At 70.4% G+C, this 56,633-nt stretch carries 53 protein-coding genes and 1 riboswitch (2 of these 54 cut by a window edge); of the genes, 30 read left to right on the forward strand and 23 right to left on the reverse strand.

Translation table 11 applies throughout. The features are described from left to right. The 4 genes from QE374_RS05255 to QE374_RS05270 form a co-directional block, all read right to left on the reverse strand. A protein-coding gene (locus QE374_RS05255; RefSeq protein WP_309732784.1) for an ABC transporter permease crosses the window boundary here: on the reverse strand, positions 1–135 show its 5' end (the start). 1,179 nt of this gene lie to the left of the window's left edge; 135 of the gene's 1,314 nt are visible here — the first part of the coding sequence; its start codon is at positions 133–135; its stop codon lies off the left edge, out of view. Further along, positions 132–1,646: an ABC transporter ATP-binding protein gene (locus tag QE374_RS05260; protein WP_309732787.1), complete on the reverse strand. Its 1,515-nt coding sequence runs from the start codon at positions 1,644–1,646 to the stop codon at positions 132–134. Before QE374_RS05260 ends, QE374_RS05255 begins: the two co-directional genes overlap by 4 nt. A gap of 103 nt (positions 1,647–1,749) precedes the next feature. Beyond that, positions 1,750–2,874 carry a BMP family protein gene (locus tag QE374_RS05265; protein WP_396653323.1) on the reverse strand — a complete coding sequence of 375 codons (1,125 nt, stop codon included), beginning with the start codon at positions 2,872–2,874 and terminating at the stop codon, positions 1,750–1,752. Positions 2,875–3,046: 172 nt separating this feature from the next. Continuing rightward, entirely contained in the window at positions 3,047–4,162 is a 1,116-nt protein-coding gene (locus QE374_RS05270) for a mannose-1-phosphate guanylyltransferase (protein WP_309732789.1), read from the reverse strand. A 229-nt stretch (positions 4,163–4,391) separates the two neighbouring features. Here QE374_RS05270 and sdhC point away from each other — a divergent pair, with 229 nt between their 5' ends. From sdhC to trpS, 7 genes are read left to right on the forward strand one after another with little or no spacing between them, the layout of a single operon-like run. Next, entirely contained in the window at positions 4,392–4,826 is a 435-nt protein-coding gene (sdhC, locus tag QE374_RS05275) for a succinate dehydrogenase, cytochrome b556 subunit (protein WP_137416319.1), read from the forward strand. Beyond that, positions 4,826–5,269, forward strand: a complete 444-nt coding sequence (locus QE374_RS05280; RefSeq protein ID WP_309732790.1) for a succinate dehydrogenase hydrophobic membrane anchor subunit — start codon at positions 4,826–4,828, stop codon at positions 5,267–5,269. Before sdhC ends, QE374_RS05280 begins: the two co-directional genes overlap by 1 nt. A gap of 46 nt (positions 5,270–5,315) precedes the next feature. Further along, positions 5,316–7,145 (forward strand): succinate dehydrogenase flavoprotein subunit, encoded by a 1,830-nt coding sequence (sdhA, locus tag QE374_RS05285; RefSeq protein ID WP_309732792.1) that lies wholly within the window; start codon positions 5,316–5,318, stop codon positions 7,143–7,145. A 2-nt stretch (positions 7,146–7,147) separates the two neighbouring features. Then, on the forward strand, positions 7,148–7,927 hold the full coding sequence (locus QE374_RS05290; RefSeq protein ID WP_309732794.1) for a succinate dehydrogenase iron-sulfur subunit: 780 nt from the start codon (positions 7,148–7,150) through the stop codon (positions 7,925–7,927). A gap of 43 nt (positions 7,928–7,970) precedes the next feature. Next, positions 7,971–9,203, forward strand: a complete 1,233-nt coding sequence (locus QE374_RS05295; protein ID WP_309732796.1) for a YihY/virulence factor BrkB family protein — start codon at positions 7,971–7,973, stop codon at positions 9,201–9,203. Between the two features lie 36 nt (positions 9,204–9,239). Continuing rightward, complete coding sequence (locus QE374_RS05300) at positions 9,240–10,088, forward strand: exodeoxyribonuclease III (protein ID WP_309732798.1); 849 nt, start codon at positions 9,240–9,242, stop codon at positions 10,086–10,088. A gap of 40 nt (positions 10,089–10,128) precedes the next feature. Then, positions 10,129–11,133: a tryptophan--tRNA ligase gene (trpS, locus tag QE374_RS05305; protein WP_309732800.1), complete on the forward strand. Its 1,005-nt coding sequence runs from the start codon at positions 10,129–10,131 to the stop codon at positions 11,131–11,133. 225 nt (positions 11,134–11,358) lie between these two features. On the opposite strand, the gene QE374_RS05310 is transcribed toward trpS, so the two are convergent. Together QE374_RS05310 and QE374_RS05315 are read right to left on the reverse strand one after the other, a co-directional pair. Beyond that, entirely contained in the window at positions 11,359–12,198 is an 840-nt protein-coding gene (locus tag QE374_RS05310; RefSeq protein WP_309732804.1) for a type IV toxin-antitoxin system AbiEi family antitoxin domain-containing protein, read from the reverse strand. 405 nt (positions 12,199–12,603) lie between these two features. After that, positions 12,604–13,335 (reverse strand): FCD domain-containing protein, encoded by a 732-nt coding sequence (locus QE374_RS05315; protein WP_309732807.1) that lies wholly within the window; start codon positions 13,333–13,335, stop codon positions 12,604–12,606. Between the two features lie 134 nt (positions 13,336–13,469). Between QE374_RS05315 and QE374_RS05320 the strand changes: the two genes are divergently transcribed. The 10 genes from QE374_RS05320 (at position 13,470) to QE374_RS05365 (ending at position 23,945) form a co-directional block, all read left to right on the forward strand. Beyond that, positions 13,470–14,726: an alpha-hydroxy acid oxidase gene (locus tag QE374_RS05320; protein WP_309732808.1), complete on the forward strand. Its 1,257-nt coding sequence runs from the start codon at positions 13,470–13,472 to the stop codon at positions 14,724–14,726. A 21-nt stretch (positions 14,727–14,747) separates the two neighbouring features. Then, complete coding sequence (locus QE374_RS05325) at positions 14,748–15,314, forward strand: GNAT family N-acetyltransferase (RefSeq protein WP_309732810.1); 567 nt, start codon at positions 14,748–14,750, stop codon at positions 15,312–15,314. 31 nt (positions 15,315–15,345) lie between these two features. Continuing rightward, the gene (locus QE374_RS05330; RefSeq protein WP_309732811.1) at positions 15,346–16,209 is read left to right on the forward strand and encodes a DNA-formamidopyrimidine glycosylase family protein; all 864 of its coding nucleotides are present in this window, start codon (positions 15,346–15,348) and stop codon (positions 16,207–16,209) included. A gap of 279 nt (positions 16,210–16,488) precedes the next feature. Next, positions 16,489–17,544: a bifunctional diaminohydroxyphosphoribosylaminopyrimidine deaminase/5-amino-6-(5-phosphoribosylamino)uracil reductase RibD gene (ribD, locus tag QE374_RS05335; RefSeq protein WP_309732813.1), complete on the forward strand. Its 1,056-nt coding sequence runs from the start codon at positions 16,489–16,491 to the stop codon at positions 17,542–17,544. Then, positions 17,544–18,173, forward strand: coding sequence for a riboflavin synthase (locus tag QE374_RS05340; protein ID WP_309732814.1), 630 nt, complete (start codon positions 17,544–17,546; stop codon positions 18,171–18,173). Before ribD ends, QE374_RS05340 begins: the two co-directional genes overlap by 1 nt. After that, positions 18,170–19,441 (forward strand): GTP cyclohydrolase II, encoded by a 1,272-nt coding sequence (ribA, locus tag QE374_RS05345; protein WP_309732816.1) that lies wholly within the window; start codon positions 18,170–18,172, stop codon positions 19,439–19,441. The genes QE374_RS05340 and ribA overlap by 4 nt, the downstream gene beginning before the upstream one ends. Continuing rightward, entirely contained in the window at positions 19,438–19,911 is a 474-nt protein-coding gene (ribH, locus tag QE374_RS05350; protein ID WP_309732817.1) for a 6,7-dimethyl-8-ribityllumazine synthase, read from the forward strand. Before ribA ends, ribH begins: the two co-directional genes overlap by 4 nt. A gap of 50 nt (positions 19,912–19,961) precedes the next feature. Next, positions 19,962–20,315, forward strand: coding sequence for a Fe-S protein (locus tag QE374_RS05355; RefSeq protein WP_309732818.1), 354 nt, complete (start codon positions 19,962–19,964; stop codon positions 20,313–20,315). Between the two features lie 197 nt (positions 20,316–20,512). Further along, positions 20,513–21,952 carry an MFS transporter gene (locus tag QE374_RS05360; RefSeq protein WP_309732821.1) on the forward strand — a complete coding sequence of 480 codons (1,440 nt, stop codon included), beginning with the start codon at positions 20,513–20,515 and terminating at the stop codon, positions 21,950–21,952. A gap of 97 nt (positions 21,953–22,049) precedes the next feature. Then, positions 22,050–23,945: an ABC transporter ATP-binding protein gene (locus QE374_RS05365; protein ID WP_309732822.1), complete on the forward strand. Its 1,896-nt coding sequence runs from the start codon at positions 22,050–22,052 to the stop codon at positions 23,943–23,945. 186 nt (positions 23,946–24,131) lie between these two features. Here QE374_RS05365 and QE374_RS05370 read toward each other — a convergent pair whose 3' ends face one another. Next, positions 24,132–26,012 (reverse strand): phosphoenolpyruvate carboxykinase (GTP), encoded by a 1,881-nt coding sequence (locus QE374_RS05370; protein ID WP_309732824.1) that lies wholly within the window; start codon positions 26,010–26,012, stop codon positions 24,132–24,134. 124 nt (positions 26,013–26,136) lie between these two features. Between QE374_RS05370 and QE374_RS05375 the strand changes: the two genes are divergently transcribed. Beyond that, positions 26,137–27,573 carry a helix-turn-helix domain-containing protein gene (locus tag QE374_RS05375; protein WP_309732826.1) on the forward strand — a complete coding sequence of 479 codons (1,437 nt, stop codon included), beginning with the start codon at positions 26,137–26,139 and terminating at the stop codon, positions 27,571–27,573. Between the two features lie 70 nt (positions 27,574–27,643). Here QE374_RS05375 and QE374_RS05380 read toward each other — a convergent pair whose 3' ends face one another. The 3 genes from QE374_RS05380 to QE374_RS05390 are packed head-to-tail and all read right to left on the reverse strand — an operon-like array spanning position 27,644 to position 31,587. Next, a complete protein-coding gene (locus QE374_RS05380; protein WP_309732828.1) occupies positions 27,644–28,930 on the reverse strand; it encodes a monooxygenase in 1,287 nt (428 codons plus the stop codon). Beyond that, positions 28,927–30,153 carry an acyl-CoA dehydrogenase family protein gene (locus QE374_RS05385; protein ID WP_309732831.1) on the reverse strand — a complete coding sequence of 409 codons (1,227 nt, stop codon included), beginning with the start codon at positions 30,151–30,153 and terminating at the stop codon, positions 28,927–28,929. The genes QE374_RS05380 and QE374_RS05385 overlap by 4 nt, the downstream gene beginning before the upstream one ends. 12 nt (positions 30,154–30,165) lie before the next feature. Next, positions 30,166–31,587, reverse strand: a complete 1,422-nt coding sequence (locus QE374_RS05390) for an LLM class flavin-dependent oxidoreductase (RefSeq protein WP_309732833.1) — start codon at positions 31,585–31,587, stop codon at positions 30,166–30,168. Positions 31,588–31,794: 207 nt separating this feature from the next. Between QE374_RS05390 and QE374_RS05395 the strand changes: the two genes are divergently transcribed. Genes QE374_RS05395 through QE374_RS05405 form a run of 3 tightly spaced genes read left to right on the forward strand, consistent with a single transcriptional unit; the run spans position 31,795 to position 34,854 of the window. Continuing rightward, entirely contained in the window at positions 31,795–33,192 is a 1,398-nt protein-coding gene (locus QE374_RS05395; RefSeq protein ID WP_309732835.1) for a sugar ABC transporter substrate-binding protein, read from the forward strand. Then, entirely contained in the window at positions 33,174–34,019 is an 846-nt protein-coding gene (locus QE374_RS05400; RefSeq protein WP_309732837.1) for a sugar ABC transporter permease, read from the forward strand. The genes QE374_RS05395 and QE374_RS05400 overlap by 19 nt, the downstream gene beginning before the upstream one ends. Continuing rightward, positions 34,012–34,854 carry a carbohydrate ABC transporter permease gene (locus tag QE374_RS05405; protein WP_309732839.1) on the forward strand — a complete coding sequence of 281 codons (843 nt, stop codon included), beginning with the start codon at positions 34,012–34,014 and terminating at the stop codon, positions 34,852–34,854. The genes QE374_RS05400 and QE374_RS05405 overlap by 8 nt, the downstream gene beginning before the upstream one ends. Here the strand turns inward: QE374_RS05405 and QE374_RS05410 are convergent. Then, positions 34,832–35,359, reverse strand: coding sequence for a GNAT family N-acetyltransferase (locus tag QE374_RS05410; protein WP_309732841.1), 528 nt, complete (start codon positions 35,357–35,359; stop codon positions 34,832–34,834). The two genes, QE374_RS05405 and QE374_RS05410, sit on opposite strands and share 23 nt — an antisense overlap. 65 nt (positions 35,360–35,424) lie before the next feature. Next, complete coding sequence (locus tag QE374_RS05415; protein ID WP_309732843.1) at positions 35,425–36,897, reverse strand: NAD-dependent succinate-semialdehyde dehydrogenase; 1,473 nt, start codon at positions 36,895–36,897, stop codon at positions 35,425–35,427. A gap of 290 nt (positions 36,898–37,187) precedes the next feature. Between QE374_RS05415 and QE374_RS05420 the strand changes: the two genes are divergently transcribed. Beyond that, complete coding sequence (locus QE374_RS05420) at positions 37,188–37,625, forward strand: MarR family transcriptional regulator (RefSeq protein ID WP_309732844.1); 438 nt, start codon at positions 37,188–37,190, stop codon at positions 37,623–37,625. Then, positions 37,622–38,290: an NAD(P)H-dependent oxidoreductase gene (locus tag QE374_RS05425; RefSeq protein ID WP_309732846.1), complete on the forward strand. Its 669-nt coding sequence runs from the start codon at positions 37,622–37,624 to the stop codon at positions 38,288–38,290. Before QE374_RS05420 ends, QE374_RS05425 begins: the two co-directional genes overlap by 4 nt. 174 nt (positions 38,291–38,464) lie before the next feature. Here the strand turns inward: QE374_RS05425 and QE374_RS05430 are convergent, their stop codons facing one another. The 4 genes from QE374_RS05430 to QE374_RS05445 form a co-directional block, all read right to left on the reverse strand. Continuing rightward, positions 38,465–39,112: a pyridoxamine 5'-phosphate oxidase family protein gene (locus QE374_RS05430; RefSeq protein WP_309732848.1), complete on the reverse strand. Its 648-nt coding sequence runs from the start codon at positions 39,110–39,112 to the stop codon at positions 38,465–38,467. Continuing rightward, complete coding sequence (locus QE374_RS05435; protein WP_309732850.1) at positions 39,109–39,894, reverse strand: creatininase family protein; 786 nt, start codon at positions 39,892–39,894, stop codon at positions 39,109–39,111. Before QE374_RS05435 ends, QE374_RS05430 begins: the two co-directional genes overlap by 4 nt. Then, positions 39,891–41,213: an FAD-binding oxidoreductase gene (locus QE374_RS05440; RefSeq protein WP_309732852.1), complete on the reverse strand. Its 1,323-nt coding sequence runs from the start codon at positions 41,211–41,213 to the stop codon at positions 39,891–39,893. Before QE374_RS05440 ends, QE374_RS05435 begins: the two co-directional genes overlap by 4 nt. Positions 41,214–41,349: 136 nt before the next feature. Then, positions 41,350–42,564 (reverse strand): amidohydrolase family protein, encoded by a 1,215-nt coding sequence (locus tag QE374_RS05445; RefSeq protein WP_309732853.1) that lies wholly within the window; start codon positions 42,562–42,564, stop codon positions 41,350–41,352. Positions 42,565–42,682: 118 nt separating this feature from the next. Here QE374_RS05445 and QE374_RS05450 point away from each other — a divergent pair, with 118 nt between their 5' ends. Further along, positions 42,683–43,660, forward strand: coding sequence for a PDR/VanB family oxidoreductase (locus tag QE374_RS05450; RefSeq protein ID WP_309732856.1), 978 nt, complete (start codon positions 42,683–42,685; stop codon positions 43,658–43,660). 15 nt (positions 43,661–43,675) lie between these two features. Here QE374_RS05450 and QE374_RS05455 read toward each other — a convergent pair whose 3' ends face one another. Continuing rightward, positions 43,676–44,647, reverse strand: a complete 972-nt coding sequence (locus QE374_RS05455; RefSeq protein WP_309732857.1) for an amidohydrolase family protein — start codon at positions 44,645–44,647, stop codon at positions 43,676–43,678. A 456-nt stretch (positions 44,648–45,103) separates the two neighbouring features. Beyond that, positions 45,104–45,733 carry a TetR/AcrR family transcriptional regulator gene (locus QE374_RS05460; RefSeq protein WP_309732860.1) on the reverse strand — a complete coding sequence of 210 codons (630 nt, stop codon included), beginning with the start codon at positions 45,731–45,733 and terminating at the stop codon, positions 45,104–45,106. Between the two features lie 152 nt (positions 45,734–45,885). Here QE374_RS05460 and QE374_RS05465 point away from each other — a divergent pair, with 152 nt between their 5' ends. Together QE374_RS05465 and QE374_RS05470 are read left to right on the forward strand one after the other, a co-directional pair. After that, complete coding sequence (locus QE374_RS05465) at positions 45,886–46,989, forward strand: oxygenase MpaB family protein (RefSeq protein ID WP_309732862.1); 1,104 nt, start codon at positions 45,886–45,888, stop codon at positions 46,987–46,989. Between the two features lie 5 nt (positions 46,990–46,994). Next, on the forward strand, positions 46,995–47,294 hold the full coding sequence (locus QE374_RS05470) for a metalloregulator ArsR/SmtB family transcription factor (protein WP_309732864.1): 300 nt from the start codon (positions 46,995–46,997) through the stop codon (positions 47,292–47,294). Between the two features lie 97 nt (positions 47,295–47,391). Here QE374_RS05470 and QE374_RS05475 read toward each other — a convergent pair whose 3' ends face one another. Then, on the reverse strand, positions 47,392–48,276 hold the full coding sequence (locus QE374_RS05475) for a bifunctional methylenetetrahydrofolate dehydrogenase/methenyltetrahydrofolate cyclohydrolase (RefSeq protein ID WP_309732866.1): 885 nt from the start codon (positions 48,274–48,276) through the stop codon (positions 47,392–47,394). Positions 48,277–48,414: 138 nt separating this feature from the next. Then, a complete protein-coding gene (glyA, locus tag QE374_RS05480; protein WP_309732868.1) occupies positions 48,415–49,689 on the reverse strand; it encodes a serine hydroxymethyltransferase in 1,275 nt (424 codons plus the stop codon). Positions 49,690–49,725: 36 nt separating this feature from the next. Next, a riboswitch (ZMP/ZTP riboswitch) is annotated at positions 49,726–49,809 on the reverse strand. 96 nt (positions 49,810–49,905) lie between these two features. Between glyA and QE374_RS05485 the strand changes: the two genes are divergently transcribed. From QE374_RS05485 to QE374_RS05500, 4 genes are all read left to right on the forward strand, one after another. Continuing rightward, complete coding sequence (locus QE374_RS05485; protein ID WP_309732870.1) at positions 49,906–51,399, forward strand: family 20 glycosylhydrolase; 1,494 nt, start codon at positions 49,906–49,908, stop codon at positions 51,397–51,399. Then, entirely contained in the window at positions 51,384–52,544 is a 1,161-nt protein-coding gene (gene nagA, locus QE374_RS05490) for an N-acetylglucosamine-6-phosphate deacetylase (protein ID WP_309732871.1), read from the forward strand. The genes QE374_RS05485 and nagA overlap by 16 nt, the downstream gene beginning before the upstream one ends. A 152-nt stretch (positions 52,545–52,696) precedes the next feature. Next, a complete protein-coding gene (locus QE374_RS05495; RefSeq protein ID WP_234073477.1) occupies positions 52,697–53,071 on the forward strand; it encodes a YrdB family protein in 375 nt (124 codons plus the stop codon). Then, the gene (locus QE374_RS05500; protein ID WP_309732875.1) at positions 53,068–54,432 is read left to right on the forward strand and encodes an FAD-linked oxidase C-terminal domain-containing protein; all 1,365 of its coding nucleotides are present in this window, start codon (positions 53,068–53,070) and stop codon (positions 54,430–54,432) included. The genes QE374_RS05495 and QE374_RS05500 overlap by 4 nt, the downstream gene beginning before the upstream one ends. 87 nt (positions 54,433–54,519) lie before the next feature. Here the strand turns inward: QE374_RS05500 and nagB are convergent, their stop codons facing one another. The 3 genes in view from nagB to QE374_RS05515 are tightly spaced (each overlapping or abutting the next) and all read right to left on the reverse strand, a layout consistent with a single transcriptional unit that may run on beyond the window. Beyond that, entirely contained in the window at positions 54,520–55,299 is a 780-nt protein-coding gene (gene nagB, locus QE374_RS05505; protein ID WP_309732876.1) for a glucosamine-6-phosphate deaminase, read from the reverse strand. Next, positions 55,292–56,218 (reverse strand): ROK family protein, encoded by a 927-nt coding sequence (locus tag QE374_RS05510; protein ID WP_309732878.1) that lies wholly within the window; start codon positions 56,216–56,218, stop codon positions 55,292–55,294. Before QE374_RS05510 ends, nagB begins: the two co-directional genes overlap by 8 nt. Beyond that, positions 56,215–56,633: the 3' portion of a carbohydrate ABC transporter permease gene (locus tag QE374_RS05515; protein WP_309732879.1), read on the reverse strand. 424 nt of this gene lie beyond the right edge of the window; 419 of the gene's 843 nt are visible here — the last part of the coding sequence; the start codon falls outside the window, past its right edge — the gene reads right to left on this strand; its stop codon occupies positions 56,215–56,217. Before QE374_RS05515 ends, QE374_RS05510 begins: the two co-directional genes overlap by 4 nt.

The following is a 56,633-nucleotide window of genomic DNA, read 5'->3' on the forward strand; positions in this document are numbered from 1 at the left end:
CAGCTCGCGCAGGAAGATACCGGACCGCGTCGGGGGGATCTCCTCGCCGGTCAGCGGCCCCGTGGCGCGCGGGAGCTCGGCATCGCCGTCGCTCTTGCGCGCGCCTCCATCGCTCGTGGGCGTCGAACCGCTCATGCGGCCACCTCCGGGTCGGTTGCGCCGGCCATCATGAGGCCGAGGGTGTCACGGGACGTGTCGCCGGGCACGATGCCGACGATGGTGCCGCGGTACATGACGGCGATGCGGTCGGCGAGGGCGCTGACCTCGTCCAGCTCGGTCGAGACCACGACGATCGGAATGCCCGCGTCCCTCGTCTCGATGATGCGCTTGTGGATGAACTCGATGGAACCGACGTCGACGCCGCGGGTGGGCTGTGCGACGACCAGCAGCCGCAGGTCGCGGCTCATCTCACGCGCGATGACCACCTTCTGCTGGTTTCCCCCCGACAACGTGCCGGCGGGAGTCTCCGGGCCGCGGGTGCGGATGTCGTACTCCTGGATGCGGTCGCGCGCGAACGCATCCAGCGCACGGCGGCGCAGCGTGCCACCGCGGGCGAACGCGGGGTCGGAGGAACGATCGAGCACGAGGTTCTCGGCGACCGAGAAACCGCCGACCAGGCCGTCCTCCTTCCGGTCCTCGGGGACGAACCCGACGCCCTCGTCGAGGATCGCCCGCACGCTCTTGCCGACCAGTTCGGTGCCGTCGAGGCTGATCGAGCCCTCGACGCGCGCCGCGAGCCCGACGATCGCCTCGACGAGCTCGGTCTGGCCGTTTCCCTGGACCCCTGCGATCGCGAGCACCTCTCCGGGGCGCACGTCGAAGTCGACGCCGTCGACGACGATCGCACCGGTGGAGGTGAGGACACGCAGCCCGCTCACCTTCAAGCCCCCCTCACCGAGCGTCGGCGGCTCCTTCTGGACGGTGAGCTCGACGGCCCGCCCGACCATGAGGGAGGCGAGCTCGGTGTTGGTGGCGGTCGGCGACGCTTCGCCGACGACCTTTCCGAGCCGGATGACGGTGATGCGGTCGGCGACCTCGCGGACCTCGCGCAGCTTGTGCGTGATGAAGACGATGGAGGTGCCCTCGTCGCGCAGCTGGCGCATGATCGCCATGAGCTCGTCGGTCTCCTGCGGCGTCAGCACCGCAGTCGGCTCGTCGAAGACGAGGACCTTCGCGTCGCGCGAGAGCGCCTTGATGATCTCGACGCGCTGCTGCACGCCGACGGGGAGATCTCCCACGAGGGCGTCGGGGTCGATCTCGAACCCGAAGCGCTGCGCGACCTCGCGCACGTGCGTACGAGCCGCGTTCAAGTCGAGGCGTCCGAGAGCCTTGGTGCTCTCGTGTCCGAGCATGACGTTCTCGGCGACGGTGAAGACGGGGATCAGCATGAAGTGCTGGTGGACCATGCCGATGCCCGCGGCCATGGCGTCGCCGGGGCCGCGGAAGTTCTGGACGACGTCGTCCAGGAGGATCTCGCCCTCATCGGCGCGATACAGGCCGTACAGCACGTTCATGAGGGTCGACTTGCCTGCGCCGTTCTCCCCCAGCAACGCATGGATCTCGCCGGGGCGGACCACCAGATCGATGTGGTCGTTGGCGACGAGGCTGCCGAATCTCTTGGTGATCCCGCGGAGCTCGAGCTTCATAGATGCACCCTACCTGGGTAGAAAATGCCTGTCGAAAGGCGTCGGAACGGGACTCGGGGCGAGCGGCTGGAAAGCCGCTCGCCCCGAGCTGGTGCGGTTCAGATCAAGAACCGGCGGGAGAGTTCTTCGAGGTCACCGTGATGGTTCCCGCGATGATGTCGTCCTGGAGCTTGGTCAGCTCGTCGGTCAGGCCCTCCGGCAGCTGCGACTCGAAGTCGTGGAAGCTCGAGAGCTTGACGCCCTCGTTCTTCAGCGTGCCGACGTAGGGGGTCGGGTCGAACTCGCCCTTGGAGGCCGCGACGGTCGCGTCGTAGACGGCGACGTCGATGGCCTTCATGATCGAGACCAGCGTGATGTCGGCGACGCTGTCGTCGGCGACGGCGAGGTCGCTGTCGACACCGAGCATGAGCGTGTTCTTCCCGCTGTCGGCGATGGCCGCGGCGGCGCTCTTGTAGATCGGTCCACCCACGGGCAGGATCACGTCGACGCCCTGGTCGAGCACACCCTGAGCGGTCTGCTTCGCGGTGTCGTTGGCGTCGAAGCCGCCGGTGAACGACCCCTCCTGCGTGTCGGCGTTCCAGCCGAAGAGCTGGACGTTCGCGCCCTTGTCCTCGTTGTACTTCTCGACGCCCATCGCGTAACCGTCCATGAAGACGGCGACCGAGGGGATCTGCATGCCGCCGAAGGTGCCGACCTTGTTGACGCCGTCCTTGGCGGACCACGCTGCGGCGGCGTAGCCACCGAGGTAGGCGGCCTCAGCCGTGTTGAAGACCAGCGGCTTGATGTTCGGCGCGTCGGTCTTGCCGTCGAAGTCGGTGTCGGCGTAGTCGTCGATGATCGCGAAGTCGAGGTCGGGGTTCGCGTTGGCGGCCTCGACGGTGGCGGCGGCGAGCTTGAAGCCGACGGCGATCACGAGGGTGCAGCCCTCCGAGATGGCGGTCTGCATGTTCGGCGCGTAGTCGTTGTCGTTGGTCGACTCGAACTCGAGCGGGGTGACGCCGAGCTCCTTGGCGGCCTTGTCCATGCCGTTCTTGGCGGACTCGTTGAACGACTTGTCGTCCCAGCCGCCCGCGTCGGAGACCAGGCACGGCTTGAAGCCGTCGACGACGTCGGACGCGGAGCCGCTCGTCGTTTCGGTCGTGGGGGCGGAGCCACAGCCGGCCAGCAGCGCCGCGGTGGCAGCGATGGCCAGGCCGCTGAGCAGCGCCTTGGTCGTCGTCTTCTTCACGAGTCCTCCATCAAGAGACGTGGGAATGCCCCGGCAGTTCCGGGGACGGATGCGGCAACGTTACCCAATGTGACGCGCCCACGACGGGCCGATCCGCAGGCCGCAACCCAATGGTTACAAACGGCCCGTGACACGCGTGCTCGGCGGCTGCGGCGGGCGGCCGCATCCGGTCTCAGAGCACGTCGCCGCGGCCGGTGAGCTTCAGCGCATCGACGACCTGCTTGACGCGCTGCGCGTGCTCCGTCGTGGTGACCAGGAGGGCGTCGGGGGTGTCGACCACGACGATGTCCTGCACGCCGATGAGGCTGATCACTCGCTGTGTCTGCGTCACCACGATGCCGCTGGAGGCGTCGGAGAGGATGCGGGCGTGCTCGCCGAGCACCGCCAGATCGTTCTTCCGGCCGTTGGAGACGAGCTTGGTGAGGCTTGCGAAGTCGCCCACGTCGTCCCAGTCGAAGTGGCCGGGGATGACGGCGAGCTTGCCCTTGGCCGCGGCAGGCTCGGCGACCGTGTAGTCGATCGCGATCTTCTTCAGGCTCGGCCAGATGCGATCGACCGCGGGCCCGCGGCGGTCGCGGTCGTCCCAGGCCTCGGCGAGCTCGAGCAGACCCGCGTGGAGCTCGGGCTCGTTCGCCTCGATCTCGGCCAGGAGCACGTCCGCGCGCGAGATGAACATGCCCGCGTTCCAGGAGTAGGCGCGGTCGGTGAAGTACTCGCGCGCCGTGGCGAGGTCGGGCTTCTCGACGAAGCGTTCGACGAGAGCCGCCTCCGGTGCCCCGTCGACGATCAGCTCGTCGGCCTTCTTGATGTATCCGAAACCGGTGGAGGGCTCCGACGGCTGGATGCCGATCGTGCAGATGTATCCGGCACGAGCGACGGCGACAGCCTGACGCACCGCGAAGTCGAAGACCCGCGAGCCCTGGATCACGTGGTCCGCGGCGAACGACCCGATCACGACATCGGGCTCTCGCCGCACCAGGATCGCCGCGGCGAGACCGATCGCGGCGGTGGAGTCGCGCGGCTCGGATTCGAGGAACACGTTCTTGTCGGGGATGCCGGGCAGCTGCTTCTCGACGGCCGCGCGATGCGCGCGCCCGGTGACGACCGCGATCCGGTCGTGGCCGGCCAGCGGCTCGAGACGGTCCCAGGTGTCGCGCAGCAGGGTCTGACCGGAGCCGGTCAGGTCGTGCAGGAACTTCGGAGCGTCGGCGCGCGAGAGCGGCCAGAGTCTGCTGCCGATGCCGCCTGCCGGGATGACGGCGTAGAAACCCTCGATCTCATTCCCCATACCGGCCAGCCTATCCGCCGGTTGTGTCGGGCGAATGTCGCTGCGGCGACGCGTCACCGATGAGAGCCACCGGTCCATTTATCTCGACGTCGAGATTGTTAGGTTCGCCTAAAGGGCGCCGTTGTGCTGCGGCGAATACACTGTCGGCAGCGCCCGCGTGACGCAGGGGACCAGCAAAAACCCCGAAGGGCAACGCCTGCCCCACCGTGTTCGATCAGGGAGGACGACCGTGGCTGCACCGGCACGCGTCACACCATCGCTCGCTCAGACGACGTCCAAGACGCCGCGTGGAACGCTGTACCGCGGCAACGAGGGCATGTGGTCCTGGGTCCTGCACCGCATCACGGGTGTGTCGATCTTCTTCTTCCTTCTCGTGCACGTGCTCGACACCGCCCTCATCCGCGTCTCCCCCGAGGCGTACGACGCGGTCATCGGCACGTACAAGAACCCCGTGATGGGCATCGGTGAGGTCGTGCTCGTGGCCGCGATCGCCTACCACGCCTACAACGGTCTGCGCATCATCGTCGTCGACTTCTGGTCGAAGGGCGCGCGCTACCAGCGTCAGCTCTGGTGGGTCGTGCTGGGCCTGTGGGCCGTCACGATGCTGGGCTTCGCCCCCCGCCACCTCATGAACGTCTTCGCCGCGACGGGAGGCGGTCACTGATGAGCGCGACGATCGCCGATCCCCGCAGCCCCTTCTCCGCACCGCGGCGCAAGGGCCCCAACCTCGAGAAGTGGGGCTGGGTGTACATGCGCGCCTCGGGCCTGGTGCTCGTGGTGCTGATCTTCGGACACCTCTTCGTCAACCTCATGACGGGCGACGGAGTCCATCAGATCGACTTCGCCTTCGTCGCCGGCAAGCTCTCCTCGCCGTTCTGGCAGTGGTGGGATGTCGCGATGCTCTGGCTCGCCCTCATCCACGGCGGCAACGGCATGCGCACGATCGTCAACGACTACGTCACGCACGCCACGACCCGGCGCGTGCTCGTCTGGGCCATCTGGATCGTGTCGGCCTTCCTGATCCTGCTCGGCACGCTCGTCGTCTTCACCTTCGACCCCTGCCTCGGCGTGACCAGCGACAGCGTGATGTGGGAGGTGTGCCAGTAGGCACGCCGCGTCCCACGGATCAGAACAGACAAGAGGAATCCCACCTGTGAGCACTCACTCCACCGCGGACACCGTCGTCAAGGACGGTGTCTACTACCACCAGTTCGACATCGTGATCGTGGGCGCCGGCGGCGCCGGGATGCGTGCGGCGATCGAGGCCGGCCCCGGCGCGAAGACCGCCGTCATCTCCAAGCTCTACCCGACGCGCTCGCACACGGGTGCCGCTCAGGGCGGCATGGCCGCGGCTCTGGCCAACGTCGAAGAGGACTCGTGGGAGTGGCACACCTTCGACACGATCAAGGGCGGCGACTATCTCGTCGACCAGGATGCGGCGGAGATCCTCGCCAAGGAGGCCATCGACGCGGTCATCGACCTCGAGAACATGGGCCTGCCCTTCAACCGCACCCCCGACGGCAAGATCGACCAGCGCCGCTTCGGCGGCCACACCGCCGACCACGGCAAGAGCCCGGTCCGCCGCGCTTGTTACGCCGCCGACCGCACCGGCCACATGATCCTGCAGACGCTGTTCCAGAACTGCGTCAAGCTCGGCATCAACTTCTTCAACGAGTTCTACGTGCTCGATCTCGTCACGGTCGAGGACGGCGGCACCACGAAGGTCGCCGGCGTCGTCGCATACGAGCTGGCCACCGGCGACCTGCACGTCTTCCAGTCCAAGGCGGTCGTTTTCGCCACCGGCGGCTTCGGCAAGATCTTCAAGACCACCTCCAACGCCCACACGCTCACCGGTGACGGTGTCGGCATCGTCTGGCGCAAGGGGCTCCCGCTGGAGGACATGGAGTTCTTCCAGTTCCACCCGACCGGCCTCGCCGGTCTCGGCATCCTGTTGACCGAGGGCGCGCGAGGAGAAGGAGCCATCCTGCGCAACGCCTCCGGCGAGCGTTTCATGGAGCGCTACGCACCGACCATCAAGGACCTCGCCCCGCGCGACATCGTCAGCCGCTGCATGGTGCAGGAGGTCGAGGAGGGACGCGGCGCCGGCCCCCACAAGGACTACGTGCTCCTGGACTGCACGCACCTGGGTGCCGAGGTGCTCGAGACCAAGCTCCCCGACATCACCGAGTTCGCCCGCACCTACCTCGGCGTCGACCCCGTCGTCGAGCCCGTGCCCGTCATGCCGACGGCGCACTACGCGATGGGCGGCATCCCGACCAACATCGAGGCCGAGGTCCTCAGCGACAACGACACCGTCGTTCCCGGGCTGTACGCCGCGGGCGAGTGCGCGTGCGTCTCGGTGCACGGCTCCAACCGCCTCGGCACCAACTCCCTGCTCGACATCAACGTGTTCGGCAAGCGTGCCGGACGAAACGCGGTGAAGTACGTGCAGAGCGGTGCGGAGTTCGTGCCGCTGCCCGAGGACCCGGCACGCGAAGTGCGCGAGATGATCGAGGGCCTGCGCAACAACCCCGGCACCGAGCGCATCGCGGTGCTGCGCAAGACGCTCCAGGACGAGATGGACCGCAAGGCGCAGGTGTTCCGCACCGACCAGTCGCTCGGCGAGGTGATGCTCGTGATCGCCGAGCTGCGCGAGCGCTACAAGAACATCCACGTCGACGACAAGGGCAAGCGGTACAACACCGATCTGCTCGAAGCCGTCGAGCTCGGCTTCCTCCTCGACATCGCCGAGGTCGTCGCCGTCGCCGCGCGCAACCGCAAGGAGAGCCGCGGCGGCCACATGCGCGACGACTATCCGACGCGCGACGACGAGAACTACATGAAGCACACGATGTCCTACCTGTCGGGCGATGCGCACTCCTCCCACCCCGAGGACCACATCCGACTCGACTGGAAGCCGGTCGTCTTCACCAAGAACGAGGCCGGGGAACTGCGCTACCCGCCGCTGGAGAGGAAGTACTGAGCATGGCCGCCACCGCCATCGCCGAGACCACCACCGAAGCCCCCCAGGTGCAGGAGACCAACGACTCCGGCATCCAGGCGTTCCTGGTCACCTTCATCGTGCGCCGGTTCAACCCGGAGCTGGACGAGGAGCCGCGCTGGGTCGACTACGACGTCGAGGTGTACTCCACCGATCGCGTGCTCGACGCCCTGCACAAGATCAAGTGGGAGGTCGACGGTTCGCTCGCCTTCCGCCGCTCCTGCGCCCACGGCATCTGCGGCTCGGACGCCATGCGCATCAACGGCCGCAACCGCCTGGCCTGCAAGACGCTGATCAAGGACCTCGACATCTCGAAGCCGATCTACGTCGAGGCGATCAAGGGTCTGCCGCTGGAGAAGGACCTCATCGTCGACATGGAGCCCTTCTTCGCGTCCTACCGCGAGGTGCAGCCGTTCCTCATCGCGAACTCCACGCCCGAGAAGGGCAAGGAACGCGTGCAGTCGATCGTCGACCGCGAGCGCTTCGACGACACCACCAAGTGCATCCTCTGCGCCGCGTGCACCTCGTCGTGCCCTGTGTTCTGGACCGACGGCCAGTACTTCGGCCCGGCCGCGATCGTCAACGCGCACCGCTTCATCTTCGACTCGCGCGACGACGCCGGCGATGTGCGCCTGGACATCCTCAACGACAAGGAGGGCGTGTGGCGCTGCCGCACCACCTTCAACTGCACCGAGGCGTGCCCGCGCGGCATCCAGGTGACCAAGGCGATCGCCGAGGTCAAGCAGGCGGTCCTGCGCGGCTGACCGGATGCGCAGCCTCGCTGCGCGATCTCGCTAGGGTGAGGGCGTGAGGCGAGCTGCGGAGAACGACGCCGACGTGCGATTCGTGCTGCCTCAGGACGAGAGCTCCCTGCGGGAGCGGTGGGATTCGGCGCAGGCGAACCTGCGCGAACGTCTCGATGAGCCGATCGAGAAGGCCACAGCGCTGACCCGTCGCACCCTCGCCTGGTTCCCCATCCGGGTCTGGCGGCACTTCCTTCAGCACAACGGCTTCCTGCTGGCCGCAGGCGTCAGCTACCAGTCGTTGTTCGCGATCTTCGCCGGCATCTATCTCGCCGCAGCCGCCGTCGGGCTCTGGCTGGGCGGCGACGACGCGGCCGTGGATCAGCTGATCGACATCGTCAACAGCTACATCCCGGCCCTCATCAGCGAGAACGGGCTCGTCAAGCCGAGCCAGGTCGAGGCCGTCGCCTCACAGAGCAGCGGAGGCCTGCTGCCGGTGACCGGAGCCATCGCGCTCGTGGTGGTCATCTGGACGGCCATCGGCTTCATCACCTACACCCGCCGCGCGGTGCGCGACACGTTCGGCCTGCCCTTCGACTCCCGCAGCTACCTCATGCTGAAGGCCAGGGACCTCCTGGCTGCGGCACTGTTCGGCATCGCGCTGCTCGCCGGCTGGATGCTCGTGCAGATCACCACGTGGGCGTTGGATCTGCTGGCGAGCATCCTGCAGTGGCAGCCGGACTCCACGTGGTCGACCATCCTCGCGCGCGCACTCAGCCTGGTCGTCGCCTTCCTGGTCAACGCCGTGGCGCTCGCTCTGCTCTTCCGTTTCCTCACCGGCACATCGCTGCGCTGGCGCCGCATCTGGCCGGGATCGATCCTCGGCGGGGCCGCTCTCGCCCTGCTGCAGGTGGGCGCCGGGCTCCTGCTCCGCTACACGCCGAGCAATCCGCTCATCGCGACCTTCGCCATCTTCATCGGCTTCCTCCTGTGGTTCCGCATCACCGGCATCGTGATCCTCGTGGCGGCGGCGTGGATCGCGGTCTCCACCTCCGACCGAGACCTGCCGCTGGTCGAGCTGAGCGACGCCGAGCGCGAAGCACTCGAAGTGCACGCCCTGTCGGTCGCCGCGCAGGTGCGCCTGCGCGAGGCGCGCGAGCGCGCCCGCCACGCGGCGTGGTGGCAACGTCCTGCTGCCCGCCGCCGCGTCGAGCGAGCGGCGAGGGAGCGGGATGCGGCCGCCGCCGCGGTCGCGGCGCTCACCACTCGGCCGGCGTTACGGCACCTCCTCGACTGAGCATCCGTGTCGGTGGCGCCGGATACGCTGAAAGGCGTGTCACGAACCCTCCGCATCGCCTCTGTCAACGTCAACGGAATCCGCGCCGCGGTGAGAAACGGCATGGCGGGCTGGCTCGACACTGCGGGGGTCGACATCCTGACGCTGCAGGAGGTGCGAGCCGAGCTCACGCACCTCGAGAGCGCGCTGCCGGGGTGGGAGCTCGTGCACGACGAGTCGCTCAGCAAGGGACGCTCCGGGGTGGCGGTGGCCAGCCGCATCCCGATCACCGCATCGCGCATCGAGCTGGGCGACGAGAGCGTCGACTCGCGCGGCCGCTGGATCGAGGCCGACGTCGAGGTCGACGGCGAGCAGCTCACGGTGGTCAGCGCCTACGTGCACTCCGGCGAAGACGGCACTCCCCGCCAGGACGCGAAGTACGGGTTCCTGGACGCGATGAGCGTCCGCCTCGCGCAGCTGGCGCAGGGCGACGCTCTCGCGCTCGTCACCGGCGACCTCAACGTCGGGCACCGACCGCTCGACATCAAGAACTGGCGCGGCAACCAGAAAAAGGCCGGGTTCCTCCCCCGTGAGCGCTCGTACTTCGACCGCTTCTTCGGCGAGGCCGGCTCCCTGGTGACCGGTGTCGACGGGGTCGAGGGCGTCGGGCTCGGATGGGTCGACGTGGGACGCCGCTTCGCCGGCGAGGTCGACGGCCCGTACACGTGGTGGTCCAACCGCGGTCAGGCGTTCGACAACGACACCGGCTGGCGCATCGACTACCACATGGCCACTCCCGCGCTCGCGACGCGTGTGGCCGACTACCGGGTGGCGCGGGCCGCGTCGTACGCCGAACGGTGGAGCGACCACGCCCCCGTGGTGGCCGACTACCGTCTGGGCGCCTGAAGGCGACGGCGCACCGCATCCGGGTCCGTAGAATCGACGGGTGAGCAAAGCGCGCCTGTACTCCGGAATGCAGCCCTCGGCCGACTCCCTCCAGATCGGCAACTACATCGGGGCCCTGCTGCAGTGGCGCGACCTGCAGGAGTCGTACGACGCGTTCTTCTCCGTCGTCGACCTGCACGCGCTCACCCAGCCGAACGACCCGGCAGAGCTCCGCGCGAAGACCCGGCGTACGGCGGCCCAGTACATCGCGGCCGGCATCGAGCCGTCGAAGTCGGCGCTGTACGTGCAGTCGCACGTTCCCGCGCACGCCGAGCTGGCCTGGGTCCTGTCGACGATCACCGGCTTCGGCGAGGCGGGGCGGATGACGCAGTTCAAGGACAAGTCGCAGCGCTACGGCACCGACGCGACCAATGTGGGCCTGTTCACCTATCCGGTGCTCATGGCGGCCGACATCCTGCTGTACCAGACCAATGTGGTGCCCGTCGGGGACGACCAGAAGCAGCACGTCGAACTGACCCGCGACCTTGCCGAGCGCTTCAACGCGCGCTATGGCCAGACCTTCACGGTGCCGACACCCGTCATCCAGCAGGGCACGGCCCGCATCTACGACCTGCAGAATCCGACGTCGAAGATGTCGAAGTCCGCCGAGTCGGACGCGGGTGTGCTGTGGCTGCTGGACGACCCGGCTGTCAGCGCGAAGAAGATCATGCGCGCGGTGACCGACTCCGAGGGTGTGGTGCGGTACGACCGCGAGACCAAGCCCGGCGTGTCGAACCTGCTCGTGATCTTCGCCGCCCTGACGGGTCGGCAGATCCCCTCCATCGAGGACGAGTTCGCGGGCCGCGGGTACGGCGACTTCAAGAAGGCGCTGGCGGAGGTCGTCGTGTCGGAGTTCGGCCCGGTGCGCGAGCGCGCCCTGGCCATGCTCGACGACCCCGCTGAACTCGACCGGGCCCTGGCCGTCAACGCGCAGAAGGCCTCGGCCGTGGCGGAGCAGACCCTCGGCGACGTGTACGACCGCATCGGTCTGCTCCGGCGCAGCTGACCCCCACCCCGGGTGTGCCGGCCGCGGCGGTAGGCGGGTGTGCCTGACGACCCGAACTCCTGCAGAACCGCGCCGCGGGCGCGGCTGAACCGGCGAAAGTGACGGATTGCAGGAGTTCGGGCCGACGGCGGCCCGGGTAACCGGAGTGGACACCCCACGCCCTCACGCGGCGGATGCGGGCGACGACACAGTCACCCGCATCCGCCGCGTCACGAGTGACGGCGTTCAGTCGCTCGCTCTGCTGCGGCCTCCGCGCCGCTGACGAGCGAGTACCGCGCGGAGAGCCGCGCGCACCGCATCCGGGCGGTGAAAGACGTCCTCTGCAAGGATTCGGATCGTCACGTAGCCCAACTCGGCCGCGGCGAGGTCTCGGCGCCGGTCGCGGATCTGCTGAGAGACGTCGCCGTGGAACGCGCGACTGTCGCACTCCACGATGAGCCAATCATCGACGAGCAGGTCCACCCTTCCCACTCCCCGAAGCCGGACCTGCAGCGCGGGGCGGTATCCCAGGCTCCGCAGCATCAGCCGCACGAGCGTCTCCGTGCCCGCCTCGGCCCGAGCATCGACGAGCGCGCGCAGAGCCCGGTAGCGCCGCGGAAGCCGGTCGAAGACCGCGTCGAGTTCGTCCGCACCGATCAGCCCGAGATGCAGTGCACTGTCGAGGCTCGCGACGGCGACTCTGGGCGACTGACAGCAGCACGCCTGGGCGAGCGCCTCCACCAGATCGGCGTGGAGATCCGCCCGCGCGCACGCGGAGTCACGCCAGTGCGCACGTATGTCGCGGTGACGACGCGGCAAGCGCGAGTCCGCACGGTCGAATTGCAGATGGGTTTCACTGTCGGACAGGACGAAAACGCCGAGCGCACCGAGCAGCGACACGCAGTCGAGACGTCCGCCCGCGCGAGCAGCGACCAGGTGTCGCTCGTCGATGCCACCCCAGACGTAGCGGCCGCGTCGTACCCGGATGAGATCGCCACCCTCGACCGCGCGCCGAATCGTCGCGCGGGTGTAGCCTCGCAGGCGCAGCTCGGCCGTGCGCAGGTACGAGGGCGACGGTAACAGCATGTCGACAGCCTCACCGCACGCGCCGGCCATTCGTCGACGAGAGCCGGTTGTGCGAGGAACGCGCCGTGAGCCTCGGCCGGTGGAGGACTCTCCGAGCGCGGAGCAGTCTCGATGGCAGCGCTCGTCCGGCCCGAACTCCTGCAAGACCCGCCGCGCGGGGCCGGCGGGAGCAGCCGACGCCGGATGTGCAGGAGTTCGGTACGGAGCAGTGGAGCGGAGGGGACGGCGGCACCGAACGCGCGCCCGCGGGAGCCGTCCGGCCCGAACTCCTGCAGAACCCGCCGGGCGGGGCCGGCGGGAGCAGCCAACGCCGGATGTGCAGGAGTTCGGGTCGCGATCCCGGTGCCGCGAGCGATGTGTGCCCGCCCAGGCCGGTAGCCGTGGCGAGGATCAGCCGTGGCGGGATCAGCCGCCGGCGAGGGCGTCGACGGCGAAGCGGATGTGGCGCTCGGCGAGGTCGGCGGCGGCCGCGCCGTCGTGGCGCTCGATCGCCTCGAGCAGCTCGACGTGCTGCGCGTGCAGGATCGCGGCCAGGCCCTCCCAGTCGCGGTAGTCGCGGAGGGCCTCGAGGATGCGGCTGCTCAGCGACTCCCGGATCGCCACGGTCATGGAGGCGACCAGCCGGTTGCCCCCGGCCTGCGCGATCGCGACATGGAAGGCCGTGTCGGTGTCGTTGTACTCCGCGGGACCGAGCCCGGGGACGGCGCCCGCGTCGAGCGCGGTGCGGATCACGGCGATCGCCTCGGCGTCCGCGTTCCGCGCGGCGAGTTCGGCGCTCGAGCGCTCGAGCACGATGCGCGCCTCGATGACGTCGGGATAGGGGTAGTTCGCGAGGGCGGCGTGCAGCCGCAGGAAGCGGGTGAGCGCGGCGTCGGGCAGCGCGGCGACGAATGTACCGGCGTCTGCGCCCGCACCGACCTGGGCGCGCAGCACACCCTGTCCTTCCAGCACTCGCACGGCCTCGCGAACGCCCGCGCGACTCACGCCCAGACGTGCGGCCAGCTCGCGCTCGGAAGGGAGCGGGTCGTCGACCTGCAGCGAGCCGGACATGATCTGGTCCTCGATCGCCTGGATGACGAGCTCGTGCGCGCGACTGCGCTGAACGGGTGCCCATTCCGGGGTGCGCTGATCTGTCACCGGGGTATCCTCTCGCCTTCGAGCCGAACGCAACCGGCGGGTTGACGTCGCCGAGGCCGGGGTCTACTGTACCGCAGAGGTCAGACCAATCGATACGCCCTCTGCGCCGCGCGCTCCCACCTCGAAGGACGATGATGAGTCCCCTCAGCCGACAGCTCCCCGATCCGCGCGAACTCCTCGAGCTCATGCAGTTCAAGACGCCTGATCTGAACGCCAAGCGCCGCCGCCTCTCTGCGGCCCTGACGATCGACGACCTCCGGCGCATCGCGAAGCGCCGCACCCCGAAAGCAGCCTTCGACTACACCGACGGCGCGGCGGATGGGGAGATCTCCCTGCAGCGGGCCCGCCAGGCGTTCCGCGACATCGAGTTCCACCCTTCGATCCTCCGCGACGTGTCACGGGTCGACACCGCGACGACGATCTTCGGCGGACCCTCCGCCCTCCCCTTCGGCATCGCACCGACCGGCTTCACGCGCCTCATGCAGACGGAGGGCGAGTACGCCGGTGCCGCCGCCGCCGGTGCCGCCGGCATCCCCTTCACCCTCTCGACGCTCGGGACGACGTCGATCGAGAACGTGAAGGCGACCAACCCGAACGGGCGCAACTGGTTCCAGCTGTACGTCATGCGCGACCGCGACATCTCCTACGGCCTCGTCGAACGGGCGGCCGCGGCGGGCTTCGACACGCTGTTCTTCACCGTCGACACCCCCGTCGCCGGTGCGCGCCTGCGCGACAAGCGCAACGGATTCTCCATCCCGCCGCAGCTGAGCGTCGGCACCATCGTCAACGCCATCCCCCGCCCCTGGTGGTGGTTCGACTTCCTCACCACACCGAAGCTCGAGTTCGCGTCGCTGACCACGACCGGTGGCACCGTCGGTGAACTCCTCAACAACGCGATGGACCCGTCGATCTCCTTCGAGGACCTCGACATCATCCGCTCGCTCTGGCCCGGCAAGATCGTCATCAAGGGCGTGCAGAACGTTCCGGATGCGCGCAAGCTCGTCGATCTCGGCGTGGACGGCCTCGTTCTCTCCAACCACGGCGGCCGCCAGCTCGACCGCGCCCCGATTCCGTTCCATCTGCTGCCCGAGGTGGTGCGCGAGGTCGGACGCGACACCGAGATCGCGATCGACACCGGCATCATGGACGGCGCCGACATCGTCGCCTCGATCGCGATGGGGGCGAAGTTCACCCTCATCGGCCGCGCATACCTCTACGGACTCATGGCGGGCGGCCGGGCCGGCGTCGACCGGGCGATCGCCATCCTCGCCGAGCAGGTCGAGCGCACCATGAAGCTGCTCCAGGTGAGCGAGCTCGCCGAGCTGACCCCGGCTCACGTGACCCAGTTGCAGCGTCTCGCACCGCGCGCCACGAGCGACGTACGGGTCTGACGCGCACGGTAGCGTGACCGGATGCTGCCCGTCGTCCTTCGCACCGCACGCCTCGAGCTGTCGGCGCCGACCGCATCCGATGCTCAGGCCATCCACGACGCGTGCCAGGATCCTGCCATCGGGCATTTCACGACCGTCCCCTCGCCGTATCTGCGCCGGTACGCCGACGAGTTCGTGGCGCAGACGGCCGAGCACTGGGACGACCTCTCGCACGCGACGTGGGCGATCCGCCGCGACGGCGCGCTGTCGGGGATGATCGGCCTGCACCATCTGCAGGAGACGGGATCGGCGGAGCTCGGCTTCTGGGTGGCCGCTCCCGAGCGCGGGCGAGGCATCGTGCGGGAGGCGTCGGAAGCCGTCATCGACTGGGGTTTCGCGACCGACGCGCTCGAGCTCGTGCGTCTGGAGTGGCGCGCGGCTGTGGGCAACACGGCGTCCGCGCGGGCGGCGAAGGCGCTGGGCTTCCGGTTCGAAGGGACGCTGCGCCAGGCTCTGCGCAACGGCCATGGCGAGCGCAGCGACGGCTGGATCGCAAGTCTGCTGGCGACCGATGATCGCACGCCGCAGGAGTGGCCGATAGCCCTCTGACACCGTCGGGCGCGCGTGGCAGGATGTCGCCATGCCCGAGATGCCGGAGGTGCGGGGACTCGTCGACTTCCTCGGCGCGCGCCTGACGGAGCTTGCGATCACCCAGGCACGGGTCAGCGCGATCTCTGCGCTGAAGACCTACGACCCGCCCATCGAGGCTCTCGTGGGGGCTCGCGTTCAGAGCGTGGTCCGCCGCGGCAAGTTCGTCGACATCGCGACGGATGCGGGGGCGCACCTCGTCTTCCACCTGGCGAAGGCGGGGTGGCTGCGCTGGCACGACACGCTGCCGACGACGCTCATCAAACCGGGCCGCTCCCCCATCGCGCTGCGGGTGGGCTTCGCCGACGGTTCGGGGTTCGATCTGACCGAGGCGGGCACCAAGAAGTCGCTCGCCGTCTCGGTCGTGCGCGAACCCGACGAGGTTCCCGGCATCGCCCGGCTCGGCCCCGACCCGCTCGATCCCGCCTTCACGCGCGATGCACTGGCCGCGCTCCTGGCAGGTCGCCGTACGCAGATCAAGGGGGTCCTGCGGGATCAGTCGATCGTCGCCGGAATCGGCAACGCCTACTCCGACGAGATCCTCCACGTCGCGAAGCTCTCGCCGTATGCCCTCGCCGCGACCCTCGACGACGCCGAGATCGACACTCTGTACGCCGCGACGATCGACACGCTGCGCGACGCGGTCGAGGCGGCATCCGGCAAGCCTCCTGCCGAGTTGAAGGACGCCAAGCGGCGGGGGATGCGGGTGCACGGCCGCCAGGGCGAGGCGTGCCCGGTGTGCGGTGACGTCGTGCGGTCGGTGTTCTTCGCCGACAACTCCCTCGAGTACTGCGCCACGTGCCAGACCGGCGGCAAGGTGCTGGCGGACCGACGCCTGTCGCGGCTGCTGAAGTGAGAGTCGTGTCGGTGCATGTCCGGGAATGAAACAGACCATCCGGCGTTGACTACACTCAGTGCAGAACGTGCTCCGGGGTCGGTGAGAATCCGAACCGGCGGTGACAGTCCGCGAGTGTGAACCTCTGTGAGGAGGGGATCACCGATCCGGTGGAACTCCGGGACCGACGGTGATGCGACGCAGGTCGCGAGTCCGGATGGGAGGCGCACGAGCGCTCAGCGGCGTGTCCGCGAGCGCCGCGACGGCTACCCGGAGCCCGCCGATCAGGAGGCCCGAGACATGCCGGTGAGCGAGACCGAGGAACGCGCCATGGCGCGAGCGCTGGAGCTTGCCCGGCGAGGCCCCGTCGGCGTGAACCCTCAGGTGGGCGCCGTGCTCCTCTCCCCCGAGGGCGACGTGATCGCCGAGGGCTGGCACCACGGCGCCGGAACGGCCCACGCCGAGGTCGACGCGCTGTCGCAGGCAGATCCGGATGCGGTGCGCGGCGCGACCGCCGTGGTCACCCTCGAGCCGTGCAACCACACCGGCCGCACCGGCCCGTGCGCCCTCGCGCTCATCGAGGCGGGAGTCGCCCGGGTCGTCTACGCGATGAGCGATCCCACCCCGACCGCATCCGGCGGCGCCGAGCGCCTGCGCGCGGCCGGCGTCGAGACGGAGTCCGGCGTGCTCGCGGACGAGGCGCAGGAACTGCTCGCCTCGTGGGCCGAGGCGCAGCGGCTGGGGCGCCCGCACGTCACCGTGAAGTGGGCGCAGAGCCTCGACGGCCGCGCGGCGGCGGCCGACGGCTCCAGTCAGTGGATCACCGGCTCCGAGGCTCGCGAGGACGTGCATCGTCGGCGCGCGGGCGCCGACGCGATCATGGCGGGCACCGGCACCGTCCTCGCGGACGATCCGGCTCTGACCGCTCGCACACCCGACGGCGAGCTGCGGCCGACCCAGCCACGACCCGTCGTGGTCGGCGAACGCGACATCCCCTCCGACGCCGCCGTGCTCCGCCACCCGAAAGAGCCCTGGCACCTGCGCACGCGCGATCTGCACGAGGTCCTGGCCACCCTGCACGAGCGTGGCATCCAGCGGGTCTTCGTGGAGGGCGGCCCGCACCTGCAGAGCGCTCTGCTGCGCGCGGGCCTCGTGGACGAGCTGCTGACCTACGTCGCCCCCGTGCTGCTGGGCGGCGAGCACGTCGCCCTCGACGACCTCGGTGTCGCCGACATCTCCCAGGCGCGTCGCCTGCAGCTGCTCGAGACCCGCCGGCTCGGCGACGACCTGCTGCTCATCTCACGGCCCGCCGCATCCGCCGAAAAACCCGCCTCCGATCGAGAAGGAGCCCACTGATGTTCACCGGGATCGTGGAAGAGATCGGCACCGTCACGCACACGGAGCCCTCGGGCGACGGCGTGCGGCTGACGGTCAACGCCCCTCGAGCGGTATCGGATGCGGCGCACGGCGACTCGATCTCCGTCTCGGGCGTCTGCCTCACCGTCGTCGATCAGGGCGAGGACTGGTTCACCGCCGACGTCATGCGCCAGACGCTCGACGTCACCGCGATCGGCGGCGTCGCAGCGGGAACGCCCGTCAACATCGAGCGCGCGACGGCCGCCGGCGGACGCCTGGGCGGCCACATCGTGCAGGGTCACGTCGACGGCACGGGCCGCGTGCTCGAGGTGCGCCCCGGCACCCAGTGGCGGGTCATCCGCATCTCGCTGCCGACGGACCTCGCCCCGCTGGTGGTCGACAAAGGCTCGATCGCGCTCGACGGCGTCTCCCTCACGGTGAGCGCCGCGAGCGACCCGTCCGCCGCAGAGCCCTGGTTCGAGGTGTCGCTGATCCCCGAGACACTCGCCGCCACGACGCTCGGCGCGCGCGTCGCGGGCGACGTCGTCAATCTGGAGACCGACATCCTGGCGCGTCACGTGCAGCGACTGCTGGCCTTCGCCCCCGCAACGGAAGGTGGCTCGCGATGAGTCTGAGTTCCATTCCCGAGGCCCTCGAGGCCCTCGCCGCCGGTCGCCCGGTCATCGTCGCCGACGACGAGAACCGTGAGAACGAGGGCGATGTGATCCTCTCGGCCCAGCTCGCGACCCCCGAGTGGATCGCGTGGACGGTGCGCTGGTCGAGCGGCTTCATCTGCGCACCCATGCCCGCGGAGTGGGCGGACCGCCTGGATCTTCCTCCCATGGTCGAGGTGAACCAGGATGCGCGCGGCACCGCGTACACGGTCAGCGTCGATGCCGCATCCGGCGTGACGACCGGCATCAGCGCCGCCGACCGGGCGCACACGCTGAACGTGCTGGCGGATCCGGCATCCGCGCCCTCCTCGGTGAACCGCCCGGGCCACATCCTGCCGCTGCGCGCGGTGGACGGCGGCGTGCGCGAGCGCGGCGGCCACACCGAGGCGGCTGTCGACCTCATGCGCCTGGCAGGGCTCGAGCCCGTCGGCGCGATCGCCGAGATCGTCGACGAGGACGGCAGCATGATGCGCCTTCCCGGTCTCATGGCGCTCGGCGAGCGCGACAATATCCCCGTCATCACGATCGAGCAGCTCGTGGGCTACCTGGACGACGTGGACCCGCGCGAGGAGCCCTCTGCCGCGTCGTCGCACCGCCGTCGGGTGAGCTTGCGCGCCGAGGCGACCGTGCCCACCTCGCACGGCGAGTTCCGTTTCCTCGCCTACAAGGACCGCGTGACCGGCACGGACCACCTGGCCGTCGTCAAGGGTGAGCTCGATGACGCGCCGCTCGTGCGCGTGCACTCCGAGTGCCTGACCGGCGAGGCCTTCGGTTCGCTGAAGTGCGAGTGCGGCCCGCAGCTGGATGCGGCGCTCGACCGCATCGAGAAGGACGGCGGTGTCGTGGTGTACATGCGCGGACACGAGGGCCGCGGCATCGGCCTCATCAACAAGCTGCGCGCCTACAACCTGCAGGAGCGGGGTCTGGACACGGTCGATGCGAACCTGGCGCTGGGTCTTCCCGCCGATGCGCGTGACTACGCCGCCGCCGCCGGAATCCTCGCCGACCTCGGCGTCGAACGGGTACGCCTTCTGACCAACAACACCGACAAGGTCACGCAGTTGCGCGCCCTCGGTCTCGACGTCGTCGAGCAGGTTCCGCTGCTCGTGGGCGTCGGCCCCAACAACCACCAGTACCTCGCCACCAAGCGCGACCGGATGGGACACATCATCGCGGACGAGGACCTCACCGAAGCGCTCGCGCAGATGAAGGAGAACCGATGAGCGGCCACGGCGCCCCCCAGCAGAGCGAGATCGACGCGCGCGGCCTTCGGGTCGTGATCGTCGCCGGCACCTGGCACGAGACGATCAGCGACGGGCTCATCGCCGGCGCGGAGCGGGTGCTCACCGCATCCGGCGCCGACTACTCGCTCGTGCGCGTGGCGGGCTCGTTCGAGCTCCCCGTCGTCGCCAAGGCGGCGCTGGAGTCCGGCGCCGACGCGGTCATCGCCCTCGGTGTGATCATCCGCGGCGGCACCCCCCACTTCGAGTTCGTCTCCTCCGCCGCGACCGACGGCCTGACCCGCGTCGCCCTCGACACCGGCAAGCCCGTCGGCTTCGGGGTGCTGACGCTCGACGACGAGAAGCAGGGACTCGATCGCGCGGGGCTCTCCGGCTCGAAGGAGGACAAGGGCGCGGAGGCGGCGGATGCGGCACTGCGCACCGCCCTGACGCTGCGCGAGCTCCGCGGCTGAGCGCCCTCGGAGAGCCAACCTTCAGTAATACATAAGGTATGGTGGCGGCTATGGAGATCCTGCGTCACATCGTCGTCCTCGTGCACCTCGTCGGCTTCGCCATCCTCTTCGGAGCATGGGTCGTGGAGGCCGCGAGCCGCCGCATCCGCATCACCCGGCTCATGAGCCTGGGCATGACCGTCGCGGCGGTCGCCGGCCTCGCCCTCGCCGCCCCGTGGGGCATCGAGTACGAGCTGAACTACGTCAAGATCGGCGTCAAGCTCGTCGTGCTGCTGGTCATCGCAGCGCTTCTGGGCATCGGCTCGGCCCGTCAGCGCCGCACCGGCTCGCTGCCCGCGGCGATCTTCTGGCCGATCGGCATCCTCACCCTCGCCAACGCCGCCATCGCCGTCATCTGGCGCTGAGCGGTTCGCGTCCCGGCCCGCACGGCGCCGGGACGCGAACCCTGGGCGTAAACTGTGTGTCCGTGCGCCGGCCACACCGCCGACGCCCCGGTGACCCAGCGATGTGACGCCCGGTGCACCACCCCCGCCCGAGCTCTCGCCGCCGGCGCGTTCCCACGAGGACGCCTCTCGCTCTTCCGACAGGTCTGTCCTCCCCCATGTCTTCTGCCACCGCAACGGCTCCCGCGAACTCCCGCGCCCGCGTCATCACCGCGAGCCTCGTGGGAACCACCATCGAGTTCTACGACTTCTACGCCTACGCGACCGCCGCCGTCCTCGTCTTCCCGATCCTCTTCTTCCCGACCGGCGACGACACCACGTCGCTGCTCGCCTCGTTCGGCGTCTTCGGCGCCGCGATGGTCGCCCGCCCGATCGGGGCGTTCGTCTTCGGCCACTTCGGCGACCGCTTCGGCCGCAAGGCGACGCTGGTCGTCTCATTGCTCACGATGGGTGTGGCGACCTTCCTCATCGGGTGCCTGCCCACCTACCAGGTGGTCGGCTGGTGGGCGGCGCTGCTGCTGCTCGTGCTGCGTCTCGCGCAGGGCTTCGCGCTGGGCGGCGAGTGGTCGGGGGCCGCACTGGTCGCGACGGAGAACGCTCCGAAGGGCAAGCGCGCCTGGTACGGCACCTTCCCGCAGCTGGGTGCGCCGATCGGCTTTATCATCGCCAACACCATCTTCCTCGCGATCAACTTCGCGCTCCCGCATCCCGACGGCACCGCGCAGCGCTCCGAGGCGTTCCTGGCCTGGGGATGGCGCGTGCCGTTCCTGTTCTCAGCCGTCATGGTGATCATCGGCCTCTGGGTGCGTCTGCGCCTGGTCGAGTCCGACACGTTCCAGAAGGCGGAGCAGAAGGGCGCACTGCGCAAGTTCCCCCTCGGCGAGGTCATCCGCGGCCACTGGCGTCCTCTGATCCTCGGCACGTTCATCATGCTCGCCACCTACGTGCTGTTCTATCTGATGACGAACTTCACCCTGACGTACGGCACCAAGCCGACCCCCGCGGGCGCCGAGGCGGCGGCACAGGCATCCGGCACGGCGTTCGACGCCGGAGTGTATGTCGCCGGGCAGGGCTTCGGGTACATCGACTTCGTGATCATGCAGATCATCGGCGTCGTGTTCTTCGGCATCTTCACGCTCCTGTCGGGACCGGTCGCCGACGCCATCGGACGCCGCAAGCTCCTCATCTGGGTCACGGCCGCCATCATCGTGTTCGGACTCACGTTCAACCTGTTCCTGCTGCCCATGGCCGACCCGAAGTTCACGGGCGCTCTCACGCAGGCCTTCCTCGTGTTCGGCTTCATGCTCATGGGAGCCACGTTCGGACCGATGGGGGCGCTGCTGCCGGAGCTCTTCCCGACGAACGTGCGCTACACCGGTTCGGCGATCTCGTACAACGTCGCCTCGATCCTCGGCGCGGCCGTCGCACCCTCGATCGCGCTCGGGCTGTGGGCCGCCGCCGGGGGTCAGCCCTGGCTCGTGGGTCTGTATCTGTCGGGATCGGCCGTGCTGACCCTCATCGCCCTGATCCTGTCGAAGGAGACCCGCGACATCGACTACGACGAGAACCTCGGTCTCGGCGAGACCGCCTCGCTGTAGCCCCCGCATCCGGGTCCTTCTTCTTCCGCGAGCGGCGACCGCGGCGCGCGAGCGGAGGTACGGTCGAGGGAGGAAATCCCGCCGATCGAGGTCGCCCATGTCCAGCCCCGCTCCCGCCCGTCGCAGTCCGTTCGCACGCCTCAAGAAGGATGAGGGACCGCGCGCCAACCTGCGCCAGTTGCTCCCGTTCCTCTTCGAGCACAAACGGGTGCTCGTCGTGGTCACGGTGCTCAGCGTCGTGGCCGCGGTCACGACGCTCGGGCAGCCACTGCTGGTGGGCGAGCTGATCGCCCGCGTGCAGGCGAATGAGGGGCTCGGGCTGCTCGTATGGGGATTGGTCGCGCTCGTCGTCGGGTCGTCGCTGGTGTCCGGCTATCAGCACTACCTGCTGCAGCGCACCGGCACCGCGGTCGTCTTCTCGAGCCGTCGCCGGCTCATCGCCCGCATCCTCCACCTGCCGATCCGCGAGTTCGACGCCCGGCGCACCGGCGACCTCGTCTCGCGGGTCGGAACCGACACGACGCTCCTCTACGCGGTGCTCACGCAGGGGCTCGCCGACTCGGTCGGCAACGTGCTGATCTTCGTCGGCGCGGTCATCGCCATGCTGCTGATCGATCCGCTGCTGCTCCTGCTCATCCTCGTCGTCATCGGCGCCTCGATCGCCGTCGTCGGCGTCCTCAGCGGACGCATCCGTCGCGCGACCCGGGAGCAGCAGGAGACGGTGGGCGAGCTCGCCTCGGGCGTGGAACGCGCCGTCGGCTCGATCCGCACCGTGCGCGCCGCAGGCGCCGGTGACCGCGAGCAGGCGAGCCTCGAGGGCGTCGCCGAGCGCGCGTACGGCAGCGGCGTGCGCGTGGCGAAGGCCTCGGCTCTCGTGGTTCCCGTCGCGGGTGTCGCGCTGCAGCTCTCGCTTCTCGTCGTGCTGGGCGTCGGCGGCTTCCGGGTCGCCTCGGGTGCGATCACGATCGCGAGCCTGGTCACGTTCGTGATGTTCCTGTTCTTCCTGGTCCAGCCGCTGGGCTCCTTCTTCGGCGCGATCACGTCCGTCAGCCAGGCGCTGGGCGCGCTCGGCCGCATCCAGGAGGTCCTGGACCTGCCGACCGAGACGCAGGACGACGCGCAGATCGCGGCGCAGGTCGTCCCGGTGACGGATGCGGATCCCGCCGATATCGCGGTGGAGTTCCGCGACGTGCACTTCCGCTATCCGGCGGCCGTCGCCGCCGCGCGCGCCAAGACCGAGGCGGAGGCGCGTGCACTTCTCGAGGTGGCCCGCGTGGACACGTCAGCGCTGGAGGCGGTCGCGGATGAAGCCGGCGACGTGCTGCGCGGCGTCTCGCTGCGCGTGCCGCGGGGCTCGCGTGTCGCACTGGTGGGCCCGTCGGGCGCGGGTAAGAGCACGACCCTGGCCCTCATCGAGCGGTTCTACGACCCGACGGCGGGCGCCATCCTGCTGGGCGGTCGCGACATCCGGACCCTCGACCGCGGGGACCTGCGCGCGCAGCTGGGGTACGTGGAGCAGGACGCCCCGACGCTCGCGGGCACGCTCGGCGACAACCTGCGCCTGGCCTCGCCCGACGCGAGCGAAGAGGCGTGCGAGGCCGTCCTGCGCGCGGTGAATCTCGGCGAGGTGCTGGACCGCTCCCCCGAGGGCCTCGCCGCGCCCGTCGGCGAGGGCGGCGTGATGCTCTCCGGCGGCGAGCGTCAGCGCCTGGCGATCGCCCGCGCGCTGCTGGCTGCTCCCCCCATCCTGCTCCTGGACGAGTCGACCTCGTCGCTAGACGGACTGAACGAGCAGCGGATGCGGGAGGCGATCGACGCCGTCGCCGAGGGACGCACCCTCATCGTGATCGCGCACCGACTGTCGACCGTCGTCGACAGCGACCTCATCGTCGTGATGGATCACGGCCGGGTCGTCGGCGCGGGCACGCACTCCGAGCTCGTCGCCGATGTGCCGCTGTACCGTGACCTCGCCAAGCACCAGCTGCTGGTCTGACGCCCGCACCGGGCCATCATCGCTCGAGGGGCCCGAAACGCGCCCGCTCACGTCCCCGCACCGCAACCCGCGTCCCTCGAACACACGTCGCACCCGTTCAAGGGACCCGAGACGCGGGCGCACGTTGTGTGTGCCCGCGTCTCGGGTCCCTCGAAATCCGGCCGGCACCCGCGGGAGGGCGAGTGCTCAGACGCGCGTGAGGCGGTAGCGCAGGGAGGCGAGCTCGGCACGCAGCGCCGACGGGATGCGGTCGCCGAAGGTGTCGAAGAACTCCTCCGTCAGCTCCGCCTCCGCCAGCCACGATTCCGGGTCGATCGCGAACAGCTCCGCCAGATCCGCGTCCGTGACATCGGTTCCCTCCAGGTTGAGGTCCTCGGGGCGAGGCAGTCGCCCGATCGGGCTGGGCTCGGCCGGCACCTCGGACTCGAGGCGGCGCACGATCCACTCCAGCACGCGCACGTTGTCACCGAAGCCCGGCCAGAGGAACCGGCCGTCGGCACCGCGGCGGAACCAGTTCACCTGGAACACGCGCGGCGCGCGGTCGAAGCGCAGCGACCCGCCGACCTTGATCCAGTGCGCGAAGTAGTCGGCCATGTTGTAGCCGCAGAACGGGAGCATCGCGAACGGGTCGCGGCGCAGCTCTCCGACGGTCCCCTCGGCGGCGGCCGTCCGCTCGGACGAGATCGTCGCTCCGAGGAACACGCCGTGCGCCCAGTCCGTGGCTTCGACGACGAGCGGCACGTTGGTGGCGCGGCGACCGCCGAACAGGATGGCGTCCAGCGGCACGCCCTCCGGCGTCTCCCAGTCCTCCGCGACCTGCGGGCACTGTGCGGCGGCGACGGTGAAGCGCGAGTTCGGATGCGCGGCGGGTCGACCCGAGGCGGGGGTCCAGGGGTTTCCCTCCCAGTCGATGAGCTCGGCGGGGGCCTCGTCGGTGAGGCCCTCCCACCACACATCCCCGTCGGGGCGCAGCGCCACGTTCGTGAAGATCGTGTTGCCCCACAGCGTCTCCACCGCCGTGGCGTTGGTCGACTCGCCCGTGCCCGGCGCGACGCCGAAGAAGCCCGCCTCCGGGTTGATCGCCCACAGGCGCCCGTCCTCGCCCGGCCGCAGCCACGCGATGTCGTCGCCGAGGGTCTCGACGCGCCATCCCGGGATGGTGGGGCGCAGCATCGCGAGGTTCGTCTTGCCGCACGCCGACGGGAACGCCGCGGCGACGTGGTAGCGCTTGCCCTCGGGGCTGATGACTCGGATGAGCAGCATGTGCTCGGCGAGCCAGCCCTCGTTGCGCCCGATCACCGAGGCGATGCGCAGCGCGAAGCACTTCTTCGCGAGGATCGCGTTGCCGCCGTAGCCCGAGCCGTACGAGTAGACCTCGAGCGTGTCCGGGAAGTGGACGATGTACTTGTCGTCGTTGCAGGGCCACGCGACATCGGCTTGGCCGGGCTCCAGCGGAGCACCCACCGAGTGCACGGTGCGCACCCACTCGGCGCCGTCCGCGATCTGCTGCAGGACGGCGGATCCGACGCGCGTCATGATGTTGATCGAGACGACGGCGTAGGGCGAGTCCGTCACCTGAACGCCGATGTGCGAGAGCGGGCCGCCGACGGTTCCCATCGAGAACGGCACCACGTACATCGTCCGCCCGCGCATGGAGCCCGCGAACAGCGCGTCGAGGCGGGTGCGCATCGCGTCGGGCTCCGCCCAGTTGTTCGTCGGGCCCGCGTCCTCCTCCTTCTCGGAGGCGATGAAGGTGCGACCCTCGGTGCGGGCGACGTCGCTGGGGTGGGAGCGAGCGAGGTACGACCCCGGACGCCACTCGGGGTTGAGCTTGATGAGAGAGCCCGCATCCACCATCGATCGCAGCAGCATGTCGTTCTCGGCCTGCGATCCGTCGACCCAGTGGATGCGGTCGGGCTGGGTGAGGGCGGCGATCTCGTCGACCCACCGGGTCAGCGCGGCCATACCGGGCCCGGATGCGGTCGGGCGAGCACCGTAGGTCGTCGCCGTGCGGGCGGCGGTGGGGCGCGTGGGGGCGCTCGAGGTGTAGCTCTCAGCAAGGGCCATGATCACTCCAGTCGGCATCGGCGGCGTTCAGAACGTGGGTTCCCTGCAAGAATGGCGCCCCTTCATCCCGCTTTTCATGGAGTTCCTGTCGAAAGAGTGACGGTTCTTTCGCTATTCTCAAAACATGCCATCGACCACGATCGAGCTGGCCACCCTCGGCCATCGCATCCGTCACTTCCGTACGGCGGCGGGGCTCACCCTCGACGAGCTCGGGGCCGCCGTGGGCGTCGCGGGCAGCCACCTCAGCCTCATCGAGAACGGCAAGCGCGAGCCGAAGCTGTCGCTGCTGCAGGAGATCGCAGCGGCCACGGGCACCCAGCTGGCCGAGCTGCTGTCCACCGAGCCACCGAATCGGCGCGCGGCGCTGGAGATCGAGCTCGAGCGCGCGCAGACCTCCCACGCGTTCCGGCAGCTGGGACTGCCGCCGATCCGGGTCACGAAGGCACTGAGCGACGAGACCATCGAGACCGTCCTGGGGCTGCACCACGAGTTGCAGCGCCGCGAACGCGAAGCCATCGCGACGCCCGAGGAGGCCCGCCGCGCCAACACGGACATGCGGCTGCGGATGCGGGAGATGAACAACCACCTCCCCGACATCGAGAGACTCGCCGAGAAGCAGCTCAAGTCGGCGGGCCACACCTCCGGCGCCCTCACGCACCGCACGGTGAGCATCATGGCCGAGCAGCTGGGCTTCGAGCTCATCTACGCGGGCGACCTGCCCGCATCCACCCGCTCCATCACCGACCTCGAGAACGGGCGGATCTACCTGCCGCCGGCCTCGATTCCCGGTGGCCACGGGCTGCGCTCGATGGCGCTGCAGGCGATGGCGCACCGACTGCTGGGGCACCAACCGCCCCGCGACTACGCCGAGTTCCTGCAGCAGCGACTCGAGATCAACTACTACGCCGCGGCGTGCCTGATGCCGCCGGCACCCGCGGTGGCCTTCCTGCAGCAGGCGAAGAAGGAGCGCAACCTCGCCGTGGAAGACTTCCGCGACGCGTTCGGGGTGACGCACGAGGCCGCCGGGATGCGGATGACGAACCTGCTCACCGAGCACATCGGCATCCGTCTGCACTTCCTGCGGGTCGCCGGCGACGGCGCCATCTCACGCGTGTACGAGAACGACGGCCTTCCGCTGCCGATGGACGTGACGGGAGCGGTCGAGGGACAGATCGTGTGCCGCAAGTTCGCCGCCCGCGCGGCGTTCGCCGAGCAGAACCGCACGACCGAGCACTACCAGTACACCGACACCCCCTCCGGCACCTTCTGGTGCTCGACCCAGACCGGCACGACCCACGACGGCGAGTTCTCGATCACGGTGGGCGTCCCGTTCGACGACGCGAAGTGGTTCCGCGGGCGCGAGACGGCCAAGCGGGCGAGTTCGCAGTGCCCCGACGAGTCGTGCTGCCGCCGCCCGTCGAGCCAGGCCGCCGAACGCTGGCAAGGGCGGGCGTGGCCGAGCGCGCGCGTGCACATGCAGATGTTCACCCCGCTGCCGCGCGGCGCCTTCCCCGGCGTCGACGACAGCGAGGTCTACGACTTCCTCGACCGGCACGCCTGACCCGCCGCGCGAGCGAGGATCCGTTCCCCGAGCGCGCATCCGATGGAGTGCTCACTCGGCGAACGGATGCTCACTCGGCAGTCGACGGTGTGCCGACCGCCCAGAGAGCCTGGGGAAGCCGGTCGTGCAGCACCCACTCCCCCACCCAGCGGTTCTTGTAGAGCACCGGGTTGTGGCTGGAGACGGTGCGGGCGTTGCGCCAGTGTCGGTCGAGGTGCGCTCCGCGCGCCGTGGCCGACGCCCCCAGGGTGTCGAACAGCCGCGAGGTGAGCTGTTGCACCGCGCCGGTCGCGAAGGACTGGGCCTCGGCGGCCCGGATCTCTGCGAGCCCCGCCAACCGGCGCGCGCGGTCGACGGCCACCTCATCGCCGGGCCGATCGCGCGCCTCCAGCGCGGCCCCGTAGGCCTCCTCGATCGCCTCCGCGACGGCGGCGACACTCGCGTCGACGGCGAAGGCGGATGCGGCGAGCTCGCCCAGCAGGGCCTGGATCTGCGCGTCGTCCTGCACCCGGGCGGCCGTGCCATGACTGTAGACGCGGAATCGTGCGCGCACGGCGGCGGCCGCATCGGCGACGGCTGCGTGCGCGATCCCGGCCAGCACCGCCAGCAGGACGAGCTGGTAGAGCCCGGTCTGGTACGCGAACCGGTCGGCGACCGGCAGGACGTCCACGGGCTCCACGACGGCGTTCTCGAAGACGATGGTGCCCGTTCCGGTGAGGCGCTGGCCGAAGCCGTCCCAATCGTCGATGACCGTGACACCAGGCTGGTCGAGTCGCACCAGCGCCGCGACGTCCACACCGTCGGAGAGGCGATGGGCGACGGTGTCGGTCCACTCGGCGAAGATGCTGCCGGTCGTGTAGAACTTTCTGCCGTTCAGGCGAAGCACGCCGTCTGCATCCGTCGAGAGCTCCGCGCCCGCCCGCGACGTGGTCGAGCCGGCGGCCTCGCTCCAGGAGTTGCCACTGATCTCGCCCCCGGCGATGCGCTCCCGCCACCGCCGTGCGAAGCGTGCATCCGTCGTCGTCAGCGTCTGCTCGACGAGCGCGATGTGGCCGCGCAGGATCTGCGGGATGTTGGCGTCGGCCGCGGCTATCGCCACGAGCAGCCGCGTGAAGGTGGGCCAGTCCAGCCCCAGCCCGCCGTCGGCGAGCGGCAGCCGGGCCCTCCCGAGCCCCGCTTCGCGGAGGGACGCGACGGCGTCGCGAGGAAGCTCGCGCGCGAGGTCGCGACCTCCTGCTCCCTCGGCCACGGCGTCGACGATCGGACGGAACCGCGTCTCGATGTCTGCCGGCAGACGCGCCCAGAGCTGGTCGTCGATGTGCGTGCGGACACCGGCCGCCACGGATGCCGTGCTCATGTGTACAGGGAGATCGGCTGGACGACGCCCGTGAGGAAGTGCGCCCCCACCTCGAGCTTCTTGTAGTCGACCGGGTCGTGGAGGGAGTGGGTGCGGATGTTGCGCCAGTGCAGATCGAGGCCGACGCGGTTCGCCGTCGAGCTCGTTCCCGTGGCCTCGAAGACGCGGTGGGCGACGTCGGTCGCCGTGTCGCTGGCCACGACCTTCAGCTGCGCGATCTCGATCGCGATCTCGGCGCGGTCCTCGGCGGTGACGTCGGCACCCCGGGAGATGACCTCGTCGAAGCGCCGGTTGACGCGGTCGGCGAGCGCCTCGACGGCGGCGGTGCGCGAGACGAGCTCGCCGTACAGTCGCCGTACGAAGGGGTCGTCGCTGTAGGTCGCGACGCCCGAGAGGAACCACGAGTTGGCCCTCGCATTTGTCAGCTCGCGCGCCTGGGCGAGCGCGCCCTGCGCGATGCCGAGGTAGAGGTTTCCGAACACGAGCTGGATCGCGGGCGTCACGAAGCTCTGGATCGGCTCGTCCGTGCCGAATCCCAGGAGGTGCTCCGACTCCACCCGCACATCGCGATAGGTGACGGTGTTGCTCGCCGACAGCCGCTGGCCGAGGTTGTCCCAGTCATCGACGAGCTCGACACCGGGGTGCCCGTAGGGCAGGACGAGGAAGGCGAACGCACCCGCATCCGGACCGTCCTCGACGACGGCGTTGATCAGCAACGCCTCGCCGACACCCGACCCGGTCGAGTACCGCTTGAAGCCGTTCAGCCGATAGCCGTCGCCGTCGACCGTGAGCGAGAGGTTCGGGTCGACGGGGTTCACCGAGTCGCCCCAGATCCATCGCCCGGCGACCGTGGCGCGGAACCAGCGCTCGCGCTCCGCCGGCGGTGCGACGAGAGCGATGTTGGCCTCGTTCACGTAGTGGTAGCCGAGCACCTGTGCGATGGAGGCGTCGCTGCGCGCGAGGATGCGCACCGCGCGCAACGCGCTCTCCCAGTGGGCGCCGCCGCCCCCGTACTCGGCGGGATCGAGCAGGGTCGTGAGCTGCGCATCCTTCAGGAGCTGCGCTTCGGCGAACGGCTGTGCGTTCGCACGGTCGCGGGCGAGCGCGTCGAGGGCGAGGCGCTCGGCGACGGATGCCGCGACCGCATCCCAGTGCGCGAGTTCGGCCGCGTCCGCGGTGCCGTGGAAGTGGGTGCGGGCGGGGGTGAGAGTCGGTGACGTCATGGCGGTTCCTTCTCAAGCGGGAGTGGAGACGAGGGACGCGGAACTGTCGGCGGCGCTGGGGGCGCCCACGTACGCTCCGCGGTACGCGTGGGCGGGATGCCACCCGGCGATGACGGGGTCGCCGGTGAGCCGCTCGCGGAGCGTTCCGCCGATCCGACCGCCGTCATCGAGGCGTCCGCGGCGGCGCAGCTCCGGAACGAGGAGCTCGACGATGTCCTCGAACGTGCCCGGCGTCACGACGTACGCGAGGTTGAACCCGTCGACCCCGCCGACCTCGATCCAGCGCTCGAGCTCGTCGGCGACGGTGGTGGGGCTGCCGACGATCACGGCGCCGATGCCCCCGATCCCGACGTACTCGGCGATGTCGCGCGGCGTCCACGCGCGTGTGGGATCCGCCTTCGTGAAGATCGAAAGGGCGGAGCGCGCCGCATCCGTGTCGACGTAGGTGAGCGGCTCGGCCGGATCGAGCGTGGACAGATCGATGCCCGACCAGCCGCCGTAGAGCGCGAGCGCTCCCTCCAGCGAGACGTAGGAACGGTAGTCGGCGTACTTCTCCTGCGCCAGCTCGTCGGTCTCGGAGACGATCACCGTGGCGAGCGTGAGGATCTTCACCGAATCGCGGGGGCGCCCGATCGCCTCCGCCTTGTCGCGGATGCTGTCGGTCGTGCGACGGGTCAGCTCCGGGGTGAGGCCGTTGATGAAGATGGCCTCGCCGTGCCGCGCGGCGAACTCCTGCCCGCGCGGCGACGCACCCGCCTGGAAGATCACGGGCGTGCGCTGAGGAGAGGGCTCGCCGAGGTGGATGCCGGGGACGTCGAAGTGGGTGCCGTGGTGGCGGATCGGGTGCACCTTCTCGGGGTCGGTGAAGACACCGGCCTCGCGGTCGCGCACGGCGGCGCCGTCCTCCCACGACCCCTCCCACAGCTTGTAGGCGACGTCGAGGAACTCGTCGGCGATGCCGTAGCGGTCGTCGTGGGCGATCTGGTCGCCCAGGCCCAGGTTGCGTGCCGCGCTGTTGAGATACGACGTCACGACGTTCCAGCCCACGCGGCCGCCCGTGAAGTGATCGAGAGTGGTGAGCGTGCGCGCCAGCGAGTAGGGATGCTCGTACGTCGAGGCGATCGTCACGCCGAAGCCGAGCCGGTCGGTGACGGCGGCCATCGCGGGAATCTGCAGGAGCGGGTTGCCCACGGGGATCTGGGCGGCGTCGCGGAGCGCGGGTGCCGCGGAGTCCCGGTAGACGTCGTAGACCCCCAGCACATCGGCGAGGAAGATCGCGTGGAAGCCGCCGCGCTCGAGCAGCTGGGCGAGCTCGGTCCAGTACGCGAGCCTGTTGTACTCGTCGGCGCGGTTGTCCGGGTGACGCCAGAGCCCGGGGGCCTGGTGCGTGACGCAGCTCATCTCGAACGCGTTGAGGATGAGGGGCTTGCTCATCATCCGTCCTTCCTGCCGGCGGGCGCCGTACGGCCGGAAAACTAGCAGCGCGATTCGGGCCCGCCCACGTCGGTCCGACACACGCGTTCATGCGGCATCGCGCATGACGTTTCCTTACGATCCGCGGTGCACGCCCGCCGGCCCCCGTGCAGGATGGCGGACCGTGCGGTCCACAGCCCGCACTCTCCCCCACCCGAGAGGCCCGTCATGTCCGCTTCCTCCCGCCGCATCCTGCGCCGGCTCGCCGTCCCCGCAACGCTCGCGGTCACCGCCCTCGCCCTCGCATCCTGCGCGGGCGGATCCGCTGCGGCGGACGGCGGCGACAAAGAGCTCACCGTCCTGCTGATCTCGTCGCACGAGGGCGCGTCGAAGCTGCTCGCCGAGCGCTACGAGGCCGAGACAGGGATCAAGATCAACCCCGTCATCGTGCCCTACGACGAGATCGGCAACACCCTCGCGCTCGATCAGCAGTCGGGCGCGAACACGATCGACGTCGCCGCGCCCTGGTACGTGTCGATCGGCGACCTGGCCGATGCCGGCGCCATCCAGGACCTCACCGACTGGATCGACAGCGACGCCGATCTGAAGACCGACGATTTCATTCCCTCGATCTACGATCCGTACAGCCTGGTCGATGGACGCCGGTACGGGCTCCCGTTCGACGGCGACACGCACGTGCTGTTCTACAACAAGGAGATCCTGGCGCGGAACGGCTTCACCCAGCCGCCCGCCACCTGGGACGAGTACATCGAGCAGTCCCGCGCGATCACCGCGAACGAGAGCGCGAACGGCGTCTACGGCAACGTGATCTTCGGTCAGAAGTCGCCGCTCATCCTGGGCGCCAGCTTCGCGAACCGTCTCGCGGGCTTCGGCGGCGAGTTCGTCGACGCCGACGGCAAGCCCGTCATCAACTCCCTCGAGGCGATCGCTGCCGCCCAGTCGCTCGCCGACGCCCTGCCCTCCGCTTACCCCACCCCCGCCGAGACCGCCTTCGGCGAGGGCAACTCGGCCTGGTACGCGGGGCACGCGGCCTTCATCGAGAACTGGACCGACCTCGGGGTGGGGTCCGAGACCAACCCCGACTCCACGGTCAAGGGCGAGTGGGGCGTGACGCTGCTGCCGGTCGGCGGCGACAACACGACCTCCCGGGGCCTCCCTCGTCGCGGGCTTCACGTGGGTGGTCGCCGCGAACACCCAGAAGACGGATCTCGCACGCGACTTCATCGCCTGGGCGTCTTCCAGCGACATCAACAAGGAGCTCCTCGTCGCGGATCCCCAGACGGGCATCGATCCCAACCGGATCTCCTCGCTCGAGAGCGAGGCGTACGGCACCGCATACCCCGACCTGCAGCGCGTGAACCGCGCCACGCTCGACGGCGCGCTCGCCTGGCCGACCGGAAAGAACGCCACGCAGGCCGCGGAGGTGCTCACGGACGAGCTGGCCAAGCTGGTCGCGGGCGAGGTCACCGCCAAGGAAGCCCTCGACGCCACCCAGGCGGAGTGGGAAGAGCTCCTTGGCTGACGCTCTCACGCCCGCGCGCCCGCGCCGCATCCCTCGGGGTCCGGCGTGGGCGCACCGCGCGCTCGTGGCACCCAGCGTTCTAGCCCTCGTCGTGCTGGGCGTGTATCCGCTGCTGTTCATCCTCGGCGCGGCGTTCACCGACTCCTCGCTCGGCCGGCCGTTCCAGGAGTGGGTGGGCACCGAGACCATCGAGAAGGTGCTCGGGGATGCGGATGCGGTCGCGACCCTCGGTCGCACCCTCGTGTACGCCCTCGGGGTGTCGGTGGTGAGCCTCGCGTTGGGCGTCGTGGCTGCGCTCGCGCTTCACGGCGCGGTGCGCAGCGGCTCCCTCGTGCGCACGCTCCTGCTGCTGCCGCTCATCACACCGCCGGTCATCGTCGGAACGCTGTGGAAGCTCGTCTACAACCCCGGCGGCGGGCTCCTCGCGACCGTGCTCGGGTTCTTCGGCGCTCCCCGCGACGCGATCGCCCCGCTCTCCTCCACCACGTGGGCCCTGCCCGGCATCGCACTCGCGGATGTGTGGGAGTGGACGCCGCTGGTCGCCCTGCTCGTGTTCACGGCGCTGCTCGCACAGGACGCCCAGACGCTCGAGGCGGCGCGCCTGGACGGCGCGCACGGGTTCGCCCTCTTCCGGCACATCACGCTCCCCGCGATCTCGGGCGTGGTCGCGGCGGCCTTCTTCATCCGCCTCGTGCTGGCGTTCAAGGTCTTCGACCTCGTCTTCATGATGACCTCGGGAGGTCCGGGGCAGGCCACGACCACGACGTCCTACCTGATCTACCAGGCGGCCCTGCGCGAGTTCGACCTCGGCAAAGCCGCCGTCATCACCCTGCTGCTCGCCGTCCTCGTGACCGTCGCCACCCTTCCCTTCGCCCTCGTGGCGCGCAGATTGCAGGCCAACCATGAGTGATCTCCTCGTCTCCCGGCGTCCGCGTGCGTCTCGACGCAGCATCCTGTCCACCGTCGTGCTCGCCGCGCTGGTGCTGTTCTTCGTGGTGCCGTTGCTGTACCTGGTGTCGGTATCGCTCATGGGCCGCAACGAGACGGGTCAGGGCGTGCTGATCCCTGCGGTGCCGCAATTCTCGAACTGGACCGAGGTGCTCACGCAGTCGGACCTGCTGCGCGGCATCGCCAACTCCCTGATCGCCGCGATCGGTGGCGCCGTCGTCTCCCTGCTGATCGCGCTGCCGGGAGCCTGGGCGATGGTGCGCTTCCGCACCGGCGGCGCGACGCTGGCGGGCACGATCATGAGCCCGTGGCTGCTGCCGCCGATCGTCGCGGTCGTGCCGCTGTTCACCCTGCTGCGCCTGCTCGGCGCCAACAACACGCTGTGGGGCCTGACGCTGGTCTACGCCCTGGTCAACGTGCCGGTCGCGATCTGGCTGTTGGAGGGGTTCCTGCGCAAGCTCCCGATCGAGATCGAGGAGGCGGCGCGGATCGACGGCGCCGGCTCCGTCCGCGTGCTGGTGTCTGTCGTCGCCCCGCTGGTCGCTCCCGCGCTCGTCGCGGTGGGCATCATCGCCGGGGTGCTGAACTACAACGAGTTCCTGCTCGCGACGTTCCTGACCCAGTCGCCGGATGCCCGAACCCTGCCGGTGGTGCTCTCGCTGTTCTACGGGGAACGCACCCCTCACGTCGGCAAGATCGCGGCCGCATCCGTCATCGGGGTGATCCCCGTCTTCGCGGCCGCCGTGTTCCTGCAGCGGTGGCTCGTAGGAGGCCTCACCTCCGGCGCGGTGCGCTGAGCGCCACCGAGCCGCCGGTGAGGAGCTTCCGCATCCGGAAGTTCGTGAGCGCGACGCCCTCCTTGATCGGCCGTTGCTCTCTGACGATCTCGAACCCGACGCTCTCGAAGAAGAGACGTGCTGCCACGCTGACGTCGGAAGTGAGCTCCGCGATCCCTGACGACCGCGCCCGGGACTCGATGAACGCCAGAAGCGAGCGGGCGATTCCGCGGCGGACATGTCGAGGAGAGACGAAGAGCATATCGATGTAGCCGTCCTGCCCGACGTCTGAAAATCCGACCACCTCGTCGCCTGCGACGGCGACGATGCTGCCTCGCCCGCTCATCGCCTCATCCCACGCGGGCAGGTCACGCCGGCCCGGCCTCGCCCACGCCTCGATCTGCTCGGGTGTGTAGTGCGCCGATGCCGTCTGCGTGATCGCGTCGGTGAACACGGCGAGCGTCGCTGCCGCGTCGGCCGATGAGTAGGGGCGCAAAGCGACGCGGAGCGCGGCGGAATCGTCCATCCCACAAATGTCCCATGCTCGCTGGGCGGCAGGCGTCGTGTTTGCGCGACGGCGGCACCCGATGCTCAGGCGAAGGGGTTGGGCGTGAGCGTGTACTTGGTCTGCAGGTACTCGTGGATGCCCTCCGCGCCGCCCTCGCGGCCGAGACCCGAGGACTTCCACCCGCCGAACGGGCCGGCCGCGTTGGAGACGACGCCCACGTTGAGCCCCATCATCCCCGTCTCCAGGCGCTCGATCATGCGCTGGCCCCGCGCGAGGTTCTCGGTGAAGACGTACGACACCAGTCCGTACTCGGTGGCGTTGGCGAGGGCTACCGCCTCGTCCTCGTCGTCGAAGGGGACGATCGCCAGAACCGGGCCGAAGATCTCCTCGCGCAGGATGTCGCTTCCCGCCGCGACGTCGGAGACGACCGTGGGCTCGAAGAACGTGCCCTCGCGCGGGATCGCCGCTCCACCCGTGCGCACGCTCGCGCCGCGCGAGACCGCATCCGAGACGAGCGCCTCCGCCTTCGCCACCGCGCGGTCGTCGATGAGCGGACCGATCGCCACGCCTTCCTCGGTGCCGCGACCGACCCGCATCGCCTGCACCCGTTCGGTGACGCGACGCGTGAACTCCTCCGCGACGCTGCGGTGCACGAGGAAGCGGTTCGCGGCGGTGCACGCCTGACCGATGTTGCGGAACTTCGCCAACAGCGCCCCCTCCACGGCCTTGTCGAGGTCGGCGTCGTCGAAGACGAGGAAGGGCGCGTTGCCGCCGAGCTCCATCGAGGTGCGCAGTACGCCGCCGGCAGCCTGCTCCAGCAGCTTCACGCCGACGGGCGTCGAGCCCGTGAACGACAGCTTGCGCAGGCGCGGGTCACGGATGATCGGTTCCGACACGGCGCCGGAGTGCGACGTGGTGATGACGTTGACCACGCCGTCCGGAAGACCCGCATCCTGCAGCAGCTGGGCGAAGTAGAGCGTCGTCAGCGGGGTGAGCTCGGCCGGCTTGATGACCACCGTGCAACCCGCGGCGAGCGCGGGGGCGATCTTGCGCGTCGCCATCGCGAGCGGAAAGTTCCAGGGGGTGATGAGGTAGCACGGGCCGACGGGGTGCTGCGAGACGATCATGCGACCGGTGCCCTCGGGGTTGGCGCCATAGCGTCCCTGCACGTGGGCGGCCTCTTCGCTGAACCACCGCAGGAACTCGCCGCCGTACACGACTTCACCGCGGGCCTCGGCGAGCGGCTTGCCCATCTCGATCGTCATGAGCAGCGCGAACTCCTCCTTGCGCTCCTGCAGCAGATCGAAGGCACGCCGCAGCAGCTCCGCCCGCTCGCGCGCCGGGGTCCGCGACCACGACTCGAACGCGTCGACGGCCGCATCCAGTGCCGCGGCGCCGTCGGCGACCGTGGCGCTCGCGATCGTCTTCACGACCGCGTTGGTGGCGGGATCGCGCACGTCCAGCGTCTGGGCGTCGGATGCGTCGCGCCATTGGCCGCCGATGAACAGCTGCGAGCGGACGCGGGCGAGCAGGTCGGTCTCGGTGAGTGCGGTCATCTCGGCTCTCCTCGGTCAGGTCGTCCCGCCGTCGGGACCTGCCCATTCTCATCCGCCGGCAGGCGGCCGGCATTCGCCCGCGCGGCGCGCCCCCGCATCCGGCCTCGCCGCCGTGTACAGCATGTGGTGCCGCTGCAGCGCGCCCGCCCCTGGGCCGCCGGTCGGAGATTCGTGCCGCCGTCGGAGATTTCGCCGCGCATCCTCCGACGGCGCGCGGATTCTCCGGCGCTCGCGCGCAGATCACGTGTCAACCAGTTGACTCATGATGTGTCAACTGGTTGACTCATGGTGTGGCCGAACGGATCTCCTTCACCCTGCATGAGCTCGTCGCGACCGTCGACGCGTTCGCGGATGCCCGCCTGCGCGGCACCTACGGGATCTCGATCGGCGACTTCATCTACCTCGCCACGATCGCCGATCAGCAACCGCTCGATCTGACCTCGCTGGCGCGGTGCCTCATGGTCACGAAGGCCGCCGTCAGCAAGCGGATGCCGCATCTCGCCGAGGCGGGGTGGGTGCGCACCTCGAACGGTCCGGGGCGCCGCATCCTCGTCGGGCTGACGGATGCGGGCGCGAGCCTCGTCGAGCGCGCCGGCGGCGAACTCGACGCCGAGTTCATGGGCCTCTTCGACGATCCGCGCCTGATCGACACCGGAGTCGATCGCGCTGTGCTCGCCCGTCAGCTGGAGGTGCTGACGGAGCTCGTCCGAGAGAAGGAGTCCCCGTGAGCACCAGGATCGTCGTCATCGTCGGCACCCCACTGCCCGACACCCTCAACCACGCCCTCGCCGCCTCGTACACGGATGCGGCCCGCGCCGCCGGTGCCGAGGTGCGCGTGATCGACCTCGCGATCGAGGAGGCCCCCGCTCACCCGCGCACGGCGGGCGAGGTGCGGATGCCCCGCACGTCCGAGGACGCGCCCCTGGACGCGGTCGCGGCGCGAGCGATCGAGGACATCGCGTGGGCGGAGCATCTCGTGTTCTTCTTCCCGCAGTGGTGGGGCACGTATCCCGGCGCCCTCAAGGTGTTCATCGACCGTGTCTTCCTGTCGGGGTTCGCGTTCCGCTACCGCCCGACCGGGCCCCTGTGGGACAAGCTCCTCACCGGCCGCACCGCCCGCATCGTCATGACGATGGACTCGCCGCGCGCGTGGAACGCCGTCGTGTACCGCCACGCCGCGGAGACGAGCCTTCGCAACGCGGTGCTCGGCTACTGCGGGGTGCGCACGATCGGCGTGACCCGTTTCGACCAGGTCCGCCACCGCAGCGACGAGACGCGTCGGGCGTGGATCGCCGAGGCGGCCCGACTGGGCGCGCGGGATGCGGGGCGTCCAGTCCGACGCCGCATACCCGCGGGCGCAGGAGCGGGTGCGGGGGCCGGGGCCGGCGTCTGACGCGCCGCCGAACTCACTCGGTCGGTGATTCACGCCGATGTCGGAGGATGCGGCGCGGATCCTCCGACATTGCGCACATTCTCCGACCGGCACACCTCGCGCCCGCCCGCCACACCTCGCGCGCGCCCGCCACACCTCGCGTCCGACCGCCACACCCAGCGCCGGGCGGCTGACTCAGCCCGGCAGGTGTCGGCAGATCCAGCCGCCGCCGTCCTCGCGCACGTATTCGAGGCGGCGGCTGGCGGCGGCGGGATGCGACGTCCAGAACAGCATGCGCCGAGGGCGCACGGCGTAGCCGATCCAGCCGTCGGGCTGCGCCGGATGCGGGTTCGCCGCGGCGAACGCCGCCCATTGCCGCTCCCGGCGCGCACGCGGCTGGCGGGCGTACTCGGCGGTGTTCAGCCAGGCGAGCTGGCGCAGGTAGTCGGAACGGCCCGCGTAGGCGCGGGCGATCTCATCCTCCTCCGCGACGGCCGCGGTCCCCTGCACGACGAGCTGGTGCGTGAATCCGGGCCAGAGCACGGTCAGCGCGACCCGCGGATTCAGGCTCAGCTCCCGCACCTTCCGGCTCGCCGCATCCGTGTGGAAGAAGAAGCGCTGCCCGTCGAACTCGGTCAGCATGACGGTGCGCGCGCGGGGGAAGCCCTCCTCGTCGACGGTGGAGAGCGTCATGAGGGCGCGTTCCTCGCCCTCACCGGGCAGCCAGGAAGCCGCGAGGGCCAGGGGGTCGCGTGGCGGGTCGTCGGCGTGCACCGGATCGGTGGTCACGTCGATGCGCGGCACCCGGAGGGCGACGACGTCGGATGCGGGAGGGCCGGTCATGCGAACTCGAATCCGTCGATCTCGATGAGAGCCTCGGCGACGAGAGCGACGCCGGCCTCGAAGATCCTCCGCCCGTCCTCCGCGTTGGCCCCGGTGGGATCCCCGATCACCCCGTCGGGACCGAAGTCGTCGCTCGTCCAGCCGAACATCACGGGCTTGGCGTTGAAGCCGATGTGGGTCAGCCCCGCGATCCGCTCGGGCACGTTGCGTGGCGGAAGATCCTCCGCCACCAGATGCGGCGCCAGGTGCATGACCACCGAGGTCTCTCCCCACCCGGCGTGGATGCCCTGTCCGAGCTCGTCCGGCCGGCCGTCGCGTCCGTCGCCCGCGACTCCTGCGCCCGAGCCCATCGAGAACGAGCGCAGCCCGAATCGACGCCGGAGCTCCCGGTTGACCCAGCCGAGGAGCATGACGTTCCCGCCGTGCCCGTTGACGAAGGCGACGGTGCGCACGGGCGTCTGCGCGATGGCGCGGCCGATCTCGACGAGCTGCTGCAGCAGGGTCGTCCCCTCCATCCAGAGCGTTCCCGGCGCCCAGTAGTGCTCGTCGGACTTCGCGTAGGCGAGCGTCGGGAGCAGCCACGCGTCCACACCCCGCGCCACGACGCGCTCGACGGCTGCGGCGGCGACGGCCTCCGCGATGAGCGTGTCGGTGCGCAGCGGCAGATGCGGACCGTGGTGCTCGATCGCTCCGATCGGCACCACCGCGATCGACCGGTCGCTCGTGGCCGCGACCAGCGCCGGACCCGAGAGATCGTCCCATCGCCTCGTGGTCGCCGTCATCGGATCGCCCCCTTGGTCGGGCCGGCATAGCCGGGGTTGAGCTTGCCCGGATTCAGCAGGCCCTGCGGGTCGGTGCGCCGCGCCAGCTCCACCGTCTCGCCGAGGCGGAAGTCGACGTTCCACTGGTGGGGGTTGTGCACGCCGACGCCCAGCTCGCCGAGGCGTTCGATGCCGGCGTAGACGGCCTCCGGGCTCTCGTAGACGCCCGCCAGCATCCCGATCGGGACGGTGTGGCCCGCCTCGATGTGCAGCTGGCCGCCGGGGTAGACGGCGTGGACCTCGTCGATGCGCTCCACCAGCGCGTCACCGGACACCTCGACATGGAAGTACACGCCCGGCTCGGACTTCTGCAGCCATTCGATCGGGTGGTTGTAGCTGAGCACCGAGATGGCCGCGCTGACGCCCGGCCCTTCCCGCACATCCTCGATCGTGCCGCCGCCCCGCTCGATGACGGCGATCGCCTCCTCGAGGATGCGGGCGTCGGCGATCATGCGCAGCGAGCTGCGCCCCGCGGGGAACGCCTCGTCCGGGGGCAGCTGCGCGGTGATGTGCGGGGTGTCGGCCGACACGAGCCGCGGCGCGGGCGTCATCCGGCCGAGCGTTCGCAGCACGGACAGGGCGCCGGAGAAGTCCGGGAACGACGCGTAGAGGCCGCGCCACTCCTGCAGCGGTTCGAGGCGCACCGTGGCGCGGGCGATGATGCCCGCGGTCCCGTAGTTGTGCACGTAGCCCTGCGCCTCATCGCCCTCCACGTGCCGCAGCGCGCCGCCGGATGCGGGCGTCGCGACGTCGAGCGCGACGACGAACCCGGCATCGTTCGAGCCGTGCGCGATCGTGCCCGTCCCGCCGGATCCGCCCGCGAGGAATCCGCCGATCGTGGTGTGCACGGTCGACGGATACATCCACAGCTGCTGACCCGCGGCGCGGGCGGCGGCCTCGAGGGCGTTCATCGGCGCACCCGCATCCGCCGTGATCCAGCCGTCGCCCACCTCTACGATCGTGCGGGCGCGCGAGGTGTCGAGCACGAGACCGCCCGGCATCGGGATCGCCTGCCCGTAGTTGCCCGTGCCCTTGCCGCGCGGCGTGATGGCCACGCCGTGCCGCGCGGCGAGGCCGACCACGTCCGCGATCTCCTGCGCGGTCGTGGGGAACGCGACGAGGTCGGCGATGCCCAGGGGCAGCATCTCGGCGATGATCGGCGACATCCGGGCACCGTCGACGGACGCCTTCTCGCGCTGGCGCATGTCGCTGGAGACGCCGCGGGGTCCGAGCAGATCGCGCAGCTCCCCCTCGAGGGCGGCGTAATCGGGTGCGGTCATGGGAATCCTCCTTCGCGTGCATCTCCCGACGAAGGAGCGCGACGAGCCGGGTGATGAGTCACTCGCCGCGCAGAGGCCGTGGCCCGCGATCATCATGCGCCGTTCATGTTTCGCGCACGCAACACGCGGTTTGCGATCAGGGGGCGGCGACCCATCCCTCGGTCGTCGTGGCCGCCACGATCCGACCACCACGCATCACCAGGCGGTCCGCCGGCGCCTCGGCGATCGCCTGGACCAGCGACTCCGCCCGCACCGCCAGCAGGTCGGCTCGGGCACCGACGACGACCCCCGCCTCCGGCAGCGCCATGACCTCGCGCGCGCCGGTGGAGACCGCCGCGTACGCCTCGTCCGCCGTGAGGTGCGCGGCCACGACGAGGAGCATCGCGGTCTCGAGCGCGTCGCCGCGTCCGAGCGGGTTGAACGGGTCGCGCACGTTGTCCGCGCCGGCGGCGAACCGCGCGCCCGCGGCGAGGAGCGCCCGGGCCGGCGCGATGCCACGGGGCGTCGCGACGGGGGCGCCCCACCCCTGCAGCGACAGATTCGTGATCGGGTTGGCGATGATGCCCAGCCCCGACGCGACGACCTCCGCGATCACCTCGTCGCGCCGCGGCTCGTCCAGGGTTCCCAGTCGCACGCAGTGCCCCGCGGAGCGGTTCTGCGACCAGCCCCGGGTGCGGCGGGCGTACGCGTCGAGAGTCACGGCCGCTGCGAGCCCCTCATCCGTGTGCAGATCGACGGGGACGCCGCGACGCTCGGCGACGTCGAGCAACCGGTGGAGATCCGCGATCGGATCGTCGGCGAGGTGGGAGGCTCCCCCGACGACGTCGGCGCCCGCATCCAACGCCGCCTCCAGGTGCGCGGTCGGGACGTCGGGCCCGGCGAGGGCGACGATCTCGATGTCCACGAGAGCGGCCAGCTCCTCGCGGAGCGTGACGAGCGCCTCGACGCCGCGGAGGGGTGCATCGCCCAGCAGCACGTCGACGTGCGTGCGGATGGCAGTGGTGCCGTTGCGCAGCATCCGGAGCACCTGCGTGCGAGCCCGTGCGACCACGTCGGCGACGGTCATCGTCTCGGCGTAGACGCGCCACGCCGCGATCGCCGCGCGGAGATCCCCCATCGGCGAGCGGATGGCGTCCCAGCTCAGCGCCTTGTCGAGATGCGCGTGGGGCTCGGCCGCCGCGGCGAGCAGCACATAGCCGGAGAGATCGTGCGCGCCGACTGCCGCGACAGGGGCCGCCGGCGTCACGGCGGCGATCCGGCCGTCCTGGACCACGACGTCGACGCGGGAGCCGTCCGCGAGCGTGGCGCCCGCGATCCGATCGATCCTCGTGGACTGCGGCGACTCGATCATGGTGCTCCCTCCCCGGCACCGTCCGGCGCCAGCGCCGACCGTATCCGCCGCGCATTTCCCGCCGGTAACGCGCCGGTCGTCATCTGCTCGTCACACGGGCCGATTAGCGTGGCGCGCTGTGAGTTACTTCAGCGACGTCGAGCGCGATCTCGTGGTTGTGGAGCGCACCGCGCTCGCCGGCGACATCGTCGCCTTCGATCTGGTGTCCCCGAACGGGCGCGATCTGCCCGCCTGGACCCCCGGTTCCCACCTCGACGTGATCCTCACGGATGCCGACGGCACCGGCCCGGTGGAGCGCCAGTACTCGCTGTGCGGCGATGCCGCCGACCGCGGGCGGTGGCGTATCGCGGTGCTGCGCGAGACCGGCGGGCGTGGCGGATCGGTGCGCGTGCACGACGAACTGGCGGTCGGTGCGCGCGTGCGCGTCCGCGGCCCCCGCAATCACTTCCCGTTCGAGGTCTCCCCCGGCACGCGCTACCGGTTCGTGGCGGGCGGGATCGGGATCACGGCGATCCGGGCGATGGCCGCCGCGGCCGAGGCCGCGGGCGCGGAGTGGGAGCTGGACTACGCCGGGCGCTCGCGTTCGCGCATGGCGTTCGCGGCGGAGCTCTCCGACGCCTTCGGCGAGCGCGTCCGCATCCATGCCGCCGACGAGGGCGCACGCCTCGACATCGACGGGTTGGTCGCATCCCTCGACGAGCGCACGGCCGTGTTCGCGTGCGGCCCGAAGCGGATGCTGGACGCGCTGGATGCGGGCGTCGACGAGCGTGCGCTGCACGTGGAGCGATTCGAGGCGAAGGAGTTCGGGGAACCGGTGTGGCCGGGCCCGTTCGAGGTGGAGCTGGCGATGAGCGGCGAGGTCGTCGTGGTCCCGCCCGAGCAGTCGGTGCTCGATGCCATCCGGGAGCAGTCCCCCGACACGCTCGTGCTGTCGAGCTGCCGCCGCGGCACCTGCGGCACGTGCGAAGTGCCGGTGCTCGAGGGTGAGATCGAGCACCGCGACTCGGTGCTCACCCCGATCGAGCAGCGCGATTCGCCCGTCATGATGGTCTGCGTCTCGCGCGCCGCGTGCGAACGGATCGTGCTCGATCTCTGAGGGCGCGGGCGTGGGTCAGCGACCGACTCGCGCCCGGAGTCGTTCGACGATCTCGCGCTCGTCCGCCTGCACGAGGCGGTAGTCGCGCACGACCACGCGGCCCGCGACGATCACGTGCCGGGGTCTGCGCCCGGGAGCGGTCCAGAGCAGTCCCGCCACGGGGTCCGCGACACCCGCATCCGCCACCGAGTCCATATCCCACACGCACACGTCCGCGGCCGCTCCGGGCCTCAGGTGACCGAGTTCGGGCCGACCGAGCCCCGCCGCCGACCCGGCCGTCGCCATCTCCAGCACGTCGCGCGCATCGAGCTGCGCACCCTGGAGCGCCGACACCTGCAGGGCGAGTCGCGCATCGGCCAGCAGGTGGCCTGCGTCGTTGGAGCCCCCGCCGGAGGTCCCGAGGCCCACCGCGATGCCGGCTTCCCGCATCCGCGCGACCGGCGCGACGCCCCAGCCCATCGGCACGTCGCACCCGGGGGCGTGCGTCGCCGTGGCCCCCGCCGCGGCGAGGCGGTCGATCTCGGCGTCGGTCACATCGCACAGGTGCGCGATGGTGACGTCGGGCGCGAGCCAGCCCCACTCCTCCAGCAGGTCCAGGGGCCGTCTGCCGTACCGATCGAGCGCGATCTGCGTGTCGACCTGCTCGTTCGCCTGCGTGCGACGGCGCAGGCCGTAGTCGCGCGCGACGGCTCCGAGCGCGCGGAAGGTCTCCTCGCCGTCGGAGTGCACGCCCGCCGGACCCACCGCGAGCTGCACCATCCCGTCCGCGCTCACCCCGCCCGCATCCGGCGTGAGGAAGTGGGCGGCGATGGCGCGCGCGCTCGCCTCGGCGGCCCCGGGGGCGTCCCGCGCCGAACCGCGCACGAACACGAGCCTGGCGCCGAGCTCGGCGGCCGCATCCGCCACGGATCGGGCGATCGCGACCGTGTCGTCGACCGGATGCGGCGAGCGCGCGGGATCGGGCCAGTTCAGATGATGGTCGGCCACCGTCGTCACCCCGCTCAGCAGCGACTCCGCGATGCCTGCGGCGGCCGTGACTCCCGTGAGAGACGCGTCGATCCCGGCATCCGCGTAGCGCGGCGGCCATCGCCGGCAGCCAGTCCCGCATCGGCACCCCGCGGGTTGCCGGCAGCGTGCGGAAGCCGGTCTGCAGGAGGTGGTGGTGCGCATTGACGAGCCCCGGCGTCACGACGCAGCCGGAGACATCGAGCTGCTCGCCCGATACTGCGGACGATGCCGACACCACGGCGCCGTCGAGAACGAGGTCGCCCTCCCGCTCGATGTGACGATCGACGAGGATGCGGCGCGCGCCGCGCAGGGTGAGCATGGCCCGATCGTCTCAGCCCCAGATCACCGGCACGTTACCGCGGGCGCGCGCAGGGCCGCCGGCACGGGGCGATCTCGACACGCTCGGCATCGACGCTCGATACCCGACCCGTATGCTCAATCCTTCCGATGAGCCGGGACAGCTGGTAGCACCCCCCGCAGTACCTGCTCGATGGCCGTGCGACAGAACTGCGACGCGCCGGCGGCATCCGCGGCCGGATCGGGCGCGAACCCCATGAGGGCTCCTACCAGCATGGCGCCGGTGATCGAGAGCAACAGAGCGTCCGCATCGCAGTCGTCGGCAAGCTCCCCCCGCGCGACCGCCTTCTCGACGAGACCGCGGTTCTGAGTATGGATGACCTCGCGCAGTCGATCGAAGTACCGGCCGAACAGCTCGGGCTGTGCTTCGCGTTCGGAACTGACGCGCAAGATGAACGTTCCCTGCTCGGACTGCACGAGCCGAAGGGTGGCCAACGCGATCTGAGTCAGTTGCTCCCGGATGCCGGAGTCGGGCGTCTCAGCCCCCACCAGGACGTGTGAGCGGAGGACGTCGCGCATCAGCTCTTCGGCGGTGGCCCAGCGGCGGTAGAGCGCGGGCTTACCGACGCCGGCCTCGCGCGCGATGGCTTCGAAGGTGAACCCGGCGCGCCCGGCGCGCACGTACACGCGCTGCGCTGCGAGGAGAGCCTTCGTTCTGATCTCGGGGTCACGGGGACGTCCGGTCTGACGCTGCTCTGCTGGACTCACACCTTTTCCCGTCTCGGCTCGATCCTCACGATATCGACAAGGGCAGGCGATGATGCACCGGAGCTCGCATCCGGTTCTTGCGCGGCCACCGAACCGAGGTTAATGTGCCTTTCGTACGGTGTGCGTACGAAAATAAGACGAAGGAGTCTCATATGGACACGACCGCCTCACCGATCGAATCGGAATCGGAGTCGGCGAAGCTGGTTCTGACCGAGGAACTGATGCTCGGAGATGCCGCCCGGTGGCGGCGTTTCGGCGAGGTCGTTCCAGCCGGGGAGTCGACGAACGCAGACGGCTCCCCCGACTACGGCCTCTTCGGACCGGGATCGATCACGTGGGAGGTAATCCTGCATCCGGCGACGATCGTGTTCGAGACCGCCGCACAGGGCACCGTCCAGTTCATGTACAAGCCGATCACCGCGGGGATCCGTGACGCGGATCCGATTTCGCGTCGGGCACGATCCGGACGGTTCACGATGTTCGAGTTCTTCGAGCGGTTCCAGCGCAACTCCGGCATGCACGCACCCATGTGGCTCGGCGACACGAGCACGGCGACCAAGATGGCCACGCACTTGCACCGCATCCACGGGCACGTCCAGGGCGATCTCATCGACCCCGAAGACCCTTCGTTGGGCGGCTACGCCGCCGCCGAGCCGCGCGACGCGATGTGGGCAGCGATCACCGAGATGCACGCGATGCTCTTCGTCTACGAAAAGCTCGCCTGGCACGGCGACACACCGCCGCATCCGCTCACGGACGCCCAGCGCGACCAGTACGTCCGTGAGATGGGCGCGTACCTCCGCCTCGTCGGAGCCGACGAAGCCGAGATCCCTCACAGCATGGCGGACCTGGACGCCCTCTACGACGAGTACGCACCGTTCTTCGGTCTCCGTGACAGCGTGTTCCGCGATCGCGAGACGGGCGTCCACATGATCCAGCAGTACAAGCTCGTGGGCCAACAGAACTGGCACCCTAGCCACACGCGGGCAACCGATGCCCTGACCGAGGTCTACGAGCAGTGGCACGACGTCATGAACGCCGCACTGCCCGAGCGACTGCAGCGCGCCGCCGGAATGTCCGCCGAGCAGGTCGCCGAGTCGGACGCCGTGCTCCTACGCAGGGAGCACGACATCCGTGAGATCCAGAGCCCCGCCAACGAGGCGCGCATCATGCGTCTGCTCTGGGGACCCGACGGGGTCGATCTCATCCAGAATGCGCGCCGGCTCCACCGAGACGTCGCACTCAAGGCAGCCTGACGGCCATGACCACCGGGATGGCGGAGGTGTTCCGTGCGCTCGCTCATGAAGATCGACTCGCCATGCTCGAGCATCTGCGGGGCGCACGCCGTGGACAGGCGGGTGTGCTCGAACTCGCCGAGGCAAGCGACATCAGCCGATTCGCCGCGTCGCACCATCTCGGGGTTCTCCGCACCGCTGGCCTGATCGTCATGAGCAAGCAGTCCCACCGACACCTGCATCGTGTGGACGGGACGGCGCTGCGCGCGATCGAGGATTGGGCCTACCGTTTCGACCCGCAGGAGAACGCCGCGCACACGGCGTGAGGGCACAGACTGCACGGCTCAGGCGGAACTCTCGCGTCAGCGCGCGACGGATGCGGGCGGCACCCGATCCGACTGAGCCGTGCCGGGCCGTGGCGAGTCAGAGCCCGGCCGCGCGCTCCGCGGCCTCGACGACGTTCGTGAGCAGCAGGGCCACCGTCATGGGCCCCACACCGCCGGGGTTCGGCGACACGTAACCGGCGACCTCCACGACATCGGGGTGCACGTCGCCGTAGACGATGCTCTTGCCCGTCTCCGGGTGCGTCTCGCGCGTGACGCCGACATCCAGCACGGCGACGCCCGCGCGCAGGTGCTCGGCCCGCACGAGGTGCTTGACGCCGGCGGCCGCGACCACGACGTCGGCCTGGGCGAGGTGGAACGGGAGGTCGGCGGTACCGGTGTGGGTCAGGGTCACCGTGGCGTTGATGTCGCGACGCGTCAGCAGGAGCCCGATCGAGCGGCCGATCGTGACGCCGCGGCCGACGACCACGACGTGCTTGCCGGCCAGGTCGTAGCCGTTGCGCTGCAGCAGCTCGATCACACCGCGCGGCGTGCACGGCAGCGGCGAGGTGATCGGGGTGTTCACGTTCAGCACCAGACGGCCGAGGTTGGTGGGGTGCAGGCCGTCCGCATCCTTGTCGGGGTCGATCCGCTCGAGGATGCGATCCGTGTCGAGGTGCTTGGGCAGCGGGAGCTGCACGAGGTACCCGTGGCACGTCGGGTCGGCGTTGAGCTCGTCGATCAACGCCTCGACGTCCTCCTGCGTGGCGTCCGCGGGCAGCTCCCGCTGGATCGAGTTCATCCCGATCGCGACGGACTGCTTGTGCTTCATCCCCACATACAGCTGCGAGGCGGGGTCGGCCCCCACCAGCACCGTGGCGATGCCGGGAACCACTCCCCGCTCGGCGAGCGCCGCGACGCGCGCGGTGAGTTCTTCCTTGATCGCGGCCGCGGTGCGGACGCCGTCGAGTGTGATCGCGGTCATTGTCGTCTCCTCTTCGAGCCCGCCCCGAGCACGCGCCGATCTGCGCGATGAGCGCAGCGTCGCGACCGAGGGTACTCAATCACTATGCACGTAGGGATACGGATGCGGCAACACCCGGTGCTGCCGCATCCGTTCCGATCACTGCTGGAGGTCGGGGTACAGCGGGAACGCCGCGGTCAGTGCCGCGACGCGGGTGCGCAGCGCCGCGACGTCGGCACCGGGCAGCAGCGCGAGCGCGATGATGTCGGCGACCTCGGTGAACTCTGCGTCGCCGAAACCGCGGGTCGCGAGCGCCGGCGTACCGATGCGCAGACCGGAGGTGACCATCGGCGGACGCGGGTCGTTGGGCACCGCGTTGCGATTGACCGTGATGTGGATGTCGTGGAGGAGATCCTCGGCCTGCTTGCCGTCGATGGCCGCCTCGCGAAGGTCGACGAGCACGAGATGCACGTCGGTGCCGCCCGAGCGCACCGCGATACCGGCGTCCTTCACGTCCTGCTGCGCAAGCCGGTCGGCGAGGATGGCCGCGCCGCGGACGGTGCGCTCCTGACGCTCCTTGAACTCGGGAGTCGCGGCGAGCTTGAACGCCGTCGCCTTGGCGGCGATCACGTGCATGAGCGGACCGCCCTGCTGACCGGGGAAGACGGCGGTGTTGATCTTCTTCGCGAGGTCCTCGTCGTTCGTGAGGATGAAGCCCGAGCGGGGGCCGCCGATCGTCTTGTGCACGGTCGAGGAGACTACGTGCGCGTGCGGGACCGGGTTCGGGTGCACGCCCGCGGCGACGAGACCGGCGAAGTGCGCCATGTCGACCCACAGGTAGGCGCCGACCTCGTCGGCGATCTCACGGAAGCGCGCGAAGTCGAGCTGACGGGGGTACGCGGACCAGCCGGCGATGATGACCTTCGGCTTGTGCTCGACGGCGAGGCGGTGCACCTCCTCCATGTCGATGACGCTCGTCTCCGGGTCGACGCCGTACGCGACGATGTTGTAAAGGCGGCCGGAGAAGTTGATCTTCATGCCGTGCGTCAGGTGACCGCCCTGGTCGAGCGAGAGACCGAGCAGGGTGTCGCCGGGGCGGGCGATCGCGTGCAGCACGGCGGCGTTGGCGGACGCACCGGAGTGCGGCTGGACGTTGGCGAAGCCCGCGCCGAACAGCGACTTCGCGCGGGCGATGGCCAGCTCCTCGGCGACGTCCACCTCCTCGCAGCCACCGTAGTAGCGGCGACCGGGGTAGCCCTCGGCGTACTTGTTGGTGAGCACGGAGCCCTGCGACTGCAGCACGGAGACGGGAACGAAGTTCTCGGACGCGATCATCTCGAGATACCCGCGCTGACGCTCGAGTTCGCGCTCGAGCACCTGGGCGATCTCGGGGTCGACCTCTGCGAGGGGGGCGTTGAAGTACGGGTCGGTCATGACTCTCCCTGACGACGGTTTCGGACAGATGGGTTCCGTATCGGCCCAGGCGTACGGCCGAATACCGTGTCGGTCGCTCCCCGGTGGTCATCCACCTCAACGCCAGTCGCGACGCGATCGAGCATACCGGAAGCGGACACCGGGCACACCTGAACGCCCGGCACCGCGCGGGTGGACGCATGGTGCGGCGGGAGCAGGTTTGTTAAGGTTCCTTACATGTCAACCGGCCTGGTCCCGCGACCGACGTCCGTGACACTCGGCGACGGCGCCTTCGTGCTGACGGACGCGGTCTCGGTCACCGGCGACACGGATGCGGTCGCCCTCCTGCTCGAGCGGCTGCACCGCCGCACGGCCCGCATGCTCCCCGCGGCACCGGACGCCCCGATCCGCCTGCGCATCGACGGCGAGGGCGCCGCGGAGTCGTACCGGCTGGTGATCGATGCGGACACGGTCGAGCTCACCGCATCCGACGCCGCCGGCCTGCAGCACGGCGTGCACACGCTGCTCCAGCTCGTGGCGCCCACGCGGCAGGGGTGGGTGTGGCCGGCTGTGGTGATCGACGACGCGCCACGCTTCGCCCACCGCGGGCTGATGCTCGACGTCGCCCGGCACTTCTTCGCCGCCGACGTCGTCGAGCGCCTCCTCGATCGGATGGCGGAGCTCAAGCTCAACGCGCTGCACCTGCATCTCAGTGACGACCAGGGGTGGCGGCTCGCGCTCGATTCGCGGCCTCGACTGGCCGAACGAGCCTCGGATTCGGCGGCGCTGGGCGATGCGGGCGGCTGCTATTCACGCGTCGACTGGCAGCGGATCCTGGATGCGGCGGCCTCCCGTCACATCACGGTGATCCCCGAGTTCGATGTGCCGGGGCACACACACGCCGTCGGGCTCGCGTACCCCGGGATCGCCCAGGCGCCCGTCGTCAGCGCCGAGCTCGAGCAGACGGCAGCGCAGTTCGGCGGCGGCCTGCCCGTCGCGGGGCAGGCGTACACCGGCTTCGGGGTCGGCTTCTCGTCGCTGCGGATCGGCGATGCCGAGACGAGCGCGTTCCTGCGCGATGTGTTCACCGAGCTGGCCGAGCTCACCCCCGGCCCCTATCTTCACATCGGCGGGGACGAGGCCCTCGGCACCTCGCGCGACGACTACGACGCGGCGATCGCGGAGGTCACCGCGCTCGTGAGCTCGCTGGGCAAGACCCCGGTCGCCTGGCACGAAGCGGGCGCCGCCGCACACCTCACGCCGGGGACGATCGGCCAGTACTGGGGCTTCGTGCACCCCGTGGACGGCGCCGACGAGAAGGCCCGCGGCTTCGTCGAGCGCGGCGGGCGCCTCATCCTGTCGCCTGCCGACGCGGTGTACCTCGACATGAAGGACAGCGCCGACTCCCCGCAGGGCCTGACGTGGGCGAACGGGCCGACGCCGCTGCGCCGCGCGTACGACTGGGAGCCCGCCGAGGTCGTCTCCGGCATCCGCGAGGAGCAGATCCTCGGCGTCGAAGCGGCCCTGTGGACCGAGACGATCCGCAGCGAGCACGACATCCAGCAGATGGCGTTCCCGCGCCTCGCCGCAGCCGCCGAGGTGGCGTGGTCGGCTGGCGCTTCCCGGTCCTGGGAGAGCTTCCGCGAGCGCCTGGCGGATCTCGCGACCAGGTGGGATGCCGACGGACTCGCCTATCGCCGGATCGACGACGTTCCGTGGCGGCGACCGTGAGCGTGATCGTCCACTCCGCTCGGATCGTCGACGGCGGCCGCGAGACGCCGGACGGCTGGGTGCGCTGGGATGCGGGCCGCATCACGCACCGAGGCACGGGCGACGACTGGCGCGCGCACGACGGCGACACGATCGTCGATGCGCGCGCGCAGGCCGGCGCCGACGCCGTGCTCACGGCAGGATTCATCGACCTGCACGGGCACGGCGGCGGCGGCCACTCCTACGAGGACGGACCGGATGCGGTGCGCGCCGCTCGTGCGCTGCACCGCGCACACGGCACCACACGTGCCGTGCTCTCGCTCGCGACGGCGACGCTCGGCGACCTCGCCGCCCGCCTGGAGACGATCGCGGCCCTCACCCGCACCGACCCCGACATCCTCGGCTCACACGTGGAGGGCCCGTTCCTCGCACCCAGCCGTCGGGGGGCCCACGCCGGCGACCTGCTGCGGAGCCCCGACCCCGAGACGCTGGAGATGCTGTTGACCGCCGGCGGCGGTACCGTGCGCCAGGTGACGATCGCCCCCGAGCTGGCGGGCGGCCTCGACGCCGTCCGCCGCATCGTGGAGGCCGGCGTCGTCGCGGCGGTCGGTCACACCTCCGCCGACGCCTCCCTCACGGCCGCGGCCTTCGACGCGGGGGCGCGAGTGCTGACGCACGCGTTCAACGCGATGCCGGGGCTGCACCACCGCTCCCCCGGGCCGGTGGGGGCGGCGCTCGCGGACGACCGGGTCGTGCTCGAGATCATCGCCGACGGCGTGCACCTGCATCCGGACATCGTGCGAATCGCCGCATCCGCCGCCGCCGGCCGCTTCGCGCTCGTGACCGACGCGATGGCCGCAGCGGGCGCCGCGGACGGCGCGTACCACCTGGGCGCGCTCGACGTCGAGGTCGCCCACGGCGTCGCGCACGTGGCGGGCACCGATACCATCGCCGGATCCACGCTGACGCAGGATGCGGCGCTACGCGTCGCGGTGGCGGCGGGGGTGGCACTGCCCGCCGCCGTGCGCGCCCTCACCGAGACCCCCGCGCGCGTGCTCGGCCTCGATCACCTCGGAGCACTGGAGCCTGGCCGCCTCGCCGACGCGGTGCTGCTGACCGCCGACCTCCGCGTCGCCGGGGTGTGGCTGGCCGGCGACCCGATCTGACCCCCTCCGAACCCCCACCTCCCGAAACTGCATCTGCGTCACGAGATCACGGTGTATACCCGTGATCTCGTGCGGCAAATGCTGTCTCGTGGGCGAAGCGACGGGAAGGGGTCGCCGCGAGGAGGCGCCGGGCGCCCGCGTAGAATGGCGGAGTGAGCACCCCCTCGTCCGCGCCCCTGCCCGCCGGCACGCGCCCCGCGCTGTCCGCCCTCGACGTGGTGGCGTTCCTGTGCGAGATCGGCGGCATCGTCGCGCTGGCGATCTGGGGCTTCGCGACGTGGCCGTTCCCCTGGAACCTCGTCGTGGGCATCCTCACCCCCGCCGCCGCGATCGTGCTGTGGGCGCTGTTCGTCTCCCCCCGCGCCGTCTTCGCCGTGCACCCGTTCGTGCGCGCCATCGCCGAGCTGCTGGTCTACGCCGCCGCGACGGCCGCCCTGTGGTCTCTCGGCCTCACCTGGATCGGCATCGCGTACGCCGTGGTCGCGGTCACGGTGGGCCTTGTCGTCGGACGCCGCCGCTTCGCATGACCGCGTCGGTCGTCGACCTGCTGCGTGAGGCGCTCGGCGATCGGATCGACACGAGCGGGGCGATGCTCGAGGCCTTCCGTGCGGACAAGTCCGGCCACGCCGCCGACGGCCGCGCCCTCGCCGTCGTGCATGCCGAGAGCATCGAGGACGTGCAGGCGGTCCTGCGCATCGCGCACGCCACGGGCACCCCGGTCGTGCCGCGCGGCGCCGGAACCGGCCTCGCGGGCGGCGCGAACGCGGGCGACGGACGCATCGCGCTGTCGCTCGCGCGGATGAACCGCATCCTCGAGATCCGACCCGACGATCTGCTCGCCGTGGTGGAGCCCGGCATCATCAACGCCGAGCTGAACGCCGCGCTCGCCCGACACGGGGTGTGGTGGGCCCCCGACCCCGCGAGCCGCGACATCTCGACCGTGGGCGGCAACATCGCCACCGGCGCGGGCGGACTCCTGTGCGCCAAGTACGGTGTCGTGCGCGACGCGGTCCTCGGCGTCGACGTCGTCCTCGCCGACGGCGAGCTGGTCCGTCTCGGCCACCGCAGCGTGAAGGGCGTGACCGGCCTCGACCTGACGTCGCTCATGATCGGGTCCGAAGGAACCCTCGGGGTCGTCGTGGGCGCGACGCTCAAGCTGCGGCGCCTCGTCGCCGGGCAGACGCGCACACTCACCGCATCCTTCACCGACGTGCGTGCAGCCGCCGCGGGCGCCGCCGCCGTCACCGCCTCCGGCGTGCAGCCGGCGATCATGGAGCTGATGGATGCGGCGAGCCTCGCCGCCGTGCACGCCCTGCTCGGCCTGCCGCCGATCGCGGGCAGCGAGAGCCTGCTGACCGTGCAGACCGACGGACCGACCGCCGCCGCCGATGCCGCGCGCCTCGCGCAGGTGCTCGCGGAGGAGGGCGGCCGGGTGCGCCTCGCCGCGGACGAGGCGGAGGGCGAGGCACTGCTGAGGATGCGGCGGTCGCTGCATCCGGCCATGGAGCGTCTGGGCACGACGCTCATCGAGGACGTCTCGGTGCCACGATCGGCGCTGCCTGCGATGTTCGACGAGATCGTGCGGATCGAGCGCGCCTACGCGCTCACCATCCCGACCGTGGCGCACGCGGGCGACGGAAACCTCCACCCGAACTTCGTCTTCGAGGGCCCCGAGGTGCCGGAGGTCGTGTGGCGCGCCGCCGACGACCTGTTCCGCTCGGCGCTGCGCCTCGGCGGCACGCTCACCGGAGAGCACGGCGTCGGGGTACTCAAGCGCCGGTGGCTGCGCGATGAGCTCGGCGCTCGTCAGTGGGCACTGCAGCGCGACATCAAGCGCGTGTTCGATCCCACCGGCATCCTCAATCCCGGTGTCGTCTTCGCCGACTGACCTCGGCATGTCCCACGTGCCGCAACTGTGACCCCGGTGCTGTGCAGCAACCGGGACACGGGATGCGGGAAGTGGGACACGGACGTGTCAGAGCCCCTGCCAGTCGGGCTTACCCTCCCAGCTGGTGCGGTAGTAGTCCGCCAGGCGCAGACGGGATGCGGCCGCCTCGTCCACCACGACGGTCACGTGGGGATGCAGCTGCACCGCGGAGCCGGGGAGCATCGCGGTGACGGGGCCCTCGAGAGCCCCGGCGACCGCATCCGCCTTCTCCTGCCCGAAGGCGAGGAGCACGAGATGCCGGGCCTCGAGGATCGTGCCGAGCCCCTGCGTGATGCAGTGACGGGGCACCTCGGAGGCGTCGTCGAAGAAGCGGGCGTTGTCCTCACGGGTCTGCGCGGTCAGGGTCTTGACGCGCGTGCGCGACGCGAACGACGACCCCGGTTCGTTGAACCCGATGTGCCCGTCGGTGCCGATCCCCAGGATCTGCAGGTCGATGCCGCCCGCCTCGCGGATCGTGCGCTCGTACTCCTCGCCCGCCGTGGCGATGCCTGCCCGGCGGCCGTCCGGTACGTGGATGCGAGCGGGGTCGAGACCCAACGGCTCGACCACCTCGCGGTCGATCACCGAGCGGTAGCTCTCGGGGTGCGAGGGATCCAGCCCGACGTACTCGTCGAGCGCGAACCCGCGCACCCGCGACACGTCGAGGTCCCCGACGCGCTCCCGCAACGCCTCGTACACGGGGAGGGGCGTCGACCCGGTGGCGAGTCCCAGAACGGTGTCCTCCCGCATCCGGATCAGCCGGACGATCTCGTCGGCGACGATCGCGCCGCCCTCCTGCTTCGATGCGACGATGACCACTTCAGCCACGTGCGCCCACCTCCTGCTCGATTGCCGTTCCTCCCACGATTGCCGCCCCGACCGCCGCGACCGGTGATCCCGTCGGCAGCACCCGCATCCGGTCCGCGAGCCGAAGAGAGCGCAGGAACGGGGATGCGGCGGCGCTGCGCTCCAGCTCGACGCGCACCTCCGGCAGCATCCGTTCGGCGAGCGCGGTGAGACCTCCCCCGATGACGACCCGTTCCACGTCGACCGTCAGCACCAGGATGCGCACGGCCGCCGCGACCGCGCGGGCCAGATCGCGGCGGATGACGGTGGCGAGCGCATCGCCCGCGTCCGCGGCATCGAACACGTCGCGCACCGGGAGGGCCGCGGGTCGTCCCCAGCGGTCGGCGATCGCCGCTCCCCCGGCGAGCGCCTCGATGCATCCGCGGCCCCCGCAGCGGCACAGCGGCCCGGCGGGATCGATGCTGATGTGTCCCACCTCTCCGGCCGAGCCGCCGGCACCGCGCCAGAGCCGCCCGCCCAGGACGATGCCGGCTGCGACGCCGGTGCCGAGGTTCAGAAACGCCAGGCTCGCTCCGGGCCGCTCCAGCGCCGCGGCTCCGAGGGCCGCCGCCTTCACGTCGTTCTCGACGTGCACCGGCAGCCCCACCCGAGGCGCCACGGCGGCGGCGACATCGAGGTCCGCGACGCCGAGGTTGAGCGCATGGGTCACCCGGCCCGATTCCGAACGCACCTGACCCGGCATCCCTATTCCGACCGACGAGAACTGCGCGGCGTCGATGCCTGCCATGGCGCCGAGGGCGGCGACGGCGTCGGCGACGGTCTCCACCACACCCACCGGCCCCCAGAGGGTCGCGAGCCGCACGGAGGCGAGCACCCGATCCCGGGCGTCGACGACCACCGCATCGGTCTTGGTGCCGCCGACGTCGAGTCCGACCCTCATCCCTTCACCGCGCCCGAGACGAGTCCCCCGGTCATGCGATGCTGCACGATCAGGAAGAACGCGACGACCGGCAAGGCCATCAGAGTGGATGCGGCCATGACGACGGACCAGTCGGTCGCCTTCGTCACCTGCACGAACGCGCGCAGCCAGATGGGCAGGGTCTGCGGGTCGGGGCGGGTGAGGATGACCAGCGCGAACACGAACTCGTTCCACGCCTGGATGAACGCGAACACACCGGTGGCGACCAGGCCCGGGGCGAGCAGGGGGAAGGTGACCCGCCAAAAGGCGCCCGTGCGGCTGCAGCCGTCGATCATCGCCGCCTCCTCCAGCTCCGCGGGCACTCCCGCTACGAAGCCGCGCAGCGTCCAGATCGTGAACGGGAGCACGATCGCGATGTAGACCAGGCTGAGGCCGG

Source organism: Microbacterium sp. SORGH_AS_0428, assembly GCF_031453615.1.
Lineage (GTDB): Bacteria > Actinomycetota > Actinomycetes > Actinomycetales > Microbacteriaceae > Microbacterium.

Coding starts and splice junctions, on each gene's coding strand:
- QE374_RS05260 (WP_309732787.1), bottom strand. CDS start 1,646: ATGAAGCTCGAGCTCCGCGGGATCACCAAGAGATTCGGCAGCCTCGTC.
- QE374_RS05270 (WP_309732789.1), bottom strand. CDS start 4,162: ATGGGGAATGAGATCGAGGGTTTCTACGCCGTCATCCCGGCAGGCGGC.
- QE374_RS05280 (WP_309732790.1), top strand. CDS start 4,826: ATGAGCGCGACGATCGCCGATCCCCGCAGCCCCTTCTCCGCACCGCGG.
- QE374_RS05290 (WP_309732794.1), top strand. CDS start 7,148: ATGGCCGCCACCGCCATCGCCGAGACCACCACCGAAGCCCCCCAGGTG.
- QE374_RS05310 (WP_309732804.1), bottom strand. CDS start 12,198: ATGCTGTTACCGTCGCCCTCGTACCTGCGCACGGCCGAGCTGCGCCTG.
- QE374_RS05320 (WP_309732808.1), top strand. CDS start 13,470: ATGAGTCCCCTCAGCCGACAGCTCCCCGATCCGCGCGAACTCCTCGAG.
- QE374_RS05325 (WP_309732810.1), top strand. CDS start 14,748: ATGCTGCCCGTCGTCCTTCGCACCGCACGCCTCGAGCTGTCGGCGCCG.
- QE374_RS05330 (WP_309732811.1), top strand. CDS start 15,346: ATGCCCGAGATGCCGGAGGTGCGGGGACTCGTCGACTTCCTCGGCGCG.
- ribD (WP_309732813.1), top strand. CDS start 16,489: ATGCCGGTGAGCGAGACCGAGGAACGCGCCATGGCGCGAGCGCTGGAG.
- QE374_RS05340 (WP_309732814.1), top strand. CDS start 17,544: ATGTTCACCGGGATCGTGGAAGAGATCGGCACCGTCACGCACACGGAG.
- ribA (WP_309732816.1), top strand. CDS start 18,170: ATGAGTCTGAGTTCCATTCCCGAGGCCCTCGAGGCCCTCGCCGCCGGT.
- ribH (WP_309732817.1), top strand. CDS start 19,438: ATGAGCGGCCACGGCGCCCCCCAGCAGAGCGAGATCGACGCGCGCGGC.
- QE374_RS05355 (WP_309732818.1), top strand. CDS start 19,962: ATGGAGATCCTGCGTCACATCGTCGTCCTCGTGCACCTCGTCGGCTTC.
- QE374_RS05360 (WP_309732821.1), top strand. CDS start 20,513: ATGTCTTCTGCCACCGCAACGGCTCCCGCGAACTCCCGCGCCCGCGTC.
- QE374_RS05365 (WP_309732822.1), top strand. CDS start 22,050: ATGTCCAGCCCCGCTCCCGCCCGTCGCAGTCCGTTCGCACGCCTCAAG.
- QE374_RS05370 (WP_309732824.1), bottom strand. CDS start 26,012: ATGGCCCTTGCTGAGAGCTACACCTCGAGCGCCCCCACGCGCCCCACC.
- QE374_RS05375 (WP_309732826.1), top strand. CDS start 26,137: ATGCCATCGACCACGATCGAGCTGGCCACCCTCGGCCATCGCATCCGT.
- QE374_RS05380 (WP_309732828.1), bottom strand. CDS start 28,930: ATGAGCACGGCATCCGTGGCGGCCGGTGTCCGCACGCACATCGACGAC.
- QE374_RS05385 (WP_309732831.1), bottom strand. CDS start 30,153: ATGACGTCACCGACTCTCACCCCCGCCCGCACCCACTTCCACGGCACC.
- QE374_RS05390 (WP_309732833.1), bottom strand. CDS start 31,587: ATGAGCAAGCCCCTCATCCTCAACGCGTTCGAGATGAGCTGCGTCACG.
- QE374_RS05395 (WP_309732835.1), top strand. CDS start 31,795: ATGTCCGCTTCCTCCCGCCGCATCCTGCGCCGGCTCGCCGTCCCCGCA.
- QE374_RS05405 (WP_309732839.1), top strand. CDS start 34,012: ATGAGTGATCTCCTCGTCTCCCGGCGTCCGCGTGCGTCTCGACGCAGC.
- QE374_RS05410 (WP_309732841.1), bottom strand. CDS start 35,359: ATGGACGATTCCGCCGCGCTCCGCGTCGCTTTGCGCCCCTACTCATCG.
- QE374_RS05415 (WP_309732843.1), bottom strand. CDS start 36,897: ATGACCGCACTCACCGAGACCGACCTGCTCGCCCGCGTCCGCTCGCAG.
- QE374_RS05430 (WP_309732848.1), bottom strand. CDS start 39,112: ATGACCGGCCCTCCCGCATCCGACGTCGTCGCCCTCCGGGTGCCGCGC.
- QE374_RS05435 (WP_309732850.1), bottom strand. CDS start 39,894: ATGACGGCGACCACGAGGCGATGGGACGATCTCTCGGGTCCGGCGCTG.
- QE374_RS05440 (WP_309732852.1), bottom strand. CDS start 41,213: ATGACCGCACCCGATTACGCCGCCCTCGAGGGGGAGCTGCGCGATCTG.
- QE374_RS05445 (WP_309732853.1), bottom strand. CDS start 42,564: ATGATCGAGTCGCCGCAGTCCACGAGGATCGATCGGATCGCGGGCGCC.
- QE374_RS05465 (WP_309732862.1), top strand. CDS start 45,886: ATGGACACGACCGCCTCACCGATCGAATCGGAATCGGAGTCGGCGAAG.
- QE374_RS05470 (WP_309732864.1), top strand. CDS start 46,995: ATGACCACCGGGATGGCGGAGGTGTTCCGTGCGCTCGCTCATGAAGAT.
- QE374_RS05475 (WP_309732866.1), bottom strand. CDS start 48,276: ATGACCGCGATCACACTCGACGGCGTCCGCACCGCGGCCGCGATCAAG.
- glyA (WP_309732868.1), bottom strand. CDS start 49,689: ATGACCGACCCGTACTTCAACGCCCCCCTCGCAGAGGTCGACCCCGAG.
- QE374_RS05485 (WP_309732870.1), top strand. CDS start 49,906: ATGTCAACCGGCCTGGTCCCGCGACCGACGTCCGTGACACTCGGCGAC.
- QE374_RS05500 (WP_309732875.1), top strand. CDS start 53,068: ATGACCGCGTCGGTCGTCGACCTGCTGCGTGAGGCGCTCGGCGATCGG.
- QE374_RS05510 (WP_309732878.1), bottom strand. CDS start 56,218: ATGAGGGTCGGACTCGACGTCGGCGGCACCAAGACCGATGCGGTGGTC.